Consider the following 56,319-nt stretch of genomic DNA (forward strand, 5'->3'; position numbering starts at 1 on the left):
CGACCAGTGCCGGATCGCGCGCCCAGAGCCGCACCTCATGCCCGTTGGTGGCGGCGACCTGCGCCAGCGCGGTGCCCCACGCGCCGGCACCGATGACGCCGATCGGGCCGCTCATGCCTTCACCCCCGCGCCGCGCACCTTCTCCGCATCCGGATCGAGTGGCCAGCGCGCGCGCGCCGCGGTGTCGAGTGGGTCGGTCAGCCCGGCGGCGAAGCGCTCCGCGCCCGCCCAGGCGATCATCGCGGCATTGTCGGTGCACAGCCAGCCTGGCGGCGCGACGAATCGCAGGCCGTGCTCGGCCGCGAGCGCCTGCAACGCCGCGCGCACCGCGCCGTTCGCCGCCACGCCGCCCGCGACGACCAGAGCGGTCGCGCCATCGGCCTTGTCCAGCGCACGCCGGGTACGGTCGATCAGGCAGTCGACCACTGCCTGCTGGAAGCTCGCCGCGACGTCGACCGCGGCGTGATCGGGCGCCATCCGCGCCACCGCCGCCTTGAGCCCAGCAAAGGAGAAGTGCGGCTCGGGCGAGCCCTTGAGCGGACGTGGCAGCGGCACTGCGCGCGCGTCTCCCTCGGCGGCGGCGCGCTCCACCGCGGGACCGCCGGGGAAGCCGAGCCCGAGGATCTTGGCGGTCTTGTCGAACGCTTCGCCCGCCGCATCGTCGATCGTCGTCGCGAGCCGCCGATAGCGTGCGACGCCCTCGACCAGCAGCAACTGGCAATGCCCGCCCGAGACGAGCAGCAGCAGATAGGGGAAGTCGAGATCGGGATCGGCGAGCCGCGGGCTAAGCGCGTGACCTTCGAGATGATTGACCGCGATCAACGGCTTGCCCGCGGCGTGCGCGAGCGCCTTGCCGGTCACCAGCCCGACCAGCACGCCGCCGATCAACCCCGGCCCGGCGGTGGCGGCGATCGCGTCGACATCGGCAAGCGTCTTGCCCGCGTCGGCCAGCGCCGCCTCGACCAGCGGTTGCAGCACCTCGACATGCGCGCGTGCGGCGATTTCCGGCACGACACCGCCATAGGGGCGATGCGCCGCCTCCTGCCCGGCCAGCCGGTGCGCCAGTACCTCCCGGTCGCCGGTGACGAGAGCGGCGGCGGTTTCGTCGCAGGAAGATTCGAGCCCGAGGATCAGCATCGCGGCTATCTAGGGTAACCGGCGCGGCATATCGACCCCGGCGTTCGCTTCGTCGCCCCTGCGCAGGCAGGGGCCCATGTCTGTACCGTCGCGCGCTAGCCTGACACACGCCCGGCGGAGTCTGTGTCGGACGACACGCCAGAACGACACAGCCATAGGCCCCTGCCTGCGCAGGGGCGACCGCAGGTGTGATGCCGCAACGCTTGCAGGCGCGGGGCCGAGCCGCCAAGAGGTGCGCCATGTTCCGGCTCGGTACCCGTGGTTCGCCGCTTGCGCTCACCCAGGCAGGCATGGTGCGCGACGCATTGATGGCCGCGCACGGCTGGGACGATGTCGAGATCGTCGTCATCCGCACCACGGGAGACCGCGTCCAGGACCGCGCGCTTGCCGAGATCGGCGGCAAGGCGTTGTGGACCAAGGAGCTGGACCGCGCGCTGCTGGCGGGCGAGGTCGATGCGTGCGTCCATTCGATGAAGGACGTCGAGACGCTGCGCCCCGATGCGATCGCGATCGCCGCGATTTTGCCGCGTGCCGATGTGCGCGACCGGCTGATCGGCGCGGCATCGATCGCGGCGCTTCCCGAAGCGGCCGTGATCGGCACCAGCAGCCCGCGGCGCGCCGCGCAGCTCCGCCGACTGCGCCCCGACGTGTCGGCCGTGCTGTTCCGTGGCAATGTCGACACCCGACTGGGCAAGCTTGCGGCGGGCGAGGTCGATGCGACATTGCTCGCCGCGGCGGGGCTGGAGCGGCTCGGGCGACACGATACCGGCGTGGCGATCCCGCTCGACGTGATGCTCCCCGCCCCGGCACAGGGCGCGGTCGGGGTGGAAACGCTCGCCGATGGGCCGGCGCACGCATGGGTCGCGGCGATCGACGATGCCACCACGAACCGCGCCGTCGCCGCGGAGCGCGCCTTGCTCGCGGGGCTGCGCGCCGATTGCCACTCGCCGGTCGCGGCGCTGGCGGTGGTCGAGGGTGAGACGCTGGTGCTACGCGCGCAATTGCTGACTTCGGATGGGACCGAGTCGGTCGAGGGGCTGGCCGAAGGGGCGGATCCGGTTTTGCTGGGTGCACGACTTGCCGAAGAGCTGCTGGCACGCGCACCGGCTGCGATCCGCGTCTTGTTCGGATGACGCGTGTGCTGGTGTTGCGGCCCGAACCGGGCAACGCACGCACCTGCGCGGCGCTGGGGACGGTGGGGCTGGAGCCGGTGGCGCTGCCGCTCTTTGCGGCGGTGCCGGTCGCGTGGACGCCCCCGAACCGGCAACTTATGACGCCTTGCTGCTTACCAGCGCGCAGGCGGTACGGCTGGCGGGCGAAGGGCTCGCGCGGGTAGCGGGGCTGCCGGTGGTCGCGGTCGGTGCAGCGACTGCTGCGGCGGCGCGTGCGGTGGGGCTCGACGTCGCGATCGTCGGGGACGGCGATGCAGCTGCGGCGGTGTCGCGCGCCGGAAAGTTTCCACGGCTGCTCCATCTTGCCGGGCGCGAGCATGTTGCGCAGCCGGGCGCGGCCATGTTGATCGTCTATGCAAGCGAAGCACTGCCTGTCGCGCAGGAGGCACTGGCGGCGGCGGTCGACGGGGTGGCGATGCTGCACTCCGCGCGAGCCGCGCAGCTATTCGCGCTGCTGTCCGAAGACCTCCCGCGACGACGGATCGACATTGCGGCGCTCAGCCCCGCGATCGCCGCTGCGGCGGGGCCGAGCTGGCGGCGCGTCATCGTCGCGGACCGGCCCGACGATCACGCGCTGATACAGGCGCTTGTCGCACCTGATTGACCGGCGCGCCGGGCGCGAGGATAAGTGCCGGATGAGCGATCCCCTTGGCACGACGCGACCCCCTACGCGATCGCGGATCGGCCCGGCGCTGGCGATCGCGATCCTCGCCTTCCTGATAGGGCTGGGGCTGATGGCCTATGCGGTACGCAACACGCCCGGCTTCTTCGCGCGCGGCGGAGCGAGTGCCCCGGCCGCGCGCCCGACCGCCGCACCGGCTCAAGCCGCCGCCCCCGCCGACGCCGCGACCTTGGCGCTGCGTGAGGCGACACTGGCGGCGCAGCTCGCCAACCTCGAGGCGCGTGCGGCACGCACCGATGCCGATACCGCCGAGGCAGCGGTGAATGCGGGCAAGGCCGAGGCGATCTTCGTGACCTTCGCGGCACGGCGCGCGCTCGATCGCGGCGCGGGGCTCGGCTATCTGGAGAACGAACTACGCCGTCGGTTCGGCGCGACCTTGCCCGCGCAGGTGGGAACGGTGATCCGTTCCGCGCGCCAGCCGGTGACGCTGGAGGATTTGCGCGAAAGCCTGAACGTCGCCACGCCGATGCTGCTCGCGCGACCGAGCGACTGGTGGAGCGGGATCGGCAGCGAGTTGCGCAGCCTGATCGTCATCCACCGCGCCGACACACCCTCGCCGCTCCCCTCCGATCGGCTGGCGCGTGCGCGGCGGCAGCTCGACAATGGCAATGTCGAGACCGCACTGGCGGAGGTCGAGCGACTTCCCGGTGCGGCGGATGCGGCGAACTGGACCGCGGCGGCGCGGCGCTGGATCGACGCGCGGGCGGCGCTCGACACGCTGGAGACGGCGGCGATCACCGGTGCCTTCGCCCCACCGCCTGCGCGACCAGCAGAGCCGCAGCCGGCGCCCTCGCCCTCCGCCTCGTCGGCTGAGAGTTTGTTCTAGGGCGTCGGCGCCTGGGACCACATCTGGGTCTCGCTGATTGGCCCGTCATGGCGACGAGGAGTTTACTTCTTTCCCAGCGCTTCGGCGATCAGCGTCCGTGTGTTCGCGATACCGTACAGGCGAATGAAGCTGCCCATCCGCGGTCCCTGGCTCGAACCGAGCAATGTCTCGTACAGCGCCTTGAACCAGTCGCGCAGCTCAGCGAAGCCGCCGGTCTTGCCGATCTCATAGACGATGTTCTGGATGTCCTCGGCGCTCGCCTCCTCGGGCAAGGCCGCAAGCTCGGCGTCGAGCCGTTCCAGCGCCGCCACCTCGACACCATCGGGTGCGCGTCGTTGCAGCGTCGGCGCGACATGGTCGCGGTGATAGGCCAGCGCATGGCCGATCAGCCGGTCCAGTTCGGGATAGGCGGCGGGGGTGGCATCCGCGACGTAATTGGCGAGATACGCCCACACCTGCTCGCGCGTCGCGCCCTCGCCCATCACCCCGACGAGGTTGAGCAGCAACCCGAACGTCACCGGCAACTTGCCCGCGGGCAGCTTGCCGTCATGGACGTGGTGGACGGGGTTGCCGAGCCGCTCCTTGGTCGCCTGCCCGGCGTAATTGCCGCGGAACTGCCAATAATCGTCCACCGCGCGCGGGATCACGCCCATGTGGAGCTGCTTGGCCTTCTTGGGCTCACGATAGATGTAGAACGCCAGGCTCTCCTCGGGGCCGTAGGTCAGCCATTGCTCGATCGACAGGCCGTTGCCCTTCGATTTGGAGATCTTCTCGCCCTTTTCGTCGAGGAACATCTCGTAGTTGAAGCCCTCCGGCGGGCGGCCGCCGAGCACGCGCGCGATCTTCGAGGATTGCACGACCGAATCGATCAGGTCCTTGCCCGCCATCTCGTAATCGACGCCGAGCGCGACCCAGCGCATCGCCCAGTCGACCTTCCACTGCAGCTTCGACAGCCCGCCGAGCGCGGATTGCTCGATGCGCTCGCCCTCGTCCTCGAACGCGATCAGCCCGGTCTCGGCGTCGATCACCTCGACCGGCACTTGCAACACGATCCCGCTCTTCGGGCTGACCGGCAGCACCGGCGAATAGGTCGCGCGGCGCTCGGCGCGCAGCGTCGGCAGCATGACGTCCATGACGCCCTGCCAGTGGCGCAGCACGCCCTTGATCGCCGCGTCGAAGCGTCCGGTGGTATAATATTCGGTAGAGGACGCGAAATCATAGTCGAAGCCGTAGCGATCGAGGAAGTCGCGCAGCATCGCATTGTTGTGTGCGGCGAAACTGTCGAACTTGCCGAACGGATCGGGAATGCGCGTCAGCGGCTTGCCGAGATGTTCGCGCAGCATGTCGCCGTTCGGCACATTCTCGGGGACCTTGCGCAGCCCGTCCATGTCGTCGCTGAACGCGATCAATCGCGTCGGCAGGTCGCTGAGCGCGTGAAAGGCGTTGCGGACCATCGTGGTGCGCAGCACTTCGTTGAAGGTGCCGATGTGCGGCAGCCCCGACGGCCCGTAGCCGGTTTCGAACAGCACCGGCTGCCCGTCCTGCTTCCCGTTCGGGTAGCGCTTGAGGAGCTTGCGCGCCTCCTCATACGGCCAGGCCTTGGAATCGAGAGCGGCGGTTCGGAGGCTTTCCGGGCGGAGATCGTCGGTCATGATGCGCGCCGACGTAGCGAGACGCGCACGCGATGGCTATATGCACGCGCGATGTCGTTCTGGCCCGCCTTGCTGCTGTTCCTCGCCACCGTCGCGCTGATGGAGGGGTTCGCCTATGTCATGCACCGCTGGGTGATGCATGGGGTCGGTTGGTTCCTGCATGAGAGCCACCACCGTGCACGGCATGGCAATTGGGAGCTGAACGACCTGTATGCCGTGATCTTCGCGGTGCCGTCGTTCGTGATGATCCTCGGCGGGGTACAGCTCGGCTGGTGGCCGGGCTTCACCTGGATCGGCGCCGGGATCGCGGCCTATGGCGCGATTTATTTCGGGTTCCACGACGTGATCGTCCACAAGCGGCTGCCGACGCGGTATCTGCCGAAGTCGGCCTATATGAAGCGGATCATCCAGGCACATCGGCTGCATCATGTGGTCGAAACGCGTGAGGGGAACGTCAGCTTCGGCTTCCTGATCGCGCCGAAGCCCGAAGAACTGAAGGCGGAACTGAAGCGCCGCGGACGCGCCGGGGTGCGCGCGGCGACGGGCGTGGAGCGCGAGCGGGTGTAATCACCCCGTCGTCCGGACTTCTGCTTCTTCTCGCACTATCGTTTTTAAAGCGGAGCCCCGGATCAAGTCCGGGGCGACGAGCTAAAGCTTGGGCTGACCTCCGCGAGTCAGGCCTCTCTCCAACCGTTCGCCCGGAGCTTGTCGACGGGCGTGTCCCAGGCACGTGCTTCGACAGGCTCAGCACGAACGGAGAGTGTCAAACACTCAAAAATCGACCGCGATGCCCTTCAATTCCCAATCGCCGAAGCGGACGGGATCGCGACCCAGCGGGTCTTCGGCGGGACGGTCCATCGGCCCCGGTGCAGGCACCGGCGGGTTGGGGCTGAGATAGGCGGGCGGCTTCACATGATCGGGGCGCTTGCCCATCGCGGCGGTCCTTCCGATTGATCCGGCGTACACTACGGCACATATGCAGCGTCATGATCGCCTTCAAGCCGAGCCTTTTGCAGCAGACCGCGCGTGGCTGACGCCCGCCCTCCGCGCCGCCCCGCCCGACCGCGCCCAGATCGCGCCGATCGCACGCCGGGAGGCCCCGAGCCGCTCGGCACCGCGCCACGGCGCGCGGCGCTGCGGCTGCTCGACGCGGTGCTGCGTCGGGGCGAGCCACTCGAATCGGCGCTGGCGCATGCGACACGCGCGTTGGTGGGCGGCCCCGATCGCGGGCTGGCACACGCCATCGCCGCCGAGACGCTCCGCTGGCTGCCCGATCTCGATGCGTTGATCGACTCGGCGACGCGCCAGCGCCTGCCCGACGATGCCAAGGCACGCAGCGCGCTCAGGATCGCGCTGGCGCAGGCGCTGGGGCTCGGCACGCCGCCGCACGCCGCGATCGCCACCGTCTTGCCGCTTGTCGACGGCGGGCCGCGCAAGCTGGTTCACGGCGTGTTCGGCACGTTGATGCGCGGCGAGGCCAAACTGCCAGAGGTGCCGACGCTGCCCGCCGCAGTGGCGGAGCGCTGGCGCAGCAACTGGGGTGACGCGGTCGCCGCGGCCGCCGCGCGCGCGATCGCTGCGCCACCGTCGATCGACCTCAGCTATGCCGACGCTGCCAAGGTGCTGCCCGACGCGACCTCGCTCGCCCCCGGGCACGCGCGGGTGCCCGCGGGCAGCGACGTCGCGGCGCTCCCCGGCTACGAGGCGGGCGAATGGTGGGTGCAGGACCTCGCCGCCTCGATTCCTGCGCGGCTGATCGGGCGCGGCACCGGCACCGCACTCGACCTGTGCGCCGCGCCCGGCGGCAAGACGCTCCAGCTCGCTGCCGCCGGATGGCGGGTGACGGCGGTCGAGATGTCCGAAAGTCGCGCCGTGCGACTTCGCGAGAACAGCGAGCGCACCGGGCTCACCTTCGACATTGCGATCGCCGACGTGCTCAAATGGTCTCCCGACACCCAAGCGCAGGCGGTGCTGGTCGACGCGCCGTGCAGCGCGACCGGCATCTTCCGTCGCCACCCCGACGTGCTCCACCGCGCGCACGGCGGGATCGTCGCGGAAATGGCCTTGCTACAGGCGCGCATCCTCGATCGCGCGGCAAGCTGGGTCGCGCCGGGCGGGACGCTCGTCTACGCCACCTGCTCGCTCGAACCCGAGGAGGGCGAGGCGCAGATCGAGCGTTTCCTGCGCGAACATCCCGAGTTCGCGATCCGCGCGCCGCGCGATGGCGAGCTGCCCGCCGAGATCGCGCCCGAGCCCGAAGGCTGGGTCCGCACGCTGCCGGGGATGTTCGAAGCGGTCGGTGGATGCGACGGGTTCTTCGTTGCGCGGGTTGAGCGTGCTTCCGCCTAGGCGCTGCGTCCGCTAACGGGGCGGGATCATGATGAAGCCCGTTCGCATCGCCCCTTCGATCCTGTCCGCCGATTTCGCCAGACTGGGGGAGGAGGTGCGCGCGATCGATGCCGCGGGCGCCGACTGGATCCATATCGATGTGATGGACGGGCATTTCGTCCCCAACATCACGATCGGCCCGGCGGTGGTGAAGGCGCTGCGTCCGCACACGACCAAGCCGTTCGACGTCCATCTGATGATCTCGCCGGTCGACGTCTATCTCGACGCCTTTGCCGAGGCGGGCGCGGACACGATCACCGTCCACCCCGAGGCGGGCCCACACATCCATCGCACCGTCCAGCACATCAAGGGGCTGGGCAAGCGCGCGGGGGTGGTGCTCAACCCCGGCACGCCCGCCAAGATGCTCGACTATCTGATCGACATGGTCGACCTCGTCCTTGTGATGAGCGTCAATCCCGGCTTCGGCGGGCAGCATTTCATCGACAGCCAACTCAAGAAGATCAGCGCGATCCGCAGGATGATCGAGCAATCCGGCCGCGACATCGATCTGGAGGTCGACGGCGGGATCGACGCCGAGAGCGCGCGCCGCGCGATCGAGGCCGGCGCCGATGCGCTGGTCGCGGGCACCGCCACCTTCCGTGGCGGACCCGAGCGTTATGCCGAGAACATCCGTGGTCTGCGCGGCGGATGAGCGACGACCGCAACGGCATCGATTCCGAAAAGCACGTCATTTCCGCCGGCACCGGCGAATCGCTTGGTGACCGGATGGCGGCGTGGGTCGAACGGCTGACCTGGCGCACCCCGCTCCACGACCGGCGGCTCGACGGCCAGCATCCGGCCAAGCTGGTCGCGGCCCCGGTCGACCCGATCCCCGGTGAGAGCGACCTCGGCGAGGCGCTGCTCGAAGGCTGGATGTTCGCGGGCGGCGAGCATCATGCGATCGAGACGATCGACGTCGCCGCGCCGGCGGCCGGGCCGGCGTTCGTGGAATATCTCCATTCCTTCGCATGGCTGCGCGACGTCGCCGCACTGGGCGACCGCACGCGTGCGGTGCCGCTGGCCGAGGCACTGGCGGGCGGGTGGCTGGCGGTGCATGGCGACCGCGTCTCCGACCCGGCATGGCGCCCGGCGACTACCGCGCGGCGGCTGGCGATGTGGGCGTTCCATGCGCCCTTGCTGCTCGCCTCGTCCGATCTCGTGTTCCGCTCGCGGGTGCTCAACGGCATCGCGCGCGCCGCGCGGCATCTGGATCGCACCGCCGACAAGGCGCCGCCGGGTGCGGAGCGCATCGCCGCGTGGGCGGGCGTGGTGATCGCCGGGCTGCTGCTGCCAGGGGGTGAGATACGGCTGGCGGTCGGCGAGGCAGGGGTGGCGCGCGCGCTGGGAACGGGGTTGAGCGCGGACGGCGGGGTGGTCAGCCGTTCGCCCGCCGCGTTGCTCGACGTGCTCGCGACGATCGGGCTGTTGCGATCCGCCTATAAAGCGCGGGGACTGCCGCTCCCCGAGCCGGTAACGACCGCGCTATCGATTGCCACCCCCGCGCTGTTGGGCACGACGATGGGCGACGGCGGGCTGTCGAGCTGGCAGGGCGGTCTCCCGGTCGATGCCGAGACGGTCAACGACGTGCTGCACGCCAGCGGAGCACATGGCCGACCCCTCCGGCAATCGCGCGACTGGGGCTATCAGCGGCTCGCCAACGGCGCGGCGGTACTGATCGTCGACGCCGCGCCGCCGCCGATGGCGCGCGTCGCGGAAGGCGGCAGTGCCTCGACGCTCGCCTTCGAGTTCAGCGATGGCGCGGAGCGGCTGATCGTCAATTGCGGCGGCGCGGGCGTCACCGGCGCGCGCATGTCGCCGGCGATGGTGACCGGGCTACGCAGCACCTCGGCGCATTCGACGCTGACGATCGGCGATACCAATTCGACCGCGATCCTGCCCGACGGCACGCTCGGCAAAGGCGTGCGCGAGGTCGAGCTGACGCGACAGGAATCGGAACTGGGCAGCCGCATCGAGGCGCGGCACGACGGCTATGTCCGCCGCCACGGCTTCCAGCACCAGCGCACGCTGCTGTTGCTCAGCGACGGGCGCGAGTTGCGCGGCGAGGACGCCTTGCTCGCCGCGCCGGGCGCACGCCAGCGCCGCGCCGATGCGATGACGCCGTTCCTGCTGCGCTTCCACCTCGCCGCCGGGGTCGAGGCGGTCGCGACCGCCGACAATCAGGCGGCGATGCTGCGCACGGCGGCGGGCAATTTCTGGCACTTCCGCAGCCGGGGCGAGCGGCTGACGATCGAGGACAGCGTGTGGGTCGATGGCTGGGGGCGGCTGTTCACCACGCAGCAGATCGTGATCCACGGCCTCGCGCCGCCGACCGGGGTGAGCGTCAATTGGGTGTTGAAGCGCGCGCGCTAAGCGACGAAGCGGGTTGAGCGCCGCGCATCCCCCGCGTAAGCGCGCGCGCATGACCAGCATTCCGATCCGCCGCGCGCTCCTTTCCGTCTCCGACAAGACCGGGATCGTCGATCTCGCCTCCGCGCTTGCCGCCAAGGGCGTCGAACTCGTCTCGACCGGCGGCACCGCGAAGGCATTGCGCGACGCCGGCCTCGACGTGCGCGACATCAGCGAACTGACCGGCTTCCCGGAGATGATGGACGGGCGCGTCAAGACGCTGCACCCCAAGGTCCATGGTGGCCTGCTGGCGGTGCGCGACGATGCCGCACACGCCGCATCCATGGCCGAGCATGAGATCGGCGCGATCGACCTGGTGGTGGTCAACCTCTATCCATTCGAGGCGACCGTCGCCAAGGGCGCGGACCGCGACGAGGTGGTCGAGAATATCGACATCGGCGGGCCGTCGATGGTCCGCTCGGCGGCGAAGAACCACGCCTATGTCGCGATCGTCACCGACCCGGCCGATTACGCTTTGGTCGCCGGGGGCACGACGACCTTCGAGGAGCGTCGGCGGCTGGCGGCGAAGGCGTATCGCCTGACCGGCATCTACGACACGCTGATCGCCAACTGGTTCGAGGAGGATATCCGCCAGGCGCCGCTCAACGACGTGCGGACGCTGGACCTGCGCTATGGCGAGAACCCGCACCAGACCGCGCAGGTCTGGCATCATGTCGAGGATCCGAACGTCGGCCTGCCGCAGGCGCGGCAGGTGCAGGGCAAGGCGCTGTCCTACAACAACTATAACGACGCCGACGCGGCGCTGGAACTGGTGGCGGAGTTCCGCGATGCCGATCCGACCGTCGTGATCGTCAAGCACGCCAACCCGTGCGGGGTCGCCACTGCCACCACGCTTGCCGACGCCTATGAGGCCGCCTTCGCCTGCGACACGGTGTCGGCTTTCGGCGGGATCATCGCGCTGAACCGCGCGATCGACGCCGCCACCGCGCGCGCGATCACCGGCATCTTCACCGAAGTGGTGGTCGCGCCCGATGCGGACGAGGAAGCGCTGGCGCTGTTCGCGGCGAAGAAGAACCTGCGGCTGCTGCTGACCGGCTCGCTCCCCGATCCGCATCGCGAAGGTTCGTTGATGAAGCATATCGTCGGGGGCACGCTCTTCCAGTCGCGCGACAATGGCCGGCTGACCGACGACATGCTGAAGGTGGTGACGAAGCGCCAGCCGACCGCGCAGGAACTGGCCGACTGCCGGTTCGCCTGGACGGTCGCCAAGCACGTGAAGTCGAACGCGATCGTCTATGCCAAGGACGGCAGCACGGCAGGCGTCGGGGCCGGGCAGATGAACCGGCTGGAATCGGCACGGATCGCGGCGTGGAAGGCGAAGGACGCTGCCGACAAGGCCGGTTGGGGCGAGGCGCGCACGATCGGCTCGGCGGTGGCGTCGGACGCGTTCTTCCCGTTCGCCGACGGACTGCTGGCGGCGGTCGAGGCGGGCGCGACAGCGGTGATCCAGCCCGGCGGCTCGATCCGCGACGACGAGGTGATCGCCGCCGCCGACGAGGCCGGCCTGGCGATGGTGTTCACCGGGATGCGCCACTTCCGGCATTGATCTGCCCGACGCCCCTGCGCAGGCAGGGGCGACGATCTACCGGATGAACCCGCCGTCGTTGGGCAAGGTCGCCTCTTCCGCGCTCGGCATCTTGCTGAACAGTGCGCGATCCTCCGGACCGAAGGCGTAGCGCCAGATCACGAACAGATAGGCCGCCAGCGTCGCGGCGACTCCGATCGACACTTGCGCCCAGCGCCATCCGGACGGCAGCAACGCGAACGCCCCGCCGACCGCCGCCCCCGCGCACGCCGCCCAGACGAGCGGCCAGCGCATCGGCGAGACGCTCGCGCCAAGTAACCGACCCAGCACGCCCGCCTTGATGAACGAGGTGAGCAGCACCACCAGCATCAACGCGATCGGCGCACCCGCCGCCTGCGTCGTGACGCCATATCCCGCCGCACGCAGCGCGAGGATCAACGCGAACGACAATGCGATCTGCAGCGCGATCATCGTCATCGAAATCAGCAAATTGCGATGCCGCGCCATATAGACAAGCGCCGATTCGGACACCGCGCCGGTCGAGGCGAACACCTCGGCGAACAGCAGGAACACCATCGGCGCCGCGCCGCCGACGAACTGCGGCCCGATCGTCGCCATCACGCCCTCACGCGGGATCGAGGCGGTGATCGCGAGCGCGAGCTGCGCGGCGATGATCCAGAACGCCACCTGTCGCACCTGCCGCGCGATCGCCAACAGATCGCCGCGCGCGAGGCTCTGCGTCACCACCGGGCCCAAGATCGGATCGAAGCTGGTCTTCAGCTTCTGCGGCAGGCTCGCGACCTGCTGCGCCATGTAATAGATGCCGACCACGCTCGGCGCGAACAACGTGCCCAGGATCAACCGGTCGACGTTGCGGCTGCCCCATTCCAGCGCGTCGGCCCCCGCCAGCGGCGTATTGGCGCGCGTCATCTGCCACAATTGCCCGACATGCGGCGACCAGCCGTGTGGCACGCCATAGCTGCGGATCAGCGGCACGATGCTCGCGGTCAGCGCCGCGACCATGCTCGCGACATAGGCGAGCACCAACCCGTCCTTGTGGGTGAAGAACGAGAAGAGGAACGCGAAGATCGATAGCGTCCACGGCTCGATCACCGCGCGCGCGGTGACGCTCGCCTTGACGTTGTGGCGATAGGCGAGCGCGGCGAGGCTGACGTCGGACAGCGCGGGCGCGAGAATGATGAGCGGGAAGAACCGGTCGAGCCCACCGATCGCCGAATTGGGGTACATCGCCTGTGGAAAGGCGAACAGCACGACGCTGGCGATCAGGCTGGCGACCAACGCGAGCGCCAGCGCATCGAAGACGACGTGATTGTGCGGGCGCTCGGTCGAGGACAGCGCCTGCGCGAGGCCGCGCTTGAGCCCGAGCGTTGCGATCAGCGCAGCGAACTCGACCACGACCACCGCGATGGCGAAGCGGCCGACGAGTGCCGCGCCGTACATATGGCCGGCGATGAAGAGGAACGGGATCCGTGCGCCGAGCCGCAGGACGAAGCCTGCGACGTTGGTGCGGCCGCCCTTTGCGAGCGCGGCGATGTCCGCCGGTTGGTCGGTCGCGGTCATGCCAAGCGGCGTCCCACTACCGTTCGCTTCGAGCAGGGTCCGAGCGCAGTCGAGAACCCGTCGGTCGAGAAGATGCCGCGTGGAGCGACCTCTCGACACGCCGTCTCGGCTTCGCTCGACGGCTGCTCGAGGCGAACGGGAGGGGTGAAGCGCGCCCTGGCAAAGCCATGTCGTCGGACGGGCGCTGCCCGCCGGCCGCGCTGGTGCGAGTCAGCGGGCTGCGGCCCGTTGCCGCCCTGCGCGGTCAATGCGCCGCTCCCCAGCTCGCTCCTACCCCGATCTCCACCCCCAGCGGCACGTCGAGCACCACCGACGGTTCCGCCGCGCCCGCCATGATGCGCTCGATCACCGGGCGCGCGCGCTCCACGTCGCCCTCGGGCAGCTCGAACACCAGTTCGTCGTGGACCTGCAACAGCATCCGCACGTCGGGCAGCCCCGCCTCGATCAGCGCCGGCTCCATCCGCGCCATCGCCCGCTTGATGATGTCGGCGCTCGTCCCCTGGATCGGCGCGTTGATCGCGGCGCGCTCGGCCCCCTGCCGCTCGTGCTGCACCTTGCTGCGGATACGCGGGAAGTGCGTCTTGCGCCCGAACAACGTCTCGGTGAAACCGTGCTCGCGCACCTGCGTCAGCGTCTCGGCGATATAGCGGTTGATGCCGGGGAAGCGCTCGAAATAGCGGTCGATCATCGACTGCGCCTCGTCGGCGGAGATATCGAGCCGCCCCGCCAGTCCCCAGCGCGAAATGCCGTAGAGGATCGCGAAATTGATCGTCTTGGCGCTGGCACGCGTGTCGCGCGTCACCTCGCCGAACAGTTCCTGCGCGGTCAGGCTGTGGATGTCGTCACCCCGCGCGAACGCTTCCTTGAGCTGCGGCACCTCCGCCATATGCGCGGCCAGCCGCAATTCGATCTGCGAATAATCGGCGGCGAGGATAACGTTGCCCGGCTCGGCGACGAACGCGTCGCGGATCTGTCGCCCGGTCTCGGTGCGGATCGGAATGTTCTGCAGGTTCGGATCGGTCGACGACAGCCGCCCGGTCTGCGCGCCGGTCAGCGAATAGCTGGTGTGGACGCGGCCGGTTTCCGGATGAATCTGTTCCTGCAACGTATCGGTATAGGTGTTCTTCAGCTTGGTCAGCTGACGCCATTCGAGCACCTTGGTCGCCATCTTGGCACCGGGCGAGTCCTTGTCGGCGGCCAGCCGTTCCAGCTCGTTGACGTCGGTCGAATAGACCCCGCTCTTGCCCTTGCGCCCGCCCTTCAAGCCCAGGCGCTCGAACAGCACGTCGCCGAGTTGCTTGGGGCTGCCGATCGTGAACGGCCCGCCGGCCAGTTCGTGGACGACACCTTCCAGTTGCGCGATCTGCGTCGAAAACTCGCCCGACAGTTGCGCCAGCTTCTCGCGATCGACCTTGATCCCGCGCCGCTCCATCCGCGCGATCACCGCCACCAGCGGGCGGTCGACCATCTGGTAAACGCGCGTCCCGCCCTCGCGCGGCAGCCGCGCGGCAAAGCGCCGCCACAATCGCAGCGTGACGTCGGCGTCCTCCGCGGCGTAGCGGGTCGCTGCTTTCAGATCGACCTCGTGGAAGCCCAGCGCCTTCTTGCCCGTCCCGACCACGTCCTTGTACGCGATGCAGGTGTGCGACAGATGCGTCGCGGCCAGCTCGTCCATGCCATGCCCGTGCAGCCCGGCATCGAGCGCGAAGCTCATCACGATCGTGTCGTCGTACGGGGCGACGTCGATGCCCAGCTTTGAGAGCACGATCAAATCATACTTCAGATTGTGCCCGATCTTGAGGACGCCGGGGTCCTCCAGCAGCGGCTTGAGCTTGGCCAATGCGGCATCACGATCCAGCTGTGCCGGGCGCTCCGCGAACATGTCGCTGCCGCCATGCGCCAACGGCACGTAGCAGGCGAGGTTCGGGTGCAGCGCCATCGACACGCCGACCAGTTCGGCGAGCATCGGGTCCTTGGCGGTGGTTTCGGTGTCGATCGCCAGCCAGCCCTGGTGCCGCGCGACGGTGATCCAGCAGTCGAGGGCGTCCTCGTCGGTGACCGTCTCATAGCCGTCGTGGTTGCACGCCGGCTCTTCGTCCGCGTCGAACGCGGCGTCGGTCGCTGCCTCGGCGACCGGCGCGTCGGCAACCTCGCCCAGCCGGGTCAGCAGCGAGCGGAAGCCGTGATGATCGAGGAACGCGCGCAACGGCGCGTCGGGGATGCCGTCCGCCAACGACAGTTCGTCGAGGGGCTGTGGCAGCGGTATGTCGCACGCCAGCTCGACCAGCTTGCGGCTCATCCGCGCTGCTTCGGCATGTTCGATCAGATTGTCGCGCAGCTTGCCCTTCTTCATCGCGTCGGCAGCAGCCAGCACGCCTTCGACGTCGCCATGTTCGAGGATCAACTTCGCGGCGGTTTTCGGCCCGACGCCGGGCACGCCGGGGACGTTGTCGACGCTGTCGCCCATCAACGCGAGCACATCGCCCAGCTTGTCCGGCCCGACCCCGAACTTCGCCTCGACATCGGCAGGGCCGAGCGTGCGGTTGTTCATCGTATCGAGCATGTCGACCGACGGATCGGTCATCAGCTGCATCAGATCCTTGTCGGAGCTGACGATCGTCACCTGCCACCCCTGCGCCAGCGCCGCCTTCGTATAGCTGGCGATCAGATCGTCGGCCTCCCAGCCCTGTTCCTCGATACACGGCAGCGAGAAGGCGCGGGTCGCGTCGCGGATCATCGGAAATTGCGGGACGAGGTCCTCGGGGGCGGCGGACGATGCGCCTTGTATTGATCGTACAGCTCGTTGCGGAACGTGCTGCTCGACTTGTCGAGGATGACCGCCATATGCGTCGGCCCATCGGCCTTGTGGAGCGCGTCGGCGAGCTTCCACAGCATCGTCGTATAGCCATAGACCGCGCCGACCGGCTCGCCGTGCTTGTTGGTCAGCGGCGGCAGGCGGTGATAGGCACGGAAGATGTAGCCCGATCCGTCGACGAGATAGAGGTGCGGCATGAGGGATGCCCTATAACGGATTGGCGCGGCGGGGAACCGGGTTGTAGGGGGCGCTGCCGTCATCCCCGCAGGGATGGTCCTCTCCTTCGCTATTCTTCCACTGCCGTCATTCCCGCGAAGGCGGGAATCCAGTCGCGCAGGTCTTCGCAAGGGTAGCATCGTCAGAGGTTCTGGATTCCCGCCTCCGCGGGAATGACGAAGAGGGGATGGAAGGACGATAGTGGAGGCTATTCCGACTCGTCCACCCCGCCCGAACGCGGCTGCGCACCGGTCAGCGCGGCGGCGACCTGCTGGATCAGCACCTGTCGCACGCGCATCGGCGCGGTGGTGTCGCCGATCTGCACCGCGATCGCATAGCGCCGCCCGTCGGGCGCGGTGAGCAGGCCGATGTCGTTGAAGCCGGCGTTGCGGCTGCCCAGTTCCTGCCCGGTGCCGGTCTTGTGCGCGAGCGTCCAGCCGGCCGGGGTCGCCGCCTTCAGCCGCGCGCGCCCGGTGTGCGACGCGGCCATCGTCTCGAGCAGGATGCGCGTCGACGTCTCGCTGAGCAACTCGCCGCGTGCCAGCCGCGCCAGCGCCTCGACGATCGCCGCCGGCTGCGCACCGTCAGGCGGATTGTCGATATAGCGTTGCAGCGCGGCGCGGCGCACCTCCGGATCGAGCCGCACACGTGCCGCCTCGAACCCGCGCCCCATCGCCATCGACTGGTTCCACGTCACCCCCGCGGTGCCGCTCTGGAGCAGGCGCTCGCCGGGGCCGAAGCGGATGCCGGACAGCCGCTTTTCCGTCAGGAAGCGCCGCACCGCCGCCGGGCCGCCGACATAGGTCAGCAGACGATCGTTGGCGGTGTTGTCGCTCTGCGTCAGCGCGCGGGTCAGCAGCCCGCCGACGGTGGTGCGATAGCCCTCGCCCGTCACCAGTGAGGCGACCGGCTGGTGGAACAGCGTCAGGTCATCGCGGGTGACGACCAACGGATCGTCGAGCTTGAGCCGCCCGGCGTCGCGCTGCGCCAGCACGGTCATCGCGACCCACAATTTGCTGACGCTCTGCTGCGGCAGATACAGCGCGCCGCCCTCCTGGACGATCCAGTCTTCGTCGACCGCCTGGATCGCCGCGCCGGCCTTGCCCGGGAAGCTGCGGATCAATTGCGTGACGCGTTGCTGGAGCGCACGCGGCGCCGACTTGGGGCGCGGCGGCGCGGGCGGCGGGACCGCAACCGAGACGATCGGGGGCGGCGGCGCTGCCGGGATCAAGGTCGACCCTGCCCCCGCGCCGCATCCGGCGATCAGCAGCGACCAGCCGATCACCGTCGCCCGGTGCGCGAATGTCGTCTTTCCCATGTCCGCCGCCGTCACCCCTGCCTGATCCACGGGTGTGACGGGCGGGGTTGCCGACGCAAACCCCTGCGACTCGTGCTTGCGACGACCGCCAGCCAGCACACGACGAGTCGAGTCGCCGTCGCTCAAACCGCTGTTTCCCTGGGGGTCACGGCACCAGCACCGTGTCGGTCGGCGGGTCGCTTAACTCGGGATAGTCGAGCGTGTAGTGCAGCCCACGGCTTTCATGCCGGTGCAGCGCCGAGCGCACGATCAGATCGGCGGTCTGGAGCAGGTTGCGCAGCTCGATCAAATCGGGGGTGACGCGGAAATGCCCGTAATAATCCTCGATCTCGGAGCGGAGCAGGTCGATGCGGTGCCGGGCGCGCTCCAGCCGCTTGGTAGTGCGGACGATCCCGACGTAATTCCACATGAAGCGGCGGATCTCGGTCCAGTTCTGCTTGATGACCACTTCCTCGTCGGAATCGGTCACGCGGCTTTCGTCCCATGCCCGGATCGAGGGTATTGCGGGCAGCGTGTCCCAGCAGGCCGCAATATGCCGCGCCGCCGCCTCGCCGAACACGAAACATTCGAGCAGCGAATTCGACGCCAGCCGGTTGGCGCCGTGCAGCCCCGATTGCGTACATTCGCCTGCGGCATAGAGCCCGGGCAGATCGGTGCGCCCGTCGCGATCGACCATGATCCCGCCGCAGGTGTAATGCTGCGCCGGCACCACCGGGATCGGGGCAACCGTCATGTCGATCCCCAGCCCCTTCAGCTTCTCGTAGATGTTCGGGAAATGCCCGCGCACGAAATCGGCGGGCATGTGGCTGATGTCGAGGTGGACGAAATCGAGCCCGTAGCGCTTGATCTCGGCGTCGATCGCGCGCGCCACCACGTCGCGCGGCGCCAGCTCCAGCCGCTCCGCATCGTAATAGGGCATGAAGCGCTTGCCGGTCGTCGGGTTGATCAGCCGCCCGCCCTCACCGCGCACCGCCTCGGTGATCAGGAAGTTCTTGACCTCCAGATGATAGAGGCAGGTCGGGTGGAATTGCATGAATTCCATGTTCGCGACGCGCGCGCCCGCCCGCCACGCCATCGCGATCCCGTCGCCGGTTGCGCCGCGGGGTGCGGTCGAGAACAGATAGGTCCGCCCCGCCCCGCCGGTCGCGAGGATCGTCGCGCGCGCGGTATGGCGCGCGACGCGCCCGCTACGCCGATCGATCGCATAGACGCCCCAGACGTTGCCAGCGCCCGAATAGCGCTCCTCATGCCGGCTGGTGGCGAGGTCGATCGCGACCTGATCGGGGACGAGCGTGATGTTGGGGTGCGCTTCGGCGGCGCGTTGCAGCGCCTCCTGCACGGCCCAGCCGGTCGCATCGGCGACATGGACGATACGGCGATGCGAATGCCCGCCCTCGCGCGTCAGGTGCAGCGCGCCGGCCTCTTCGGCGAACGGCACGCCCAACGCGCGCAGCCGCTCGATCGCGGCGGGCGCGCGTTCGACGACGAACTCGACGATCGCACGGTCGTTGAGCCCCGCGCCCGCGACCATCGTGTCCTCGACATGGTTCTCGAACGTGTCGCCGGGTTCGAGCACTGCCGCGATCCCGCCCTGCGCCCAAGCGGTCGACCCTTCGTTGAGCGCGCCCTTGGCGAGCACCGTCACCTTGAAGCGATCGGCGAGGTTGAGCGCGGCGGTCAGCCCGGCGGCGCCCGAACCGACGATCAGCACATCGCTGTTCGTCATGCCGTGCGCCCGCGGATGTTGCGAATGTTGAGACGCTGGCGGGTTCTTGCGGCAGGCACGGGGTACATGACGATCATGTGGCATAAATCGGGGCGTGAGGGACAGCCTATGTTGTCGGCACCCCTACTTCGTCATTCCCGCGCAGGCGGGAATCCAGAATCTCCGACGTTTCGACCCTTGCGAAGACCTGCGCGTCTGGATCCCCGCCTGCGCGGGGATGACGTTACTCGGGGATGACGCTGCGCGGGGATGTCCCGACGCGGGGATGTCGCTGCACGGAAATGACGGACGTGGCTACCTCGCCACCACCATGGGCAATCGGTCGATCGGCTCGACGGTCACGCTGCGGAACCACGTCTCCGCGCCTTCCGACTGCAACTGGACATGCCCATGCGTCAGGGGAGTGCGCACGCCGCCATCGCCGACCGTCGCCAGCCCCTCGACCACCATCACCGGCACGCCGTTGACGACATGCACTGCGCGGTCGCCGAGCACGTAGAGGTCGAGCACGTTCCACTGCCCCGCCGGCCGCTCGGCATCGCGCGCATTCTCGACGTTCCAGACCAGCGAGCCGTTGACGATCTCGACCGGCTTGCCGCCCATCCGATACCGGACCGGCGGCGAGATCAGCGACGGGTCGAGCGCGGCGGTGGTCCGGATACGCACGTCGCGCCCGACCGCGACCGCCATGCCGGTCGAACCACTCATGATCTCGAACTCGACCGAAGGCTGCCACGTCCCGAACACCGTCCCCGGCGCGCCATGCGTATGATAGAGCAGGCCGTTGTTGGGCGGCTGGTCAGCGCGCGGCGCCCAGCGCTTGTCGCCCCAGCGGAATTCGAGCCGCAGGTGATAGTCGCGCAGGTCCGCGTCATGGACCAGCGCGCCCCAGGTCTCGCCCTTGACCCACATCGCCGGCTTGCCGTCGATCGACTTGACCGCGAAGTCGCCTGCGGTCGAGCGCGCGCGGCCGATCGGGGTCGCGCCGGGCTTGTCGCGGTAGGTGACCACGGGATCGGGATAGCCGAGCCACGGTTGCCAACCGGACAGGTCGCGTCCGTTGAACAGCGCGCGCATCGGGCCGGTCGGCTTGGGTACGTCGGTGAGGACGAGCGTCTGCGGGGTGGCGGGCGGGTCACCGACGATCGCGCGTGCCTGCTCGACGGGCGACGGCGCCGCCTGCGCGAGCGCGGCCGTCAGCAGGATCATATTCATCGGTGCCCTCCCTGTTCCGGAGCAGGCTATCGCAGGATCATGCTGCCCGAACAATGGCTTGGCACAACACGGCCGCGACCGTCATCCCCGCGCAGGCGGGAATCCAGACGCGCAGGTCTTCATGAGAACCACCAACGTCGGAGGTTCCGAATTCCCGCCTGCGCGGGAATGACGATGGATGGCCTGCCCTCGCATCCGCATCGCACATCATGTCCGGGGCGGCAGCGGATTCAACGCCGACGGTCACGCCTACCCCGCGTTCGCCGCGCGCGTCAGGTTGAGGAACACGTCCTCCAGATCGGCTTCCTTGGTGCTAACGTCGACGATCCCGTAGCCGTCGCGCTGGATCGCCCCCAGCACCTCGCCCGCATTGACGCGGTCCTTGGCATAGGTGATCTCGAGCGTCCGCGTGCCCTTCAGCGCGACCTTCCCGAAACAGTCATTGTCGGGCAGCGCCGCAACGTCGCGGTCGACCGTCACCGCGACGATCTTCTCCTGCGCCTTGCCCAGCAGCTCGGCGGTCGGCGAATTGGCGATCACGCGGCCGTGGTTGATGATCGCGATCCGGTCGCACAATTCCTCGGCCTCTTCGAGATAATGGGTGGTCAGCACCACCGTCACCCCGGCGTCGTTGAGGCTGCGCACATAGGTCCACAATTGCTGGCGCAGCTCGATGTCGACGCCCGCGGTCGGTTCGTCGAGCACCAGCACCGGTGGCGTATGGACCATCGCCTTGGCGACCATCAGCCGTCGCTTCATGCCGCCCGACAGCGTTCGCGCATAAGCGTTCGCCTTGTCTTCCAGATGCACCGCACGGAGCAGTTCCATGCTGCGGCGCTCCTTCTTGGGCACGCCATATAGCCCGGCCTGGATCTCCAGCGTCTCGACCGGCGTGAAGAACGGATCGAACAGGATTTCCTGATTGACGATCCCGATCGACGCCTTGGCGTTGCGCGGATGTTCGTCGATGTCGAAGCCCCAGATCGACGCCGCGCCGCTGGTCTTGTTGACCAGCCCGGCGAGGATGTTGATCAGCGTCGACTTGCCCGCCCCGTTGGGGCCGAGCAGCCCGAAGATGCTGCCGCGCGGGACATCGAACGTCACGCCGTCCAGCGCGCGCTTGGGTGCACCGCCCTTCACCCCGGCGTAGGTCTTGCACAGGTCGCGGATCGAGATCGCTGCTTCGGTCATCGGGCGGCGATAGGCGCGCCGGCGACGGAAGCCAATAACGTGAGGATTGTTTCACCGCCCCCGCCTTGCTAATCGCCTGCCCATGCGCCCGCCGTCCGAACTCGTCCGCACCTCCTCCGCCCGCGTCGCCTGCGATGGCGCGACCGATATTCCGGGCGGCGCGGCGCTCGGCCACCCGCGCGTGTGGTTGCAGATCGACGAGCATGGCTATGTCGATTGCGGCTATTGCGATCGCCGCTTCGTGCTGATCGGCGGGCCGGCGGATGGCGTCGATCATACCAGGCTGCCCGACATTTCCGAAGGCGGCAGCCCGCAATAGTGGCGTCGGGGGCACGGCACGCCTATCTTGGCGCGATGACCGATCCCCGCTCCTTCCTGTACCGCGACACGCTCGACCCCGCGACCGCGCAGCGTGTCACCGCCGATGTGCTGGCACGCGCCGACGATGGCGAGCTGTTCCTGCAATATCGCAAGGCCGAGGCGTTCGGGTTCGACGACGGGCGGCTGAAGACCGCCAGTTACGACACCACCGCCGGCTTCGGTCTGCGCGCGGTGTCGGGCGAGATGACCGCCTTCGCGCACGCCAACGAGCTGAGCGAGGCCGCGATCCGCCGCGCGGGCGAGACGATGGCGTTGATCGACCCATCGACCGCGACCAAGGCCGCGGCGCCGACCCGGACCAACCACAGGCTCTATACCGATGCCGACCCGCTCGATCTCGTGCCGTTCGCCGACAAGGTGAACCTCTGCCAGACGATCGACGCCGCCGCGCGGGCGCGCGATCCGCGCGTCGCCCAGGTGTCGGTCGGGCTGTCGGGGACGTGGAGCGTGGTCGAGATCGTCCGCCCGGACGGCTTCGTCGCCACCGACGTGCGGCCATTGGTGCGGCTCAACGTCTCGATCGTCGCCGAAGCGAACGGACGGCGCGAGACCGGATCGTTCGGCGTCGGCGGCCGCTACCTCTACGACCGCGTGATGACGCCCGACATGTGGAACCGCGCGATCGACGAGGCGCTGGCGCAGGCACTGGTCAATCTCGAGGCGGTCGATGCGCCCGCGGGCGAGATGACGGTATTGCTCGGCAACGGCTGGCCCGGCGTGCTGCTCCACGAGGCGATCGGGCACGGGCTGGAAGGCGACTTCAACCGCAAGGGCACTTCGGCCTTCTCGGGACGGATCGGCGAGCGCGTCGCGGCGCCGGGCGTGACGATCGTCGATGATGGCAGCATCGCCGACCGGCGCGGCTCGCTGACCATCGATGACGAGGGCACGCCGACGTCGGAGACGATCCTGATCGAGGACGGCATCCTCAAGGGCTATATGCAGGACCGGCTCAACGCGCGGCTGATGGGGGTCGAGCCGACCGGCAACGGGCGGCGGGAGAGCTTTGCGCATGCACCGATGCCGCGGATGACCAACACCTTCATGAAGGCAGGCAGGGACGATCCCGCCGAGTTGCTGAGCCGCGTGAAGAAAGGCATTTTCGCCAAGTCGTTCGGCGGCGGGCAGGTCGACATCGTCTCGGGCAAGTTCACCTTCTCGTGCACCGAGGCGTACCGGATCGAAGACGGCAAACTCGGCGCGCCGATCAAGGGCGCGACGCTGATCGGCGATGGGCCGAGCGTGCTGACCAAGGTGCTGGGCGTCGGCCACGACTTCGCGCTCGACGAAGGGATCGGCGTGTGCGGCAAGGGCGGGCAGAGCGTGCCCGCGGGTGTGGGACAGCCGACGCTGCTGATCGGCGGCCTGACGGTCGGCGGGACGGCCTAGAAGCCCGAGATCAGCATATCGAGGGCGATGCCAATCGCATATTCCTGATCGACGAGCGAGGTCGTCGCCGATCGCAGCAGGCGTGCCGGTACGGCAGCCGCGAAATGGGTCAGCATGATCACCTTTTCGCCGTCGACCTCGAACTCCGGGTTCAGGCGGCGGTCGGCAAGCGCAAGGTCATGCTTCCGATCCGCGAGCGGCACCACGAACCGGCTGTTGAGCATCGAGAGCGTGTCGGACTGACAATCCAGCCAATATCCACCGTCCGGTGACGGATATACGTCAAACTTCGCCACTCAGAACATCCGGTACTTTTCGAGCGGAAGGCCGTTCTCCTCCACCCACTTGTTGTTCGCGTCGATCCACTCACGGTTCTCTTCCGCCCAGCGGCGATTACGCTCGGCACTGGCGGCCTTTTTCAAGGCAGCCTCGCTGATTTGCGACAGGTTCAGGCCATGCTCGCGGGCAAACGCCACCACGCCCGTGTCGAGCGAGAGATTGACCGGCTTTCGCTTGCCGGAGACGATCGGATCGTGCTTCATAGTGCAGAAGCTATGCGCATCATCGATGCGCGTCAACGCGGAGCCGATCGATGGCCAAGTTCTTCCCCGCCCTCACCGCCGAGCATCGTGCGTTCGTCGCGAAGCAACCGGTGTTCTTCGTCGCGACCGCCGCGGCGGACGCGCGTGTCAATCTCAGCCCCAAGGGCATGGACAGTTTCCGCATCCTCGACGACACGACCGTCGCCTATCTCGATGTCGCCGGATCGGGGAACGAAACCAACGCGCATCTGCTCGCCGACGGGCGGATCACGATCATGTTCTGCGCCTTCGACAATCCCGCGCTCATCTTCCGCATCTATGGCCATGGTCGCCCGGTGCTGCCGCAGGATGACGAGTGGCAGGAGCTGTCGGCGCACTTCACGCTGTTGCCCGGCACGCGACAGATCTTCGTGATCGCGATCGACGAAGTGCAGACGTCATGTGGATGGGGCGTGCCGTATATGGCGTTCGAGCGCGAGCGCGACACGCTGAACAAATATCACGCAAGCACCGACGATGCGACGCGCTTCGGCAAATATGCGGTCCGTACCCACAGCATCGACGGCCTTCCGGTTCGCAGCCCGACGCAGGTGCCCGCCTGATGGCGCTGGTCGAACTCGGCCGGTACGACCGGAACCTCGCCAACATCCTCGTGGCGCGGCTCGAATCCGACGGTATCCCCGCGCTCGCCTTCGACGGCGGGGCCAGTATCGCCGATGGAAGCTGGCTGCTGATCCCGGTGCGCGTCATGGTTGACGAGGATGATCTTGTCGCCGCGCAAGCGATCGCCGGGGCTGCCTGAAAATCGGGCACCGCTGACGCACTGCACAATTATTAACGCATCTTAACGCCACCGCCGCCTCCGCCACCCTCTGCGCGCAACTGGCACGCGCCTTGCGAAGCTTCCTCACGGGACAAACGCAAAGGGGGCGTGATGAAGCTGGTCATAGCCATCATCAAACCGTTCAAGCTCGACGAGGTGCGCGAAGCGCTCACCACCGTCGGCGTGGCCGGGATGACGGTGTCGGAGGTGAAGGGGTTCGGTCGCCAGAAGGGCCAGACCGAAATCTACCGCGGCGCCGAATACAGCACCAACATGGTGCCCAAGATCAAGATCGAGGTCGTGTGCGCCTCCGACATCGCCGACCGCGTGGTCGAGGCGATTCAGGCCGCCGCCAACACCGGCGCGATCGGCGACGGCAAGATCTTCGTGCTCGATGTCGGACAGGCGGTGCGCATCCGCACCGGCGAAACCGACGATACGGCATTGTGATGGGGGGACCGATGACGCTTTCCAGAAAGATTGCGGGCGGCGCGGGGGCGCTGGCTGCCACGCTGCTCACCACCGCGCCGGCATGGGCGCAAGCCGCCGCCGGCCCGGTGCGCGCGCCTGGCGCCGAAGCCGCCGCGGCGATGATCAACAAGGGCGATACGTCGTGGCTGCTGATCTCGGCGGCGCTGGTGCTGATGATGTCGATCCCCGGCCTCGCGCTGTTCTACGGCGGGCTGGTGCGCACCAAGAACATGCTCAGCGTGCTGATGCAGGTGTTCATGATCGTCTCGGTCGCCAGCCTCGTCTGGGTGTGCTGGGGCTACAGCATGGCCTTCACCAGCGGTAACGCGTTCGTCGGCGGGCTGTCGAAGGCCTTCCTCGCCGGCGTCGGGCCGACCTCGGTCGCGGCGACCTTCTCGAACAACGTCTACGTGCCCGAATATGCGTTCATCGCCTTCCAGATGACCTTCGCGTGCATCACGCCCGCGCTGATCGTCGGTGCGTTCGCGGAGCGCGTGAAGTTCACCCCGCTGCTGATCTTCGTCGTGCTGTGGCTGACGATCGTCTATTTCCCGATGGCGCACATGGTCTGGTACTGGGCGGGTCCGGACTTCCTCGCCGACGCGCCGACCGACGCCGGCCTGCTGTACGGCTGGGGCGCGCTCGACTTCGCGGGTGGCACCGTGGTGCACATCAACGCGGGTATCGCTGGCCTGGTCGGCTGCCTGATCATCGGCAAGCGCCATGGCTACAAGTCGGAGCCGATGCCGCCGCACTCGCTGACCATGACCATGATCGGCGCCTCGCTGCTGTGGGTCGGCTGGTTCGGATTCAACGCCGGCTCCAACCTCGAAGCCAATGGCGGCGCGGCGCTCGCGTTCGTCAACACCTTCGTCGCCACCGCCGCCGCCGCGGTCGCCTGGGCGGTGATCGAGCAGATCATCCACAAGAAGCCGTCGCTGCTGGGCGGCGTGTCGGGGGCGGTCGCCGGCCTCGTCGCGATCACCCCGGCCGCGGGCTTTGCCGCACCGATGACATCGATCATCCTCGGCTTCGTCGCCAGCGCGGTATGCTTCTTCTTCGTCACCACGGTGAAGAACAAGCTCGGCTATGACGATACGCTCGACGTGTTCGGCGTGCACTGCGTCGGCGGGATCATCGGCGCGATCGCGACCGGGATCGTCGCCGACCCGTCGCTCGGGGGTCAGGGCTTCATCGACTATACGAAATTCCCGTCGGTCGCCGGCCAGTATGACATGGCCGCGCAGGTCATCACGCAGATCAAGGCGGTCGTGCTGACGCTGGCGCTCTCCGGCGGTGTGTCGGCAGTGCTCTTCTACGGCATCAAGGCGACGATGGGGCTGCGTCCCCCGCTCGAGGTCGAGGTCGAGGGTCTCGACATCAACGAGCATGGCGAGCGCGCCTATAATTACTGACGAATTCGCGGGGTGGCGATTGCCGCCGCCCCGCCACCGATGTTCCTCCTGCGGACAACACCTCAAGGCCCGGCGCGGCGACGCGACCGGGCCATTTTTGCGTGCTGCGCTGCAAGATGACGTGTCGCTTCGGATGCGCTATATGAATTGCGCGAGCCGGGCGATCCCGTTCAAGCGAGACCCCGGCTCCGAGAAAGAGAGGATGGGTCATGTTGAGGATCAGGAACGCCAGCCATGACGGCATGGTTGCCGCAGGACTCGCGGCGACGTTCACCGCTGCGGTACTTGGCGCACAGCTTGCCGCGGATGCCTTGGTCTATGTGGGCGAGCTACTGATAAGGTAACAGGGTCGGCGAGATCGACTGAAGCCACTCGCGCTGCACCTGCCACTTCGTCCCGGACTTGATCCGGGACCCCGCTTGTTCCTTGGCCCTTCGATGAAGTTGGTCCATCTGGCTTGAACCATTCGTCTTCGTACCCCGGCGAAGGCGGAACGTAAGGGAGATTTAGCGCGAGGCACTTCCGCAGCGTCCCCCACCTGGGCCCCGGCCTTCGCCGGGGTACACGTCAGCTTTGACGGATCACGCCTGAGAAAACTGGATCCGGCATCAAGTCCGGGGCAACGATACGTTCGGATCAGGCAGGAACGCTATTTCGGCAACCGGATCTCGAACATCGTCGGCCAGCGCTTGCCGGTGACGAACAGCCGTCGCGCCTTGGCATCCCATGCGATGCCGTTCGCGACCGCCTCGGGATCGCGCGCACCGACCTCGGCGACGATCGCGCGCAGGTCGATCACGCGCGTCACCACTCCGCTACGCGGATCGATCGCGACGATGAAAGGCTGGTGCCAGACATTGGCGAGGATCTGCCCGTCGACCATCTCCAGTTCGTTGATCTGGTCGAGCGGACGGCCCGCGAAGGTGACGGTCACGGTCCGCCACACCTTCATCGTCGCGGGATCGTGGAAGGTCAGGGTCGCGCTACCATCTGAGCGGATCAGCGAGGTCGCGTCGGATGTCAGCCCCCAGCCCTCGCCGGTATAGCGCATCGTTCCCAAGGGTTTGAGCGTCGCCGCGGTCCAGCGGTGCGCGATGCCGTCGTGCCACGTCAGGCTGATCGCCTCGCCCTTCCACAGCGCCAGCCCCTCGCCGAATTGTGCCGCCGGAATCGTCCGCCGAAGCGTGACCTTGCCGGTCGCCGGATCGACGCGCCGCACGTCGGAACGCCCCTCCAGCCCGACGCTCTCGATCAACGCGCCGCCATGCCACACCAATCCCTCGGTGAAGGCCGCACGGTCGTGCGGCAGGCGACGAACGACCACCGGCGCGACCAGCACCGGCTGGCGCGCCATGACCGCGGAAGCGGCCTGGGGCGGAGCCGCTCCCGCCGGACCGGCGAGAGCGAGGAGCGGAAGGAGCAGCCAGCGCGACATGCGTCAGCGGTACGATGCCGCGCGGCGCGGGGCAATCACGTTGCGCCGCGCCGCGTTCGTCAACCCGCCTTGGGCCTGGTCGCCGCCACCGCGCTCACGCTGGCGACACCCTGGTCGTTGATCGACACCACCCACGGCGTCCCGTCGTCACAGGTGGCGATCCAGCTCGGGTTGCCCTGCATCGCCGGCCCCGCCACCGAGCGCGTCACGCCCTGGCAGCCACGGCCCGCGTCGCTGATCGCGCGGAACAGCACGCCATTGCGCTCCTTCTCGTTCAACTGGCTGATCTTCGCGAGATAATCGCTGCTGCCGTTCGTGGTGGCGGCCATGCTGTTATCCGCACTGGGCGCCGATCCGCAGGCGGCGAGCAACACGCAAAGGACGGCGGGGATCAGAACACGACGAATCACGGGGCAGCTCCTCCAGACGAACATTGCCGCCGTTTAACATTTTTCACAGCTTCGGGCTGCACCATCGTCGCTATGGTGGCGCTTGCAGGCGAGTCGTGAGGAACCTTGGTGATGCGTAGGCGGCGGTCGATCGGGCTGGTAGCGGGGCTGGCGTTGCTGGCATCGTGCGGAGACGGCGGCAGCAACACGAGCGTTGGGAGCAGCCCGGGCGGCGGCGGCAGTGTCGCGGGCACGACGACCCCGACCGGCTGCGCGTTGCGTGCGCGGCAGAATTGGGTGCTCGCGACGATGAACGAATGGTATCTGTTCCCCGTTACCTTGCCGACGAACATCGATCCGGGCGCCTATTCGGATGTCGACAGCTTCCTCGACGCGCTGACCGCCACCGCAAGGGCGCAGCGCAAGGATCGCTATTTCACCTATCTGACCTCGCTGAAGGCGGAGAACGCTTATTATGGATCGGGAGGGACCGCCGGGATCGGTGTCCGGCTGGCGCGCGATCTCGAACAACCGGCTGTTCGTGACCGAGGCGTATGAAGGTGCACCGGCGCTGAGTGCCGGGATCGACCGCGGCGCGCAGATCGTCGGTATCGGCCCGACCGCGGCGACGGTTCGCCTGATCAGCGACATTCTGGCGAGCGGCGGCGAGACCGCGCTCGACGCGGCGTTCGATACGTCGACGCCGGGCACTGTGCGCTTCCTGCGCATCACCGATGCAAACGGCACCCGCGACGTGTCGGTCACCAGCGCCGACTATACCCTGACGCCGGTATCGTCGCGCTACGGAAGCAGGGTGATCGACGATAATGGACGCAAGGTCGGCTACATCAACCTGCGCACCTTCATCACCACCGCCGACGACCAGTTGCGCAGTGCGTTCGCCACGTTCCGCGACCAGGGCGTGACGCAGGTGATCGTCGACCTGCGCTACAATGGCGGCGGGCTGCTCGGCACGGCGGAGACCTTCACCGACCTGCTCGGCGCCAACCGTTCGACCAACGACGTGCAGGCCTATACCACCTTCCGCACGTCGAAATCGTCGCAGAACGAGGTCCGTCGCTTCGCACGGGAGATGAACGCGATCGCCCCGACGCGGATCGCGTTCATCGGCACCGGCCAGACGGCCTCGGCGAGCGAATATGTCATCAACGCGCTGATCCCGTACCTGCACAGCGATCTCGCGCTGGTCGGCAGCAACACCTACGGCAAGCCGGTCGGGCAGATCGCGATCGACAATCCGTCGTGCAGCGACGACCGGTTGCGCGTGATCGCCTTCGCGCTCCAGAATTCGGCGCGACAGGGGGATTATTACGACGGTCTGGCGACCAAGGTGGAGGCGAGCTGCCAGGCCACCGACGATTACAGCCATCAGCTGGGCGACGCGAGCGAGACATCGGTGCGTACCGCGCTGGACTGGCTGGCAGGGCGCGGCTGCACGCCGATCGGCGCCAGCGCCTCGGCCGCGCGCACGACCGGATTGTTCGCCGCGTCGCAGCGCCCGTTGGTGTCGGTCACCCCGACCGTTGCGCAGCGCGACACGCCGGGGCTGTACTGAGCCGCATCAAGCCGCCCGTAAGCGGGGTAGTCCCTAGTCCTTCCAGCCCCAGTAGAGCTGCGCCGGGGGCACGTTCCACCATTCCATGTCGTGATCGATGCGGTGGAAGTGCGGCGCGATGAAGTCGCGGACCTTGGGGCTGAACTGATAGACCAGGAAAGCGCCGCCGATGCGGAGCACGCGCTGCGTCGCGGCAGCGATCGCCGGACCCACGCCGTCGGGCAGCGTCGAGAACGGCAGGCCCGACAGCACGTAATCGGCCGCCTCATGCCCGTGTTCGGCGACGATCCGCTCGACATCGGCCGCCGAGCCATGCACCGCGACGAAGCGCGAATCGGTGATCGTATGGTCGAGGTAGCGGATGAAATCGGCGTTGGTGTCGATCGCGATCAGCATCGCATCGGGCGCCATCCGCTCGAGGATCGGGCGACAGAAGGTGCCGACGCCCGGTCCATATTCAACGAACAGCTTGCAATTGGCCCAATCGACCGGGCCGAGCATCTTCGCGATCAACCGGTCCGATGACGGGATGATCGAACCGACCATCACCGGGTGCTTGAGAAAGCCGGTGAAGAACATCTGCCACGGTCCGGGCACGCCGGCGGCTTTGCTGCTGTCGCGCCGCACGGCGTCGGTGGAACTGGTCATGTGGAAAAAACGGCTCCCGAACCTGATGTGATGACGTTTCTGCGTCATCGGCATGACGAACGCCTTGCAGGCGAAGCGGTTGCCATAGCCCGGTTGCGCGCGGCCCCCAAGCGCCTAATCGACATTGGGAGGTGGCGGGAGCGGACGACGGTGAAGCAGGCGCGGGACACGACGTTCGCTTTGATGTTCATGGTGATGCTGACGATCGCCGCGGGCAATACCGCGTTGCAGTCGGTACTGCCCGCGCTCGGCCGCTCGCTCGGCGTGCGCGACGCCGAGGTGGCGCTCGCCTTTTCGATCTCGGCCTTGTTCTGGGTGCTTGCGGCGCCGTTCTGGGCGCATCGCTCGCACCGGCACGGGCGGCGCGCGATGATCCTGCTCGGCCTTGGCGGCTATGCGACCAGCCTCGTGCTGTGCGGCGTGTTCCTGCTCGCCGGGATCAACAATTGGATCGGCGGGACGGCGGCGTTCGTGCTCTTCATCCTCGGGCGCGTGATCTACGGCGCGACCGGCGCCGCCGCGCCGCCCGCCGTGCAGGCGTTGGTTGCGGGCAGTACGACGCGCGAGGAACGGACGCGCGCATTGACCCTGCTCGCCTCCGCGTTCGGGCTCGGGACGATCCTCGGCCCGGCGCTCGCGCCCTATCTGATCCTCGGACACATCGGCCCGGTCGCGATCGGGCTGGCGGCGCCGGCGTTCGTCTTCGCGCTGTTCGGCGTGGCGATGCTGGTCGCGGTCTGGCGGCGGCTGCCCGACGATCGACGCATCGCCGACGACGCGCACGGTGCCGCCACCGCTTACCCGTCAATCGGCGGGCAATCATCGGGCGCGAGCGTCACCGCCGCGACTGCGCCGGAGGGCGGCGGGCGGATCGGCACGCTCGACCCACGCATTCGCTGGTGGCTGTTCGTCGGGCTGGTCATGGGTCACGCACAGGCGATGACCGGGCAGGTGATCGGCTTCCTCGTCATCGACCGGCTCGGCGTGTCACCGGTCGACGCGCTGGGTGCGACCGGGCTGGTGCTGATGACCGGCGCGGGCGCATCGTTGCTTGCGCAATGGGGGATGATCCCGCTGCTCGACCTGCGCCCGCGCGCATTGATCCTGATCGGGCTCGCGCTCGCCGCCGCCGGGTGCTGGGCAACCGGTCATGCGACCACCCTGCCCGCGATCGCGAGCGGCTATGCGCTCGCCAGCCTCGGCTTCGGGTTCGTCCGGCCGGGCTTCACCGCCGGATCGAGCCTCGCCGTCGGGGCGACGTTGCAGGCGTCGGTCGCGGGCAAGGTGACCAGCATCAGCGGCGCCAGTTTCGTCCTCGGCCCGTCGGTCGGGGTCGCGCTGTACGGCATCGGACACGCGCTACCGTATGATGCCGCGGCGATCGCCTGTGCGCTGATGTTACCGCTCGGGTGGCGCGTGTTGCGGCAATAAGCCCACACCGCCATCCCGGACGTGATCCGGGTTCCCGCTTCTTACTTCTGTCGAGAAGAAGCGGGACCCCGGATCCAGTCGGGGGCGACGATCAGGGAGAGCTAAATCTCCTTGCCGCCCGGCCGCGCGGTAAGCTGCCCCGGTGAGATGAAGCCGATCGGCTGGATCGCATTGGCCTCCTGCTTCAGCCGCGCCGCCATCTGCTCATACTCGTGCTCGACCTCGGGGGTGACGCTCGCGCGGCTCTCCTCCAGCGCACGCTCGAAATGCGCGCGGCGCACCTCGCGCGTGTCGAGCGATTCGCGCAGCGCGATCAGGCCGGCACGCCGCACGACATCCTCCAGATCGGCGCCGGTGAAGCGCTCGGTCCGCGCCGCCACCGCGTCGAGGTCGACGTCGGGCGCGAGCGGCATCTTCTGCGTCTGAATGTCGAGGATCCGCCGCCGTCCCGCGGCGTTGGGCACGCCGACATAGACCAGCTCGTCGAACCGCCCTGGCCGCAGCAGCGCCGGGTCGATCAGGTTCGGCCGGTTGGTCGCGCCGATTACCACCACCGACTGAAGCTCCTCCAACCCGTCCATCTCGGCCAGGATCGTATTCACCACCCGCTCGGTCACCTGCGGCTCGCCGAGCCCGCCACCGCGTGCGGGCACCAGCGAATCGAGTTCGTCGATGAAGATCACCGTCGGTGCGACCTGGCGCGCGCGCTGGAACAGCCGCGCGATCTGCTGCTCGCTCTCGCCATACCATTTGCTGAGCAGGTCGCTCGACTTGGTGGCGATGAAGTTCGCCTGCGCCTCGCGCGCCACCGCCTTGGCGAGCAGCGTCTTGCCCGTTCCCGGCGGGCCATAGAGCAGGAAACCTTTCGCAGGACGGATACCAAGCCGGCGGAACGCATCGGGATCCTTGAGCGGCAGCTCGACACTTTCCTTGAGCCGCATCTGCGCATCGTCGAGCCCGCCGACGTCCGACCATTTGACGGTCGGCGCCTGCACCATGACCTCGCGCATCGCGCTCGGCTGGACGCGCTTGAGCGCCTCGGTGAAATCCTCGCGCGTCACCGCCAGCATGTCGAGCACCTCGGCGGGGATGGTACGATCCTCGAGGTTGAGCCGCGGCATGATCCGCCGCACCGCCTCGATCGCCGCCTCTCGGGTCAGCGCCGCCAGATCGGCGCCGACGAACCCGAAGGTCTGCCGCGCGAGGTCGCTCAGCTCGACGCCCTCGCCCAGTGGCATGCCGCGGGTGTGGATTCCAAGGATCTCGCGCCGCCCGCGCTCGTCCGGCACGCCGACGATGATCTCGCGATCGAAGCGACCGGGCCGGCGCAGCGCCTCGTCGATCGCCTCCGGCCGGTTGGTCGCCGCGATCACGACCAGATTGGCGCGCGCCTCCAGTCCGTCCATCAGCGTCAGCAATTGCGCGACAAGGCGCTTCTCCGCCTCCCCCGACACCTGCCCGCGCTTGGGCGCGATCGAGTCGATCTCATCGATGAAGACGATCGACGGCGCGGCCTTGCTGGCTTCCTCGAACACCTGCCGCAGCCGTTGTTCGGATTCGCCATAGGCCGAGCCCATGATCTCGGGGCCGTTGATGAGGAAGAATTGCGCGTCCGACTCGTTCGCCACCGCGCGCGCCAGCCGCGTCTTGCCGGTGCCGGGCGGCCCATGGAGCAGCACGCCCTTGGGCGGATCGACGCCAAGCCGCTGGAAAAGCTCGGGATAGCGCAAAGGCAGCTCGACCATCTCACGCAGCTGGTCGATCGTCTGCCCCATGCCGCCGATATCGTCGTAGGTGACGTCGGCGCGGCGCGCGGCCTGCGGCTCTTCATATTCGGGGCGCAGCTCGATCTCGGTGCTCTCGTCGATATGGACGACGCCCTTGGGATTCGCCGAGACGACCAGCAGCCGGATTTCCTGCAGGGCGTAAGCTGGGGCGTTGACGTAGCGCTCCATTCCCGGCGGCATGTTCTGGACGCGCTGGTGCCCGGCGGTCGCGACGATATCGCCCGCGCACAGCGGCCGACCGAAGAAGGTGCGCTTCAGCGCGTTCGTCGATCCCTGTAGCCGCAAATTCTGCTGCGCCGGGGCGAACACGACGCGCGTCGCCGCCTTCGACTCGACGCGTCGCACCTCGACGAAATCGCCCGAACCGACTCCGGCATTGGCACGCTGAAGCCCGTCGATGCGGACCAGCTCCAATCCCTCGTCTTCGGCATAGGGGCCGATCGCGCGTGCGGGGTGGTCTTCTTGCCGACGATCTCGACGACATCGCCGTCGGTGATCCCCAGCGCCGCGAACACCACGCGTGGCAGATGCGCGACGCCGCGCCCGCTATCCTCGGGCCGCGCGTTTGCGACCTGCAACTTCACCATCTTGTCGTCGGCATCCGCCATGTCGTTCCTTTCGCGCGGCTTGCAGCCGAGCGCAGAAGATAGGACGCCGGTTCCGCATTGCGAACCAACCTGACGCAGCACGCAGACGAAAAAAAGGCCAGCCCCAAGGGGCCGGCCGTTTGAAGTTTTTAGGAGAGGATGCCTGAAAGGCACGCCCTATGTGCGGCGCGGCCCGCTTCTTCGCAAGTGCGAAATGGTAGCGTCACACTTGCAGATTCTGCAATCGAGACGGCGATTGTTGTTGCACCGGCAGTCGGATGTTGCATGATGCACCGCAACAGCCATTTCGGATCAGCCCCTGACCTGCCATGCGCCGGCTTCCGCCCCTCACTGCGATCGAGGCCTTCGTGGCCGTCGCCCGGCTCGGCTCGATCAAGGCCGCCGCGCAGGAGCTTGCGCTGTCGCCTCCGGCACTTAGCCGCCGGATCCAGACGCTCGAACGCTTCATCTCACGCCCGCTGTTCGATCGTCGGCATCAGGCGATGGTGCCCAATGCCGATGGCGAGCGGCTGCTCGCGGCGATCGCGCCCGCGCTCGACGGCATGTCCGACGCGATCGAGGGAATGACCAGCGGCAACGACGTCCTGCGACTGCGGCTGGGCGTGCTGCCGCTTTACGCCTCGCAGCGGCTGTTCCCGCGACTGGGCGAGTTGCGCGCCGCGCATCCCGAACTGCACCTCGACATCGATACCGGCGGCAATGCGCTGGCGCGACTCGGTGAAGGGCTCGACGCGGTGATCGTCGTCGCGCGCGATATCGATCCGATGCTCTATTCTGAGCGGCTCGATCGCAACATGGTTTATCCGATCGGCGCGCGGGGATTGCTCGACGGCCCGACGCCGCTGCGCTCGCCCGAGCAGATGCGCGAGCACAGCGTCTTGCTCCACCGCGACATGCCCGACACGTTCGCGGCGTGGAGCCAGGCGGCGGGCTATCCGGGGATGGAGCCGGTCGCGATCGACTATTTCGATACGGGCGTGTTGATCCTGGAGGCGGCCGCGCAGGGGCTCGGCGTCGCGTTCATGCACGAGAACCACTTCCAGGACGCGAATGACCCGCGGCTGGTGCGGCTGTTCGATATCGATGTCACCAGCCCGTACAGTTACTGGTTCGCGTGCCGCCCGCGCGCGCTCCAGACCAAGCCGGTCAAGATCTTCCGCGACTGGCTGATCAGGACGCTGCGCGAAGGGTAAGCCGCCCTCACCAAGCCCGTCATTCCCGCGCAGGCGGAAATCCAGAATCTCTGACCCAAGCGACTCTTGCGAGGACCTGCGCGTCTGGATTTCCGCCTTCGCGGGCCTGACGGGAGGGTGGCGCCCGCGACTCGCTCCGCCACGATCGGAGCGGAACGAGTCGCCGGGAATCAGGCCGCCTTCATCGAGACGATCTTGCCCGGATTCGCGGGCGGCTCGCCCTTGGGAAGCGCGTCGATCAGCTCCATGCCGTCGGTCACCTGGCCCCATACGGTATACTGCCCGTCGAGGAAGCGCGCGTCGTCGAAGCAGATGAAGAACTGCGAATTCGCCGAATTCGGGTCCATCGTCCGCGCCATCGAGCAGGTGCCGCGCACATGCGGTTCCTTGCTGAATTCTTGGCGGAGGTTCGGCTTGTCCGAGCCGTGCATCCCGGTGCCGGTCGGATCGCCACCCTGCGCCATGAAGCCGGGGATCACGCGGTGGAACACCACGCCGTCATAGAAACCCTCGTTGGCCAGCTCGGCGATCCGCGCGACATGCTCGGGTGCGAGATCGGGGCGCAGGTTGATCGTCACGTCGCCGCTGTCCAGCGTCAGGGTCAGCGTGGAATAGGTATCGGTCACAGGCAGTTCCTTTCTTGCCGTATGCGCGCGCCCCTATCGGTCCCGCGCCCGGCTGGCAAATGCATGACGCCCGCGCTAGGTGCCGAGGCGTCGACGCGCAATCAGGGAGCCGGCATATGAGCGAGACCGAGCTGCGCGACGCGTATGAGGAGCAGGACGACCGCGAGGAGCGGCTCGACGAGGACGATCGGCTGAAGCCCGAGTTCGTCCGCGCGGTGCTCGACGCCGTCGAGGCCGGCGATGTCGCCGAGGCGCATACGCTGGTCGAACCGCTTCATCCCGCCGATATCGCCGACCTGTTCGAGCTGACGCCCGAGGATTGCCGCCGCGATCTCGCCGCCGCGATCAGCGACCTGCTCGACGCCGACGTCTTCGCGGAGATGAACGACTATGTCCGCGAAGCGCTGATCGACGCGCTCGACGCGCGACAGGTCGCGGATATCGCCAGCGAACTCGACACCGACGATGCGGTGGCGATTATCGAGGACATGGAGCCGGAGGACCAACGCGAGGTCCTGCGCGCGATGGAGCCCGACGATCGCGCCGCGATCGAGGAGGCCTTGTCCTATCCCGAGGAATCGGCCGGTCGCCTCATGCAGCGCGATCTGGTCGCGGTGCCGGAGCATTGGACGGTCGGCGACGTGCTCGACTATCTGCGCGCCGACGAGACGCTGACCACCGACTTCTGGGAAATCTTCGTCGTCGACCCGACGCATGAGCCCGTCGGCACCTGTTCGCTGAGCTGGATCCTGCGCACCCCGCGCAGCATCGCGATCGCCGACGTCATGCAGCGCGAGCAGACGCTGATCCCGGTCGACATGGACCAGGAAGAGGTCGCACTCCGCTTCCAGAAATACGCGTTGATCTCCGCCGCGGTCGTCGACGGCTCGGGGCGACTGGTCGGAATGATCACGGTCGACGACGTCGTCCACATCATCCAGCAGGAGGCCGGCGAGGACGCGCTGCGGCTGTCGGGCGCGGGTGAAGGCGACATCAACGAGCCGATTCGGCTCACCGTGCGAACGCGGCTGACGTGGCTGCTCATCAACCTGCCGACCGCGATGATCGCCGCGACGGTGGTCGGGCTGTTCGACGAACGGATCGCGCGCTTTGCGGTGCTTGCGCAATTGATGGGGATCGTCAGCGGGATGGGCGGCAACGCAGGCACCCAGACGCTCGCCGTCGTCGTCCGCGCACTCGCCACGAACCAGCTGACCGGGTCGAACACGATGCGGATGATCGTCCGCGAATTGCGGATCGCCGGGAGCAACGGCGTCGGCCTCGGGCTGCTGGTCGGCGCGGGCTCGTATCTGTGGTTCGGCAATCCGGCGTTGGCGATCGTGTTCGGGCTGGCGTTGTTCATCAACAACATCGTCGCCGGATTAGCGGGGGTGCTGGTGCCGGTGACGCTCGATCGCTTCGACGTCGATCCCGCGGTGGCGTCGTCGGTGTTCGTGACCACCTGCACCGATTCGCTGGGGTTCTTCACGTTCTTGGGCCTTGCGGCGCTGTGGGGATTGGGCGGGTAGGTCCTTCCCGCCAACCGCCGCCCGTCATTCCCGCGAAGGCGGGAATCCAGACGCGCAGGTCTTCGAAAAAGCCGAAGCGTCAGAGGTTCTGGATTCCCGCCTTTGCGGGAATGACGGCTGGGGCCGTGCTTACCGCTCGCGTGTCGCGGCGAACTTCACCTTCGCGTAGCGATCCTGCACATAGCCGACCTCCCACGCGCTTTTCGCGAGGAACACCGGATTGCCGTCGCGATCCTTGGCCATCGCCGCGCGGTTCAAATCGGTGAAGTTCTTCAGCTCGGCCGGGTCTTCCGCCGAAATCCACCGCGCGGTGTCGAACGGCGCCGGCTCCAACCCGGCGGCAACCTTATATTCCGCATCCAGCCGGCTGAGCAGCACGTCCAGCTGCAACTGCCCGACCACGCCGATGATCCAGTTGCTGCCGATCTCGGGATAGAAGACCTGCGTCACGCCCTCCTCGGCCATGTCGTCGAGCGCCTTGCGCAGTTGCTTGGTCTTGGTGAAATCCTTCAGCACCACGCGCCGCAGGATTTCCGGCGCGAAGTTCGGCAGCCCCGTGAAGCGCACGTCCGCCTTCTCGCTCAGCGTGTCGCCGACGCGCAGCGTGCCGTGGTTGGGAATGCCGATGATGTCGCCCGGATAGGCCTCGTCCGCCACCTCGCGATTCTGCGCGAAAAACAGGATCGGCGAATGGACCGCGATCGGCTTGCCGTGCCCGGTCGGGGTCAGCTTCATCCCGCGCTTGAAGGTGCCCGAGCACAACCGCATGAACGCGATCCGGTCGCGGTGCTGCGGGTCCATGTTCGCCTGCACCTTGAAGACGAAGCCGGTGACTTCCTTCTCTTGCGGATCGACCGGCGCCGGCTCGGCAGGCTGCGGACGCGGCGACGGCGCATAGTCGCTCAGCGCGGCGATCAGGTCGGCAGGGCCGAAATCCTTGAGCGCGGAGCCGAAATAGACCGGGGTCAGGTCCCCGTTGCGATACGCCTCGGCATCGAATGACGCGTAACCGGCCTGCGCCAGCTCGATCTCTTCCGCCACAGCCTCGGGCAATGTCGGCGCGTCTTCGGTCTTGCCCTGGAACAGCCGGCTGTCGCCCTCAGGCCGCGCGATGCGGTTGGTGGACAGGTTGAGGATACCCTCGAACGTCCCACCCATCCCGACCGGCCATGTCATCGGGCAGACGTCGAGCGCCAGCATGTCGGCGATCTCGTCGAGCAGTTCGAACGTCGGCCGCCCCTCGCGATCGACCTTGTTGACGAAGGTGATGATCGGCACCGAGCGCAGCCGGCAGACCTCGAACAGCTTGCGCGTCTGCGCCTCGATACCGCGCGCGGCATCGATGACCATGATCGCCGAATCGACCGCGGTCAGCGTGCGATACGTGTCCTCGCTGAAATCCTCGTGCCCCGGCGTGTCGAGCAGGTTGAAGGTCACCCCGCCACTCTCGAAGGTCATCACGCTCGACGTGACCGAGATCCCGCGCTGCTGCTCGATCTTCATCCAGTCCGAGCGCGCACGCCGGTTCTGCCCGCGCGCCTTGACCTCGCCCGCGAGGTGGATCGCGCCGCCGAAATACAGCAGCTTCTCGGTCAGCGTCGTCTTGCCCGCGTCCGGGTGAGAGATGATCGCAAAGGTTCGGCGGGGAGACGTCATGCGGGTTCCAGCGGTTCGGGCAAGCGCCGCGATCGCGCGGCCATATGGTGCGCGCGAATAGCAGGATGGGCGACGAAGGGACAGAGGCGGGTGCGATAGCCTCGTGTCGAGGCTCTGGATCGCGGCGCGCCTCAGACTGCCGAAGAGTCTGGGGCAGCGACGTTGGGGCCATTAAACGACAACGGCCCGCCCGACAGGTGTCGGGCGGGCCGCCGTTCGTTCACGAGGAACCGGTCTGCTTAGCTGCCCGATTCGAGGTTCACGGCCGCATACTTGCCGCGACGATCGACCTCGATCTCGAAGCTCAGGCGGTCGCCCTCGTTGAGCGTCGGCATCCCCGCGCGCTCGACGGCCGAGATGTGCACGAAGGCATCCGGCTGCCCGTCATCGCGCTGGATGAAGCCGAAGCCTTTCATCGCGTTGAAGAACTTGACGGTACCCGTCGCCTTCTCACCGGTCAGCTGACGCTGCGCGCCACCCGCTGCACCGGCCGGACGCGGACCACGATCGCCACGGTCGCCGAAGCCACCCTCACGCGGAGGCGCACGATCGGTGACCGGCATCGGCTCGCCGTCGATCTTCAGATCGGTCGCCGAGACGCGGCCGCCGCGATCGACGAGCGTGAAGCCGAGCGGCTGGCCCTCGGCCAGGCCCGACAGGCCCGCCTGCTCGACCGCCGAGATGTGCACGAACACGTCCTCGCCGCCGTCATCACGGACGATGAAGCCGAAGCCCTTCTGTCCGTTGAAGAACTTGACCACGCCGGTGCCTTCGCCAACGACCTGCGGGGGCATGCCGCCACCGCCGCCGCCGAAGCCGCGGCCACCGCCGCCGCCACTGAAGCCGCCGCCACCGCCGCCGCGGAAGCCACCACCGCCGCCGCCGCCGAAGCCGCCGCCGCCGCCACCGAAGCCGCGACCGCCGCCAAAGCCGCCGCCGCCACGATCTTCAAAGCCGCCGCCGAAGCCGCCGCCACCAAAACCGCCGCCGCCGCCGAAATCGTCACCGCCGCCGAAGCCGTCGCGCTTGTCGCGCCCACGCCCGCCGCGCTGCCCGCGGCCGCCCTTGTCGTAACCCATAACCCTGTTCGTCTTCCCGGTCCGCCCGATAACTCTCATCAGGGCCACGCGCAGGACGGCGAACGCGGCTCCCCTGGGCACAGGACCTACTGCGCCTCAGCACCCCCTTTAGACCATCTTGCGCCAAGCTGCGAATCGTTTTGCGCATCTTTTCAAGCAATGTCCGTGTCACGCCCCGAATCTGTCGCATTGCTGCCACGTTCCGTCGTAGCGAGACGCGCATGTCACGAAGCGATTGAGCCCGACGGGCCGTCTCGTTACAGGCTGGTTATGGCTGTATATCTGCACGAAGAAGACTTGCCCGGCGACGTGTTCGCCGCGGGTGCCGCAATTGCGGTGGATACCGAGACGATGGGCCTCATCACCCCGCGTGACCGGCTGTGCCTGGTGCAATTGTCGGATGGCAGCGGGGACGAGCATCTCGTTCGCTTCTCGCCGGGCAGCGACTATGCCGCCCCGATCCTGCGTCAGGTGCTGGCCGATCCGGCGCGATTGAAGCTCTATCACTTCGGCCGCTTCGACATTGCGGCGATCCGTCACTATCTCGGCGTCGTGGCCGCGCCGGTCTATTGCACCAAGACCGCGTCGCGGCTGGTGCGGACCTATACCGACCGCCACGGGCTGAAGGAGCTGGTGCGCGAATTGCTGGGGCAGGACATCTCGAAGCAGCAGCAATCGTCGGACTGGGGCGGCCCGGTGCTGAGCGATGCGCAGCGCGATTATGCCGCGTCCGACGTGCGTTACCTGCATCGCCTGAAGGAGGAGCTAGACCGCCGGCTGGCCCGCGAGGGACGCACCGAACTGGCGCAGGCGTGCTTCGACTTCCTGCCGGCGCGCGCCGAGCTGGATCTGGCGGGCTGGCCGGAGGTGGACATCTTCGCGCATGTCTGACGTCGCGCTTCGCGTCCGATCGGAACGGCAACGCTGGGCGCAACCCGGCGGGCGGCACGATCGCATCATCGCGATCGCCAACCGTGGGCTTCCCGTGTCGATCGGCGTGTTGTTCGCCTTTCTGGTGATGGCGCCGCTGACGATGGGCGGCGATGCGTCGTTCGTGCTCGACAAGAGTCGGGTCGACGTCGCCAAGGAGCGCATGAAGCTGCGCGAGGCGCGCTACCGTGGCACCGACGCGAAGGGACAGCCGTTCGAACTCGACGCCGGCTCCGCGGTGCAGAAAAGCTCCGCCGAACCGATCGTGCGAATCGCCGGCATGGCGGCGGCGATCCGGCTGTCGGACGGCCCCGCGACGCTGACCGCGCCGACCGGCCGCTACGACATGGACAGCGAGCAGGTGAACGTCGACGGCCCGATCAAGGTGCGCGGACCGAACAATTACACGCTCGACACCGACAATGCGGTCGTCGACCTGAAATCACGTCGCTTGCGCTCCACCGGCGCGGCGACCGGCACCGTGCGCCAGGGCACCTTCCGCGGCGACACGATGAGCGCCGACCTGGAAGCGCGCACCGTTACGCTCGACGGCAATGCCCGCTTGCGGTTCACCCCGAGAAAATAGAGAAGCCTCCGCATGTTGCGCCTTGCCGTCGCCCCTGCCCTGCTGACGCTGCTCGCCGTTCCCGCGGCGGCGCAGACGCGGCATAACACCGCCGCACCGATCGATTTCGGCGCGGATCACATCGAGTTGCAGGATCGCGCCAATCGCGCGGTGCTCTCCGGCAACGTCAAGGTGCGGCAGGCGGAGATGACGCTGAGCGCGCAGCGGATGACCGTCGCCTATACCGGTCAGGTGATCGACGGCAGCCCGCAGGTATCGCGGCTCGACGCCAGCGGCGGGGTGACGGTGGTCCGCCCCGATCAGACTGCAAGCAGCCAGTTCGCCGTCTACGATCTCAACCGCCGCATCATCACGATGCTGGGCGGGGTGAAGCTGACGCAGGGCGGCAACACCATCAACGGCGGCCGGCTGACGATCAATCTCGACAGCGGCCGCGCGGTGATCGACGGCTCGTCGGTCGCGGGCGGCGCGACCTCGGGCACCGGCGCGGTCACGCAGGCGCCGGGTGGCCGGGTCACCGGCACCTTCTCGGTGCCAAAGCGCAACTGATTGCGGCGCGGCACGTCGGGGTTCCCGTCCGCGCCGGCTTCCTGCATGAATCCTGCCAGTCGCGGCGTTGACGAAGCGGTAACCCTGTTCTGAGAGAGCGACAGACGATGGACGGCACCACGACAGCGCTGAACCGCGAAGGGCTCGACCGGGTGGAGCCGATCCACGAGGCCGAGCTGGGCCGCGGGCTGCAGGTCGTTTCGATCGCGAAGAGCTATGACAAGCGCGTCGTGCTGACCGATGTGTCGGTGACGGTCGGGCGCGGCGAGGTGATCGGGCTGCTGGGGCCGAACGGCGCGGGCAAGACGACCTGCTTCTATTCGGTCATGGGGCTGGTGAAGCCCGATTCGGGCCGCATCATGCTCGACGGCGACGACATCACCGGACTGCCGATGTACCGCCGCGCGATCCTCGGCCTCGGCTATCTGCCGCAGGAAACGTCGATCTTTCGCGGGCTGACGATCGAGAAGAACATCTCGACCGTGCTCGAGCTTTCCGAGCCGGATGCCGCGGCGCGTGGCGACAAGCTCGAGAAACTGCTTGGCGAGTTCGGGCTGACCCGCCTGCGCGACGCGCCTGCGATGGCCTTGTCGGGCGGCGAGCGGCGCCGCGCGGAGATCGCGCGCGCGCTGGCGGCCGATCCGTCGATCATGTTGCTCGACGAGCCGTTCGCCGGCATCGATCCGATCTCGATCGCCGACATCCGCAACCTGGTCTGCCAGTTGAAGGATCGCGGGATCGGCGTGCTGATCACCGACCACAATGTGCGCGAGACGCTCGACATCGTCGACCGCGCCTACATCATCTACGACGGCAAGGTGCTCTTCACGGGCAGCCCGGAAGAACTGGTGCGCGACGAGAACGTCCGCCGGCTCTATCTGGGCGAGGATTTCGCGCTCTAGGCGATGCGGGTCGGGATGCACGCCCTCTCCCGCCCGTCGCCCCTGCGCAGGCAGGGGTGACCGGTGATGGCCGGATGAGCCTCGCCCCGCGCCTCGACCTTCGCCAGTCGCAATCGCTGGTGATGACGCCGCAGCTACAGCAGGCGATCAAGCTGCTGGCGCTGAGCAATCTCGAGATCGAGGGCGTGATCGCCGAGGAACTCGAACGCAATCCGTTGCTGGAGGCGACGCCCGGCGGTGACGATGTGCCGGAGCCGACGACGGTCGAGACGCCGACCCGCGACGAACCGGCCGGGGCCGACGAACTCGTCGTGTCGGGCGAGGCGACCGGCGAGTCGCTCGACGTCGACATCGCCGCCGAGCGCTTCGACGATTCGCCGTCCGACCACGCCGGCCTCTCGTCCAGCGCCGCGCCGGCGAGCGGCTCGGGTGAGGCGCCCGACCTGGATTCGTTCGCCGACACCAGCGAAAGCCTCGCCGACGTGCTGCTCGCGCAAGCCGGGGCAGCCTTCGACGAGGCGGAGTTGTTCATTGCGCGCGCGTTGATCGATCAGATCGACGAGGCGGGGTACCTCCGCGCCGATGTCGCGGAGCTGGCGCAGCGGCTGGGCGTCGCAGTCGCGCGGGTCGAGCGCGTGCTGACGATCATCCAACGCTTCGAGCCGACCGGAGTCGGCGCGCGCGACCTTGCCGAATGCCTCGCGATCCAGGCGCGCGAGGTCGATCGCTACGATCCGTGCATGGCGCGGCTGCTCGATCATCTCGATCTGCTCGCACGCGGTGATCTGACGCGGCTCAAGCGGCTGTGTCAGGTCGACGACGAGGATATGGCGGACATGATCCGCGAGCTGCGTGCCTATGATCCCAAGCCCGGCTGTCGCTACGGCGGCGAACCGCCCGCGCCGGTCATCCCCGATCTGTCGGTGACGCGGACCAAGGCCGGCTGGGCGATCGAGCTGAACGCCGCGACGCTTCCGCGGGTGTTGGTCAACAAGGGCTATTACAGCGAGCTGGCGGGCGGCAAGCAGGACAAGGCCGGCAAGGCGTGGCTCGCCGACAAGCTCGCCAGCGCCAATTGGCTGGTCAAGGCACTCGACCAGCGGCAACGCACGATCGTGCGCGTCGCGACCGAGATCGTAAAGCAGCAGGAAGCGTTCTTTCTCCGTGGCGTCGCGCATCTCCGCCCGCTGACGCTGCGCCAGATCGCCGAGGCGATCGACCTGCACGAGTCGACCGTCAGCCGCGTCACGAGCAACAAATATCTCAGCTGCGCGCGCGGCGTGTTCGAGCTGAAATACTTCTTCACCTCGGCGATCGCCGCGGCCGATGGCGGTGATGCGGTGTCGGCGGAGGCGGTGAAGAGCGCGATCCGCGCGCTGATCGCAGGCGAAGGCGATACGATCCTGTCCGACGATACCCTGGTCGAGCAGCTCAACGCGAAGGGCTTCGATATCGCGCGCCGCACCGTCGCCAAATATCGCGAAGCGATGGGGATCGGCAGTTCGGTGCAACGCCGCCGTGCCCGCGCGCTGCAACGCGCCTGAGGGTCAGTCGAAAGCTCCCGAGCGTCAGCCGACCGGCATCGTCTTCGCGGCCGGCTCGCATTCGGCCATCGCCTGTTCCTCGCCCTCGTGCGGCGCGGCGGGCAGCTTGCTGCGCCGCCAGCCGCCGTGACGATAGAAAGCGATCATCATCAGCATCGAGCCGATCGACCCGGCCGGGAAACTCCACCAGATCGCGTCCGCGCCCCATGTCGGCTCCAGCCCGGCTGCCATGCCGAGCCGCAGCGGGAACATCGCGAGCGCGAGGATCACCAGCGGCCCGACCACCGCACCGTTCGCGCGCACCGTCGCCGACAGGACCATCGACACACCGAACAGCACGAAGCTCCACGCCGCGATCAGGTTGATCCGCACCGCGATATCGACCGCGCCGCTGTCCTGCCCGAGGAACAGCCACAAGACGTGCCGGTCGAGCAGGGTCAGCAGCACGACCAGCCCGCCGGTGAGCGCCAGATTGGTGACGATTCCGACCCGCGTGATCCGATCGACGCGCGACCACGCCCCCGCGCCGATATTCTGCGCCGCCATCGCGCTGACCGCCGCGCCGACCGCCATCGCGGGCATCTGGACATAGGTCCATAACTGGTTCGCCGCGCCGTACGCCGCGGTCGTCGCCGTGCCGTGGCGATTGACCAGCCCGATCATCGCCAGCGCCGAGGTCGAGACCACCAGCATCTGCAGCCCCATCGGTACGCCCTTGGCGACGATCGTCCGCAGCAGCGCCGCGTCGGGCAGGACATAGCGCCACTCCGCACCCCGCAACCGGATCGGCAGATCGCGGCGATAGATGTAGACGAGCAGCGCGACCAGCGACACCGTATTGGCGATCAGCGTTGCGGTTGCCGATCCCTCGATCCCCAGCGCCGGTACCGGGCCGTAGCCGCGGATCAGCAACGGATTGAGCGCCACGTCGATCACGGAACCCAGCGCCATGAACTTGAGCGGGGTGATCGAGTCACCGGTGCCGCGCAGCGCCATCGTCAGCAGCACGCTGACGAATCCCGGCACCATCGCGACGAAGATCACGCGCAGATAGGCGAGCGCCAGTGGATAGACCTCCGCCGGTGTCGCCAGCACGCGCAGGATCGCTGGCGCGGCGAGCAATCCGACGGCCACGGTGACGATCGACAACAGCGTGAACAGCCCGACCGACGTGCCGAGCACGCGCCGCACCGCATCCAGATCGCGCCGGCCCATGTTCTGGCCGATCATGATCGTCGCGGCCATGCCGAAGCCGAACACCGCCGCGATCAGCAGGAACATGATGATATTGGCGTTGGTGGTCGCCGCCAGCGCACGTTCGCCGAGGAATTGCCCGATCCAGATCGCGTTGATCGACCCGTTGAGCGATTGCAGGATACTGGAGCCGAGCGTCGGCAGCGCGAACACCAGCAACGTCCGCCCTATCGGACCGGTCGTCAAATCCTGTTGCGATCCGCGCGCCATCTTCTGTCCCCTTGATTGCTGCTCTAGCGCGCGGGCGGCGGCGGCGACAGGGGGCGATCAGCGTCGCTCGCGATCCGCCGCGTCACGGTCACGAAGATCGGCACCGGCGTTTTCCAGCGCAGCCCCCGCGCGATCCCGCGTCCGGTCGCCGTGGCGGCGGATTTCGTCCTCCAGCCGGTCGGATGCCTCGGAGATACGATCCGCGGCGCGATCGATCTGATCGGCGGCAAGGCCATCGACGCGATTGGTGACGTGGTCGGCAAGACGATCGGTCAGCGAGTCGACGCTCTGCACGACATTGTCGGAGGCGCGTTCGATGTCGGAGGCGATCGCATTGCCGGTGCGCTCGGCATGATCCTCGGCGCGGTCCGAGCAGGCGGGGAGCGCCAGCGCGGCGAGCGGAACGAGCAGGGCGAGCGGCTTCATCGTCTTCCTCCGTGGTTTGGCGTGGTCAATCGCCGAACTCGCAGCTTTGTTGCGTCATGCTCCGCGGAGCGAGCGGCCGATCAGCGCGAAAAAGCGTGGCTGCTCGCATTGCTCTCGACGTCCCATTCCGGATGCCACTGAACCGCCAGCACATCGGCGCCGTTGGGCCGCGCGGCGATCGCTTCGATCACGCCATCGTCGCTCGACCACGCCTCGACCGTCAGCCCGTCACCGAGCCGCTCGACGGCCTGTTCGTGAACCGAATGGACCGACAGCCGCTGCTCGCCGGTCAGCGCGGCGAGCGTGCCATCGGCGGCGAGCTGCACGTCATGGCGGTGGTCGAACAGCGTCGCGTAATCCGCGTGATCCCAGCCGCCGCGCAAATGCCGGCCACAGCAGCGCTCGGTCGACAAGGTGCCGCCGAACAGCACGTTGATCTCCTGCATTCCCCGGCAGATCCCGAACACCGGCTTGCCCGCGGAGATCATCGCGTCGGCCATCGTCAGCGCCACGTCGTCGCGCTCCCGATCGAGCACGCCGCCCTCCTCGTCATTGGGAGCGCCATAGCGCGTCGGCGCGACGTTCGATCGCGAGCCGGTCAACAGCAGGCCATCCAGATAGTCGCTTAGCGTGGCGACGTCGCACGATTCGGCGATCGCCGGAACCAGCACGACGCACGCCTGCGACACGCGCGCCAGTGGTGCGACGAAGCGGCTCGCCACCACCTGCACCGGCCGCTGCACCGTCTCGTTGCAGCACAGCACGCCGATCACGGGTTTGCGCGTCTCAGCCATCGTGCGCACGCCAGTCGGTCGCATTGTCATGCGCTTGCGCCTCGGGCTGAACCACCAGTTGACCGGCGGCGACGTCCTCGAGCAACCACACATTGCCGCCGATCATCGCGCCCGCGCCGATCGTGACCCGCCCCAAGATCGTCGTTCCGGCGTAGATCACCACATCGTCCTCCACGATCGGGTGCCGCGCATAACGCGTGCGAGGCCGATCGGGATCATCGCCGCGCGGCGTGCGCGCGCCCAGCGTGACATGCTGGTACAGCCGGACGCGCGCGCCGATGATCGCAGTCTCGCCGATGACGACGCCGGTGCCGTGATCGATGAAGAACGACGGCCCGATCGTCGCGCCGGGATGGATGTCGATCCCGGTGCGCTCGTTCGCCAGTTCGGAGATCAGCCGGGCGACGATCGGTGCGCCGAGTTCGTAGAGCAGATGCGCCAGCCGGTGGTACAGGCTGGCGATCGCGCCGGGATAGCAGACGAGGATCTCGTCGGCGCTGCGTGCCGCGGGATCGCCGAGGAACGCCGCCTCGACATCGCTGTCGATCAGCCGCCGGATCTCGCCGAGCCCGGCGACGAACAGCCGCACGATCGTCGCCGGCTGGTCGCGATCGAAGGTGCCGCTGCTCGCCTCCGCCTGCCAATAGCCCAGCTCGGCGGCGACCTCGCGCTCCAGCTCGGTGGCGGCGGCGAGCAACTTGGCGGCGACGAACGCGTCTTCCTCCGCCGGCGCACCACGAAACTGGCCCAGCCGGCGCGGGTAGAGCGCGGCGGACAGCAGCTCGATCACCCGCTCCAGCGCGCCACGCGACGGAAAGCTGGTGGTATCGTGCCCGTCGTCATGCCGCGCCCGCCACGCTTTGCGCGCATCGCGCAGCTCGGCTACCGCTTCCGCCACCGGCACTGAATTGCGTTGATCGGTCATGCGCGCTCCTCGTTCGACGCGCATCATATCCCATCGTTATCGTGGGTGTTGAAAGAAGCAGGCCGGGTCCCCCAAAGCTGGACTGCCCCCAAGCTGGCCCGCTCAAGGTTCGTCGAACGGGCCGATCACCGTACCGACGAACCCGCCCGCGCGCGCAGTGCTGAGGAAGCGCGCGTCGACACCGTCGCGCAACGTCCTGCGCCGGCCCCCCGCCGCATAGTCGAATGCCATCGTCCCGCCGTCGGCACGGAGCGTCAGCGTCACGGGTTTCGCGGCGTCGATCGGGGCGCTGGCGACGAGCGTATCGCCGTCCGCATCGGCGCGGGCCCACAGCGCGATCATCGGCTTGCCCTGCACACGCGTCACCCCGAACAATAGCAGCGAACGGTCGTTCTGCACCGCCGCCAGCCCCGCCCGGGCGCCATCCTTGCCCGGCTGGTAGCGCATCGTCACCGAGACGGTCGCGACATGATGCTGCTGGCGCCGCCCAACGAAGGACGGCACGCCGTTCAGGTCGCCGAAGCGCGCGCCGGGGCGCAGCTCGAGCGCGCCACCGGCGACACGATGGAACGGCTGCCTGGGCGTGCGGATGCCGATCCATTGCATCGCCAGCCGGGTGCCTGCGAAATCATCGGCATAACCGAAATCGCCACTGGTCGGCAGCGCGGGCTTTGCGCCGGTAGGCAGCTTTGGACGCGGCGCGGTGAAGGGGATCGGCATGCCGCGTTCGAGGATATGCGGCCAGCCATCCTTCCACGTCACCGGCAGCAGGAACGTCTCGCGCCCGATGTTATAGAGCCCGTCGGCATAGGGGCGGGTCGCGAGGAAGGTCGCCCACCAGTCACCATTCTGTGTCTCGACGAATTTGGCATGCCCTGCCGAGGTGACCGGGTGCGGACGGCCAGGCGGCAGGTCGCGCTGCGTCAGGATCGGATTGGCGGCATAGGGCACGAACGGTCCGCGCAGGGTTCGCGAACGCAACACGACCTGCGAATGGTTGTCGCTCGTGCCACCCTCTGCCGCGCTGAGATAATACCAGCCATCCTTGCGCAGCAGGTGCGGCCCCTCGATCCACACCGGCTTCTTCGACAGATCGACCCCACCGTTGACGAGCATCGTGCTCTCGCCGACCATCTTGCCGGCGCGCCAGTCATATTCCTGCACCCAGATCGCACGATGCCCGTCATAGCGCGGTGGCTCGGCAGGCGCGCGATTGTTGACGATATAGGCGCGGTCACCCTCCCAGTAGATCGACGGATCGATCCCCTCGAACGGCAGCCAGATCGGCTGCGACCACGGCCCCGCCGGATCCCTGGCGGTGATGACGAAATTGCCACCGCATTCGACGCACGTATTGGCGATGTAGAAGGTGCCGTCGTGGAAGGAGATGTCGGGCGCGAACACCGCCTGCGACACACGCCGGCCGGTGAAGTCGAGCTGTTCGGGACGATCGATCGCATTGCCGATCTGCGTCCAGTTCACCAGATCCTTCGAGCGGAATACCGGCAGGCCGGGGAAGTGCGCAAACGACGAGTTGACGAGGTAATAATCGTCGCCGACCCGCGTCACGGACGGATCGGGATAATAGCCGGCGAGGATCGGGTTCTGATATTCGCCCGGCCTTGCCGTTGCACGCTCCTGTGCCTTGCCGTCGTAGCGGAAGTGCTCGAACCTGGCGGTCTGTCCCGCCGCCGTTCCGGCGCAGGCGATGACGCCGATCGCGACCGCGCCAAGCAGCGCGCTGTTTCGAAGCTTGAGACCCACGATCCTCTCCCGTCATTTTCGGGGCAGAGTAACCGGTAGCGCTATCATCGCAAGCGCGATCAGCGGCTTCCGGGGTCAGGATCGATGCTGTGAGGGGAAGCTGGATGCCCGACAAGGACTCGAACCTTGATTGACGGAGTCAGAGTCCGCTCTCTTACCATTAGAGGATCGGGCAACAGCGGGGGTGCGTCTATAAGCGTGCGGTCGCGGTGTCAACGCCTGCCTTGCCCAAGGTAGCGCGACTGTGTAGCTTCTAGATCAAGCACCGGGGGATCGCAGGGGCGATCCCGGTCCGGCAGATGTAAGAAAGTTGACGGCAATGGTGGATTTTCCCGCCCAATTGCCGCGCCGGCAGGCGATCGCTCCTGCCCGTTCGGCACGACCCCAGCCGCGCCATACGCGCGGCGCGCCGCGGCATTATGCCGCGCTCGACCTTGGCACCAACAATTGCCGCCTGCTGATCGCGCGGCCGCAAGGCGACGGCTTTGCCGTCGTCGACGCCTTTTCGCGAATCGTCCGGCTCGGCGAGGGACTTGCGCACAGCGGCGCGCTGTCTGACGCCGCGATCGAGCGGACGATCGCGGCGTTGCGCGTCTGCGCGGACAAGTTGAAGCGCCGCAACGTCACGCTGGCGCGCTCGGTCGCGACCGAGGCGTGCCGCCGCGCGAACAACGGGGCATCGTTCATCGCGCGCGTGCTGGAGGAAACCGGCATCCACCTCGACATCATCTCGGCCGAGGAAGAGGCGCGGCTGGCGGTGCTCGGCTGCCATGCACTGCTCGAACCTGGCACCGGCCCGGCACTGGTCTTCGACATCGGGGGCGGGTCGACCGAACTGGTGCTGGTCGATGCCGACACCACCGTTCCGCGCGTCCGCGACTGGCATAGTGCGCCATGGGGGGTCGTCTCGCTCACCGAAAGCGCGGGCGGCGGCAACACCACCGAGGAGCGCGCACGCGCCTACAAGCGGATGCGCACCCTCGTCGCCGAAAGCTTCGCGCCGTTCGCGGCACGACTGCCGCGGCCGAGCGGCGTACCGCGGCTGCTCGGCACGTCGGGGACGGTGACGACGCTCGCCAGCGTCCACCTCGGGCTCGAACGCTATGACCGCTCGCAGGTCGACGGGTTGATCGCGCCGGCCGCGGCGATGCGCACGATCAGCCAGGAACTGGCGGGCATGTCGCTCACCGAGCGCGCCAAACTGCCCTGTATCGGCCGCGAGCGCGCCGATCTGGTCGTCGCGGGTTGCGCGATCCTCGAAGGCATTCTGGACCTGTGGCCCGCCGAGCGGCTCGGGGTCGCGGATCGCGGGATTCGCGAAGGTATCCTGCGCCGGCTGATGGAGACGGGTGCATGAGGGGCGCAGGAGTTGGGCGGCAGCGGGTCAAGACCGCCAAGCGCCGCACCGCGCAATCGACGCGCTGGCTCGAGCGGCAGCTCAACGACCCGTACGTGCGTCGCGCCAAGGCCGAGGGCTATCGCAGTCGTGCGGCGTACAAGCTGATCGAACTCGACGAGCGGTTCGGGTTGCTCAAGGGCGTCAAACGCGTCGTCGATCTCGGGATCGCGCCGGGTGGGTGGAGCCAGGTGGTGCGCCGCGTCTCGCCCCACGCGGCGATCGTCGGAATCGACCTGTTGCCGGTCGATCCGATCGATGGCGTGACGATCTTCGAGATGGACTTCATGGACGATGCCGCGCCGGGCCAGTTGATGGAGGCGCTGGGCGGTGCGCCCGATCTGGTGATGTCGGACATGGCGGCGAACACCGTCGGCCATCCGCAAACCGATGCGCTTCGCACGATGGCGCTGGTCGAGACCGCGCTGGCGTTCGCGGTCGACGTGCTGCGGCCGGGTGGCACGTTCGTGTCGAAGGTCTTCGCCGGCGGCGCCGATTCGTCGCTGGTCGCGGAGATGAAGCGCAACTTCACGACCGTGAAGCACGCCAAGCCGCCGTCCAGCCGCAAGGGCTCGGTCGAGTGGTTCGTGGTGGCGCAGGGGTTCAAGGGGCGCGCTGCGGTTTCGGAGGAGTAGCGCCGGTCGCGTCACCCACACAACCGTCACCCCGGCGGACGCCGGGGTCCAGTAGCGGGCACTACGTTGCAATGCGGTGACGTGCCCCAACTAGGCCCCGGCTTTCGCCGGGGTGGCCAATGAAATTGGGTAAACCTGCGGCCCTCAAACGTCATTGCGAGCGTAGCAATGACGGGCGCTTACGCCTTCTTCGCCGCGATATACGCGTCCACCTGCTCCTCCAGCACATCGAGCGGCAGTGCGCCCTGCCCCAACACCGCTTCGTGGAAGCTGCGGATGTCGAACTTCGGTCCCAACTCGCGCTCGGCCCTGGCGCGCAGCTCGGCGATCTTCAGCTGGCCGACCATGTAGCTGGTCGCCTGCCCCGGCCAGTTGAAGTAGCGATCGACCTCGCGCCCGATATCGGTGTCGCTGACCGAGCTGTTGGCGCGGAAATAGGCGACTGCCTGTTCGCGCGTCCAGCGCTTCGAGTGAACGCCGGTATCGACGACCAGCCGGATCGCGCGCCACACCTGGTTGGAGAGCATCCCGAACTCGGCATAGGGGTCCTTGTACGCCCCCATCTCCTTGGCGAGCCGCTCGCTGTAGAGCCCCCAGCCCTCGACATAGGCGCCATAGCCGCCGAGCGTGCGGAACTTCGGCAGCCCGTCCAGCTCCATCGCGCGCGCGATCTGGAAATGGTGTCCAGGCGCCGCCTCGTGCGCGGCGATCGAGTCGAGCTGGATCTTCTGCGTCTGGTTCATGTCGACGAGGTTGACGTAGAAGATGCCCGGCCGCGACCCGTCCGGCGCGGGGCGGTTGTAGAAGGCAGTCGCGGCGGTGCCCTCGCGCCACTTCTCGACCGCGCGCACCTCCAGCTTCGCCTTGGGCAACCGCTCGAACCATTGCGGCGCGGCGGCCATCATCTGCGCGACGAAGCTGCGCGCGTCGCCCAGATACGCTTCGCGCCCGGCGTCGGTGTTGGGATATTTGAAGCGCGGGTCGGTTCGCACCACCTCGAAGAATTGCTCGAGCGTGCCGTTGAAGCCGACGCGGGTCTTCACCGCCTCCATTTCCTTGCGGATCGCGGCGACCTGCCGCAACCCGAGGTTGTGGATCTGGTCGGCGGTCAGGTTGGTGGTCGTCGAATCGCGCAGCCGGACCGCGTAATAGGCAGCGCCCTGCGGCAGCTTCCACGCGCCCCAATTGCCGGTCGATTGCGGCTCGAGTCGATCGAGCGTCGTAAACATCAGATCGTAACCGCGCTTCATCGGCCCGGTCATCGCCGCCGCCGCCGCGGCGAGCAGCCGCTGCTTCTCCACATCGGACGCCTTGAGCGCGGTCACCTTCTTGCGAAAATCGGCCATCAACGCCGAGTCCGCCCCGGCGGTGAACGGCGCACCGGTCACCACCTTGCGCGCGTCCGTCCGCACCGGGGCATAAATCATCTTAAGGGGCACGATCCCCATCTTCGCCTGCTCGCGCATCAGCGCGGCGGTCTCTTGCATCACCCGCTCCGAATCGCGGATGCGCGCGACATAGGCATCGGCATCGGCGACGCTGTCGATGCGATGGTTGTTGATGAGGAACGCCGGCACCGCGCCCATCGGGCTGCCGTTGGTCGACACCGGATAGCGCCACTTGCGAAAGCGGAAGCTGTCGCGTGCACGCTCGACCTGATCCTCGAACAGGCGGTAGCTCAGCTTGCCGCTCGGCCCCAGCCTGGCGGGCGAGAAGCTGGCACGCATCTCGCGAAGCTGCCGCTCGGACAGATCGCGCTCGCGGATCGCGGCGGCGTCGGTGTTGTCGTCGAGCTTGTCGTAATTGGTCTTGAGCCCGAGGCTGGTCTGCGCCTCGGGGCTGAGCGCGATCCGCGCGTCGAACGCGCGGTCAAGGAAGGCGGTCAGCCGCGCATCCTCCATTGCGGTCGGGGCGGCGGGAGCTTGTGCAGCGATCGCGGCGGGCGCGGCCAGCGCGAGGAGCAGGGCGCGCATCAATTCGGCCCCTGCCCGGTCGCGGCGGCGGTTGATGGCGGCACGGGCGGCGCATCGGAGCGCGCCACCGCCAGCGCGCGGTCGTACCACGCCGACAGGTCGCGCTTCATCGCCACCAGGGCGTCGGGATTGAGATAGGTCATGTGCCCCGCCGGATAGTAAGTGAAGGAGAGATTTCGCTGCTGCGCGGGTTCGAGCATCATGTGCCCGAGGTCGTTCTCGGTGCCGAAGAACGGCGTCGCCATGTCGTACCAGCCGTTCATCGACAGCACCTGCAGATACGGATTGCCGCGCATCGCCGCTGCCAGATCGACCGCGGTGTTGGGGTTGTTCTGCTGCCCGCCGCCGCGCAGCGGCGAGTCGTGCTTCCAGTTCCACGTCCAGCCCTTCGCGTCGCGTGCCGACAGGCGGTATGGCATGTCGGTCTTATAGCCGAGCGTGTGGGTCGCATAATCGTTGAAGGTCGCGATGAACGCGCCCGAGATCGCATCCGAGGACACGTCGCTTTCGGGCCGCTCGCCCGCCGCATCGCTGTCCACCCCGACATAGCGTGAATCGAAGCGCCCGACCGTCTGCCGCGAACCGCGCAGCAGCTCCTTCTGGAAGCGCGCAAGATCGACGCGCAGGTTGCTGCGGATCAGGAACTCCGGGCTAAGCCCGGTCAGTTCGCTCATCCGCCGCGCGACGCTGTCGCGTTCCTCTGGCGTGATGTTCTGCCCCTTGGCGAGCGCCGACATATACGGCCCGACCGCGAAGTCGCGTGCCTGCTGCACCACCGTCGCGACATCCGCCGGACGGTTGGCGAGCCGATTGTGATACCAGGCGGTGGCGGCATAGCTCGGCAGGTAATTGAGATAGACCTGATCGAGCCCCGGCTGGCGATAGCCGTAATTCATGATCGAGCTGAGCAGCACCACGCCGTTCAGCGCCATGCCGCGGTCCTGCAACTGGTACGCCAGCGCCCCCGACCGCAGCGTGCCGTAGCTTTCGCCGAAGATGAACTTGGGCGAGTTCCAGCGCCCGTACTTGGTGGAATAGCGCAGGATCGCCTTGGCGAAGGCGTCGGCATCCTCGTCGGTGCCGTAGAAGTCGGATGGCTTGGCATCGCCGAGCGGGCGCGAATAGCCCGCGCCGATCGCATCCAGGAACACCATGTCGGTCTTGTCGAGCAACGTGTACGGGTTCGGGCCGAAATCGTAGGGCGCGGGGCGGATGAACTCGGGGCTGCCGGTCTGGAGCCGCATCGGCGCGAACGAGCCCATGTGCAGCCAGAAGGTCGGGCTGCCCGGCCCACCGTTGTAGAAATAGGTGATCGGGCGTTTGGTGCCGGGCTTGGTCCTGTCGAGCGTATAGGCGGTGTAGAACATCGACGCGGTCGGCTTGCCCTCGATGTCGCGGATCGTCAGCGTGCCGGCCGTTGCGGTATAGCCCAGCCGCTTGCCCGCGACCGTCACCGCACCCTTGGAGCGTTCTTCGCGTTCCTCGACCGGCGCATTGGCGGTGGCGGCGTCGGCTTCCTCCCTCTGCACTTCGGCATTGCTCTTGGCCGGCCGCTTGTCCTTGTCCTGCGCCAGCGCCGGCA

51 protein-coding genes, 1 tRNA gene and 2 pseudogenes (2 of these 54 cut by a window edge) are annotated in these 56,319 nt (G+C 67.8%); 27 read left to right on the top strand and 27 right to left on the bottom strand.

Going from position 1 to position 56,319, the window contains the following annotated elements:
- Together QP166_RS17205 and tsaD are read right to left on the bottom strand one after the other, a co-directional pair.
- Positions 1–115, bottom strand: the 5' portion of a protein-coding gene (locus QP166_RS17205; RefSeq protein ID WP_333917011.1) for an NAD(P)H-dependent glycerol-3-phosphate dehydrogenase. Its footprint begins 866 nt before the window's first position; only the first 115 of its 981 coding nucleotides appear in the window; its start codon is at positions 113–115; the stop codon falls past the left edge of the window.
- On the bottom strand, positions 112–1,137 hold the full coding sequence (gene tsaD / locus QP166_RS17210; RefSeq protein ID WP_333917012.1) for a tRNA (adenosine(37)-N6)-threonylcarbamoyltransferase complex transferase subunit TsaD: 1,026 nt from the start codon (positions 1,135–1,137) through the stop codon (positions 112–114). Before tsaD ends, QP166_RS17205 begins: the two co-directional genes overlap by 4 nt.
- Before the next feature lie 239 nt (positions 1,138–1,376).
- Here tsaD and hemC point away from each other — a divergent pair, with 239 nt between their 5' ends.
- The 3 genes from hemC to QP166_RS17225 all read left to right on the top strand — a co-directional run bounded on the left by hemC (position 1,377) and on the right by QP166_RS17225 (position 3,817).
- A complete protein-coding gene (hemC, locus tag QP166_RS17215; protein ID WP_333917013.1) occupies positions 1,377–2,270 on the top strand; it encodes a hydroxymethylbilane synthase in 894 nt (297 codons plus the stop codon).
- 112 nt (positions 2,271–2,382) lie between these two features.
- Positions 2,383–2,913 carry a uroporphyrinogen-III synthase gene (locus tag QP166_RS17220; RefSeq protein WP_333917014.1) on the top strand — a complete coding sequence of 177 codons (531 nt, stop codon included), beginning with the start codon at positions 2,383–2,385 and terminating at the stop codon, positions 2,911–2,913.
- Positions 2,914–2,944: 31 nt separating this feature from the next.
- The gene (locus tag QP166_RS17225) at positions 2,945–3,817 is read left to right on the top strand and encodes a hypothetical protein (RefSeq protein ID WP_333917015.1); all 873 of its coding nucleotides are present in this window, start codon (positions 2,945–2,947) and stop codon (positions 3,815–3,817) included.
- Positions 3,818–3,879: 62 nt separating this feature from the next.
- On the opposite strand, the gene QP166_RS17230 is transcribed toward QP166_RS17225, so the two are convergent.
- Positions 3,880–5,469, bottom strand: coding sequence for a lysine--tRNA ligase (locus QP166_RS17230; protein ID WP_333917016.1), 1,590 nt, complete (start codon positions 5,467–5,469; stop codon positions 3,880–3,882).
- Between the two features lie 51 nt (positions 5,470–5,520).
- Here QP166_RS17230 and QP166_RS17235 point away from each other — a divergent pair, with 51 nt between their 5' ends.
- Positions 5,521–6,036 (top strand): beta-carotene hydroxylase, encoded by a 516-nt coding sequence (locus QP166_RS17235; RefSeq protein ID WP_333917017.1) that lies wholly within the window; start codon positions 5,521–5,523, stop codon positions 6,034–6,036.
- Positions 6,037–6,240: 204 nt separating this feature from the next.
- Here the strand turns inward: QP166_RS17235 and QP166_RS17240 are convergent, their stop codons facing one another.
- Positions 6,241–6,402 (bottom strand): DUF1674 domain-containing protein, encoded by a 162-nt coding sequence (locus tag QP166_RS17240; RefSeq protein WP_333917018.1) that lies wholly within the window; start codon positions 6,400–6,402, stop codon positions 6,241–6,243.
- A gap of 93 nt (positions 6,403–6,495) precedes the next feature.
- Between QP166_RS17240 and QP166_RS17245 the strand changes: the two genes are divergently transcribed.
- The 4 genes from QP166_RS17245 to purH are packed head-to-tail and all read left to right on the top strand — an operon-like array spanning position 6,496 to position 11,830.
- On the top strand, positions 6,496–7,818 hold the full coding sequence (locus QP166_RS17245; protein ID WP_333917019.1) for an RsmB/NOP family class I SAM-dependent RNA methyltransferase: 1,323 nt from the start codon (positions 6,496–6,498) through the stop codon (positions 7,816–7,818).
- Positions 7,819–7,846: 28 nt separating this feature from the next.
- Positions 7,847–8,509, top strand: coding sequence for a ribulose-phosphate 3-epimerase (gene rpe, locus QP166_RS17250; RefSeq protein WP_333917020.1), 663 nt, complete (start codon positions 7,847–7,849; stop codon positions 8,507–8,509).
- A complete protein-coding gene (locus QP166_RS17255) occupies positions 8,506–10,227 on the top strand; it encodes a heparinase II/III family protein (RefSeq protein WP_333917021.1) in 1,722 nt (573 codons plus the stop codon). The genes rpe and QP166_RS17255 overlap by 4 nt, the downstream gene beginning before the upstream one ends.
- Before the next feature lie 49 nt (positions 10,228–10,276).
- A complete protein-coding gene (purH, locus tag QP166_RS17260; RefSeq protein WP_333917022.1) occupies positions 10,277–11,830 on the top strand; it encodes a bifunctional phosphoribosylaminoimidazolecarboxamide formyltransferase/IMP cyclohydrolase in 1,554 nt (517 codons plus the stop codon).
- 36 nt (positions 11,831–11,866) lie between these two features.
- Here purH and QP166_RS17265 read toward each other — a convergent pair whose 3' ends face one another.
- The 6 genes and pseudogenes from QP166_RS17265 to QP166_RS17290 all read right to left on the bottom strand — a co-directional run bounded on the left by QP166_RS17265 (position 11,867) and on the right by QP166_RS17290 (position 21,871).
- Positions 11,867–13,390, bottom strand: a complete 1,524-nt coding sequence (locus QP166_RS17265) for a lipopolysaccharide biosynthesis protein (RefSeq protein WP_333917023.1) — start codon at positions 13,388–13,390, stop codon at positions 11,867–11,869.
- Between the two features lie 244 nt (positions 13,391–13,634).
- Positions 13,635–16,402, bottom strand: a pseudogene (gene polA, locus QP166_RS17270) (DNA polymerase I).
- A 227-nt stretch (positions 16,403–16,629) separates the two neighbouring features.
- Positions 16,630–17,739 carry a serine hydrolase gene (locus QP166_RS17275; RefSeq protein WP_333917024.1) on the bottom strand — a complete coding sequence of 370 codons (1,110 nt, stop codon included), beginning with the start codon at positions 17,737–17,739 and terminating at the stop codon, positions 16,630–16,632.
- A gap of 145 nt (positions 17,740–17,884) precedes the next feature.
- Positions 17,885–19,465 (bottom strand): L-aspartate oxidase, encoded by a 1,581-nt coding sequence (gene nadB, locus QP166_RS17280; RefSeq protein ID WP_333917025.1) that lies wholly within the window; start codon positions 19,463–19,465, stop codon positions 17,885–17,887.
- 294 nt (positions 19,466–19,759) lie between these two features.
- Entirely contained in the window at positions 19,760–20,680 is a 921-nt protein-coding gene (locus QP166_RS17285) for a 3-keto-disaccharide hydrolase (RefSeq protein ID WP_333917026.1), read from the bottom strand.
- Positions 20,681–20,929: 249 nt separating this feature from the next.
- On the bottom strand, positions 20,930–21,871 hold the full coding sequence (locus tag QP166_RS17290) for an ABC transporter ATP-binding protein (protein WP_333917027.1): 942 nt from the start codon (positions 21,869–21,871) through the stop codon (positions 20,930–20,932).
- 82 nt (positions 21,872–21,953) lie between these two features.
- On the opposite strand from QP166_RS17290, the gene QP166_RS17295 reads away from it, so the two are divergent.
- Entirely contained in the window at positions 21,954–22,190 is a 237-nt protein-coding gene (locus tag QP166_RS17295; RefSeq protein WP_333917028.1) for a zinc-finger domain-containing protein, read from the top strand.
- A 35-nt stretch (positions 22,191–22,225) separates the two neighbouring features.
- Positions 22,226–23,641 (top strand): metalloprotease TldD, encoded by a 1,416-nt coding sequence (gene tldD / locus QP166_RS17300; protein WP_333917029.1) that lies wholly within the window; start codon positions 22,226–22,228, stop codon positions 23,639–23,641.
- On the opposite strand, the gene QP166_RS17305 is transcribed toward tldD, so the two are convergent.
- The gene (locus QP166_RS17305) at positions 23,638–23,937 is read right to left on the bottom strand and encodes a CcdB family protein (RefSeq protein ID WP_333917030.1); all 300 of its coding nucleotides are present in this window, start codon (positions 23,935–23,937) and stop codon (positions 23,638–23,640) included. The two genes, tldD and QP166_RS17305, sit on opposite strands and share 4 nt — an antisense overlap.
- Positions 23,938–24,219, bottom strand: coding sequence for a type II toxin-antitoxin system CcdA family antitoxin (locus QP166_RS17310; RefSeq protein WP_443027226.1), 282 nt, complete (start codon positions 24,217–24,219; stop codon positions 23,938–23,940).
- 14 nt (positions 24,220–24,233) lie between these two features.
- On the opposite strand from QP166_RS17310, the gene QP166_RS17315 reads away from it, so the two are divergent.
- The 5 genes from QP166_RS17315 (at position 24,234) to QP166_RS17335 (ending at position 27,236) form a co-directional block, all read left to right on the top strand.
- The gene (locus QP166_RS17315; RefSeq protein WP_333917031.1) at positions 24,234–24,785 is read left to right on the top strand and encodes a pyridoxamine 5'-phosphate oxidase family protein; all 552 of its coding nucleotides are present in this window, start codon (positions 24,234–24,236) and stop codon (positions 24,783–24,785) included.
- Positions 24,785–24,985, top strand: coding sequence for a putative signal transducing protein (locus QP166_RS17320; protein WP_333917032.1), 201 nt, complete (start codon positions 24,785–24,787; stop codon positions 24,983–24,985). The genes QP166_RS17315 and QP166_RS17320 overlap by 1 nt, the downstream gene beginning before the upstream one ends.
- Positions 24,986–25,117: 132 nt before the next feature.
- Complete coding sequence (locus tag QP166_RS17325; RefSeq protein ID WP_028967359.1) at positions 25,118–25,456, top strand: P-II family nitrogen regulator; 339 nt, start codon at positions 25,118–25,120, stop codon at positions 25,454–25,456.
- A gap of 11 nt (positions 25,457–25,467) precedes the next feature.
- Positions 25,468–26,892: an ammonium transporter gene (locus tag QP166_RS17330; protein ID WP_333917033.1), complete on the top strand. Its 1,425-nt coding sequence runs from the start codon at positions 25,468–25,470 to the stop codon at positions 26,890–26,892.
- A 209-nt stretch (positions 26,893–27,101) separates the two neighbouring features.
- Entirely contained in the window at positions 27,102–27,236 is a 135-nt protein-coding gene (locus tag QP166_RS17335) for a hypothetical protein (protein WP_333917034.1), read from the top strand.
- A gap of 305 nt (positions 27,237–27,541) precedes the next feature.
- On the opposite strand, the gene QP166_RS17340 is transcribed toward QP166_RS17335, so the two are convergent.
- Both QP166_RS17340 and QP166_RS17345 read right to left on the bottom strand, forming a co-directional pair.
- The gene (locus QP166_RS17340) at positions 27,542–28,327 is read right to left on the bottom strand and encodes a glutaminyl-peptide cyclotransferase (RefSeq protein ID WP_333917035.1); all 786 of its coding nucleotides are present in this window, start codon (positions 28,325–28,327) and stop codon (positions 27,542–27,544) included.
- Positions 28,328–28,386: 59 nt separating this feature from the next.
- The gene (locus QP166_RS17345; protein ID WP_333917036.1) at positions 28,387–28,737 is read right to left on the bottom strand and encodes a hypothetical protein; all 351 of its coding nucleotides are present in this window, start codon (positions 28,735–28,737) and stop codon (positions 28,387–28,389) included.
- Between the two features lie 111 nt (positions 28,738–28,848).
- Between QP166_RS17345 and QP166_RS17350 the strand changes: the two genes are divergently transcribed.
- Both QP166_RS17350 and QP166_RS17355 read left to right on the top strand, forming a co-directional pair.
- Positions 28,849–29,274 (top strand): hypothetical protein, encoded by a 426-nt coding sequence (locus QP166_RS17350; RefSeq protein WP_333917037.1) that lies wholly within the window; start codon positions 28,849–28,851, stop codon positions 29,272–29,274.
- Positions 29,219–30,292: a S41 family peptidase gene (locus tag QP166_RS17355; protein ID WP_333917038.1), complete on the top strand. Its 1,074-nt coding sequence runs from the start codon at positions 29,219–29,221 to the stop codon at positions 30,290–30,292. Before QP166_RS17350 ends, QP166_RS17355 begins: the two co-directional genes overlap by 56 nt.
- Positions 30,293–30,325: 33 nt before the next feature.
- Here the strand turns inward: QP166_RS17355 and QP166_RS17360 are convergent, their stop codons facing one another.
- A complete protein-coding gene (locus QP166_RS17360) occupies positions 30,326–30,940 on the bottom strand; it encodes a class I SAM-dependent methyltransferase (RefSeq protein WP_333917039.1) in 615 nt (204 codons plus the stop codon).
- Positions 30,941–30,970: 30 nt separating this feature from the next.
- Between QP166_RS17360 and QP166_RS17365 the strand changes: the two genes are divergently transcribed.
- Entirely contained in the window at positions 30,971–32,371 is a 1,401-nt protein-coding gene (locus tag QP166_RS17365; RefSeq protein WP_333917040.1) for an MFS transporter, read from the top strand.
- Positions 32,372–32,472: 101 nt separating this feature from the next.
- Here QP166_RS17365 and QP166_RS17370 read toward each other — a convergent pair.
- Positions 32,473–34,766, bottom strand: a pseudogene (locus QP166_RS17370) (CDC48 family AAA ATPase).
- Positions 34,767–35,074: 308 nt separating this feature from the next.
- On the opposite strand from QP166_RS17370, the gene QP166_RS17375 reads away from it, so the two are divergent.
- The gene (locus QP166_RS17375; protein WP_333917041.1) at positions 35,075–35,959 is read left to right on the top strand and encodes a LysR substrate-binding domain-containing protein; all 885 of its coding nucleotides are present in this window, start codon (positions 35,075–35,077) and stop codon (positions 35,957–35,959) included.
- A 170-nt stretch (positions 35,960–36,129) separates the two neighbouring features.
- Here the strand turns inward: QP166_RS17375 and QP166_RS17380 are convergent, their stop codons facing one another.
- Positions 36,130–36,585, bottom strand: coding sequence for a peptidylprolyl isomerase (locus QP166_RS17380; RefSeq protein ID WP_333917042.1), 456 nt, complete (start codon positions 36,583–36,585; stop codon positions 36,130–36,132).
- 116 nt (positions 36,586–36,701) lie between these two features.
- On the opposite strand from QP166_RS17380, the gene mgtE reads away from it, so the two are divergent.
- Positions 36,702–38,114: a magnesium transporter gene (gene mgtE / locus QP166_RS17385; RefSeq protein WP_333917043.1), complete on the top strand. Its 1,413-nt coding sequence runs from the start codon at positions 36,702–36,704 to the stop codon at positions 38,112–38,114.
- 129 nt (positions 38,115–38,243) lie between these two features.
- On the opposite strand, the gene QP166_RS17390 is transcribed toward mgtE, so the two are convergent.
- A complete protein-coding gene (locus QP166_RS17390; RefSeq protein ID WP_333917044.1) occupies positions 38,244–39,770 on the bottom strand; it encodes a peptide chain release factor 3 in 1,527 nt (508 codons plus the stop codon).
- Positions 39,771–40,009: 239 nt separating this feature from the next.
- The gene (locus QP166_RS17395; protein ID WP_333917045.1) at positions 40,010–40,849 is read right to left on the bottom strand and encodes a cold-shock protein; all 840 of its coding nucleotides are present in this window, start codon (positions 40,847–40,849) and stop codon (positions 40,010–40,012) included.
- 270 nt (positions 40,850–41,119) lie between these two features.
- Between QP166_RS17395 and QP166_RS17400 the strand changes: the two genes are divergently transcribed.
- The 5 genes from QP166_RS17400 to rpoN all read left to right on the top strand — a co-directional run bounded on the left by QP166_RS17400 (position 41,120) and on the right by rpoN (position 45,360).
- Positions 41,120–41,740: a ribonuclease D gene (locus QP166_RS17400; RefSeq protein ID WP_333917046.1), complete on the top strand. Its 621-nt coding sequence runs from the start codon at positions 41,120–41,122 to the stop codon at positions 41,738–41,740.
- Complete coding sequence (lptC, locus tag QP166_RS17405) at positions 41,733–42,365, top strand: LPS export ABC transporter periplasmic protein LptC (protein WP_333917047.1); 633 nt, start codon at positions 41,733–41,735, stop codon at positions 42,363–42,365. The genes QP166_RS17400 and lptC overlap by 8 nt, the downstream gene beginning before the upstream one ends.
- Before the next feature lie 12 nt (positions 42,366–42,377).
- A complete protein-coding gene (locus QP166_RS17410; protein WP_333917048.1) occupies positions 42,378–42,914 on the top strand; it encodes an LptA/OstA family protein in 537 nt (178 codons plus the stop codon).
- 107 nt (positions 42,915–43,021) lie between these two features.
- The gene (gene lptB, locus QP166_RS17415) at positions 43,022–43,816 is read left to right on the top strand and encodes an LPS export ABC transporter ATP-binding protein (protein ID WP_333917049.1); all 795 of its coding nucleotides are present in this window, start codon (positions 43,022–43,024) and stop codon (positions 43,814–43,816) included.
- Between the two features lie 74 nt (positions 43,817–43,890).
- Positions 43,891–45,360 carry an RNA polymerase factor sigma-54 gene (rpoN, locus tag QP166_RS17420; RefSeq protein ID WP_333917050.1) on the top strand — a complete coding sequence of 490 codons (1,470 nt, stop codon included), beginning with the start codon at positions 43,891–43,893 and terminating at the stop codon, positions 45,358–45,360.
- A gap of 24 nt (positions 45,361–45,384) precedes the next feature.
- Here rpoN and QP166_RS17425 read toward each other — a convergent pair whose 3' ends face one another.
- The 6 genes from QP166_RS17425 to QP166_RS17450 form a co-directional block, all read right to left on the bottom strand.
- Positions 45,385–46,824 carry an MATE family efflux transporter gene (locus QP166_RS17425; protein ID WP_333917051.1) on the bottom strand — a complete coding sequence of 480 codons (1,440 nt, stop codon included), beginning with the start codon at positions 46,822–46,824 and terminating at the stop codon, positions 45,385–45,387.
- A 57-nt stretch (positions 46,825–46,881) separates the two neighbouring features.
- On the bottom strand, positions 46,882–47,250 hold the full coding sequence (locus tag QP166_RS17430) for a hypothetical protein (protein ID WP_333917052.1): 369 nt from the start codon (positions 47,248–47,250) through the stop codon (positions 46,882–46,884).
- An 80-nt stretch (positions 47,251–47,330) separates the two neighbouring features.
- On the bottom strand, positions 47,331–48,044 hold the full coding sequence (locus QP166_RS17435) for a gamma-glutamyl-gamma-aminobutyrate hydrolase family protein (protein ID WP_333917053.1): 714 nt from the start codon (positions 48,042–48,044) through the stop codon (positions 47,331–47,333).
- Entirely contained in the window at positions 48,037–48,969 is a 933-nt protein-coding gene (epsC, locus tag QP166_RS17440) for a serine O-acetyltransferase EpsC (protein WP_333917054.1), read from the bottom strand. The genes QP166_RS17435 and epsC overlap by 8 nt, the downstream gene beginning before the upstream one ends.
- A 102-nt stretch (positions 48,970–49,071) precedes the next feature.
- A complete protein-coding gene (locus QP166_RS17445) occupies positions 49,072–50,733 on the bottom strand; it encodes a glycoside hydrolase family 43 protein (protein ID WP_443027227.1) in 1,662 nt (553 codons plus the stop codon).
- Positions 50,734–50,834: 101 nt separating this feature from the next.
- Positions 50,835–50,908: transfer RNA gene (locus tag QP166_RS17450), tRNA-Gln, on the bottom strand.
- A 144-nt stretch (positions 50,909–51,052) separates the two neighbouring features.
- Here QP166_RS17450 and QP166_RS17455 point away from each other — a divergent pair.
- Together QP166_RS17455 and QP166_RS17460 are read left to right on the top strand one after the other, a co-directional pair.
- Positions 51,053–52,090 carry a Ppx/GppA phosphatase family protein gene (locus QP166_RS17455; RefSeq protein WP_333917055.1) on the top strand — a complete coding sequence of 346 codons (1,038 nt, stop codon included), beginning with the start codon at positions 51,053–51,055 and terminating at the stop codon, positions 52,088–52,090.
- Positions 52,087–52,764, top strand: coding sequence for an RlmE family RNA methyltransferase (locus tag QP166_RS17460; protein WP_333917056.1), 678 nt, complete (start codon positions 52,087–52,089; stop codon positions 52,762–52,764). The genes QP166_RS17455 and QP166_RS17460 overlap by 4 nt, the downstream gene beginning before the upstream one ends.
- Positions 52,765–52,943: 179 nt before the next feature.
- On the opposite strand, the gene QP166_RS17465 is transcribed toward QP166_RS17460, so the two are convergent.
- Complete coding sequence (locus tag QP166_RS17465) at positions 52,944–54,737, bottom strand: DUF885 domain-containing protein (protein ID WP_333917057.1); 1,794 nt, start codon at positions 54,735–54,737, stop codon at positions 52,944–52,946.
- A protein-coding gene (locus QP166_RS17470) for a S10 family peptidase (protein ID WP_333917058.1) crosses the window boundary here: on the bottom strand, positions 54,737–56,319 show its 3' portion. It continues 43 nt past the right edge of the window; only the last 1,583 of its 1,626 coding nucleotides appear in the window; its start codon lies off the right edge, out of view; it ends in the stop codon at positions 54,737–54,739. Before QP166_RS17470 ends, QP166_RS17465 begins: the two co-directional genes overlap by 1 nt.

Source organism: Sphingomonas sp. LR60 (genome assembly GCF_036855935.1).
Classification (GTDB): Bacteria; Pseudomonadota; Alphaproteobacteria; order Sphingomonadales; family Sphingomonadaceae; genus Sphingomonas.

What these genes read in the sequence shown, in the direction of transcription:
- tsaD (WP_333917012.1), bottom strand. Translation starts at nt 1,137, where the DNA reads ATGCTGATCCTCGGGCTCGAATCTTCCTGCGACGAAACCGCCGCCGCT.
- hemC (WP_333917013.1), top strand. Translation starts at nt 1,377, where the DNA reads ATGTTCCGGCTCGGTACCCGTGGTTCGCCGCTTGCGCTCACCCAGGCA.
- QP166_RS17225 (WP_333917015.1), top strand. Translation starts at nt 2,945, where the DNA reads ATGAGCGATCCCCTTGGCACGACGCGACCCCCTACGCGATCGCGGATC.
- QP166_RS17230 (WP_333917016.1), bottom strand. Translation starts at nt 5,469, where the DNA reads ATGACCGACGATCTCCGCCCGGAAAGCCTCCGAACCGCCGCTCTCGAT.
- QP166_RS17235 (WP_333917017.1), top strand. Translation starts at nt 5,521, where the DNA reads ATGTCGTTCTGGCCCGCCTTGCTGCTGTTCCTCGCCACCGTCGCGCTG.
- QP166_RS17240 (WP_333917018.1), bottom strand. Translation starts at nt 6,402, where the DNA reads ATGGGCAAGCGCCCCGATCATGTGAAGCCGCCCGCCTATCTCAGCCCC.
- rpe (WP_333917020.1), top strand. Translation starts at nt 7,847, where the DNA reads ATGATGAAGCCCGTTCGCATCGCCCCTTCGATCCTGTCCGCCGATTTC.
- QP166_RS17255 (WP_333917021.1), top strand. Translation starts at nt 8,506, where the DNA reads ATGAGCGACGACCGCAACGGCATCGATTCCGAAAAGCACGTCATTTCC.
- purH (WP_333917022.1), top strand. Translation starts at nt 10,277, where the DNA reads ATGACCAGCATTCCGATCCGCCGCGCGCTCCTTTCCGTCTCCGACAAG.
- QP166_RS17265 (WP_333917023.1), bottom strand. Translation starts at nt 13,390, where the DNA reads ATGACCGCGACCGACCAACCGGCGGACATCGCCGCGCTCGCAAAGGGC.
- QP166_RS17275 (WP_333917024.1), bottom strand. Translation starts at nt 17,739, where the DNA reads ATGGGAAAGACGACATTCGCGCACCGGGCGACGGTGATCGGCTGGTCG.
- nadB (WP_333917025.1), bottom strand. Translation starts at nt 19,465, where the DNA reads ATGACGAACAGCGATGTGCTGATCGTCGGTTCGGGCGCCGCCGGGCTG.
- QP166_RS17285 (WP_333917026.1), bottom strand. Translation starts at nt 20,680, where the DNA reads ATGAATATGATCCTGCTGACGGCCGCGCTCGCGCAGGCGGCGCCGTCG.
- QP166_RS17290 (WP_333917027.1), bottom strand. Translation starts at nt 21,871, where the DNA reads ATGACCGAAGCAGCGATCTCGATCCGCGACCTGTGCAAGACCTACGCC.
- QP166_RS17295 (WP_333917028.1), top strand. Translation starts at nt 21,954, where the DNA reads ATGCGCCCGCCGTCCGAACTCGTCCGCACCTCCTCCGCCCGCGTCGCC.
- tldD (WP_333917029.1), top strand. Translation starts at nt 22,226, where the DNA reads ATGACCGATCCCCGCTCCTTCCTGTACCGCGACACGCTCGACCCCGCG.
- QP166_RS17315 (WP_333917031.1), top strand. Translation starts at nt 24,234, where the DNA reads ATGGCCAAGTTCTTCCCCGCCCTCACCGCCGAGCATCGTGCGTTCGTC.
- QP166_RS17320 (WP_333917032.1), top strand. Translation starts at nt 24,785, where the DNA reads ATGGCGCTGGTCGAACTCGGCCGGTACGACCGGAACCTCGCCAACATC.
- QP166_RS17325 (WP_028967359.1), top strand. Translation starts at nt 25,118, where the DNA reads ATGAAGCTGGTCATAGCCATCATCAAACCGTTCAAGCTCGACGAGGTG.
- QP166_RS17330 (WP_333917033.1), top strand. Translation starts at nt 25,468, where the DNA reads ATGACGCTTTCCAGAAAGATTGCGGGCGGCGCGGGGGCGCTGGCTGCC.
- QP166_RS17335 (WP_333917034.1), top strand. Translation starts at nt 27,102, where the DNA reads ATGTTGAGGATCAGGAACGCCAGCCATGACGGCATGGTTGCCGCAGGA.
- QP166_RS17340 (WP_333917035.1), bottom strand. Translation starts at nt 28,327, where the DNA reads ATGTCGCGCTGGCTGCTCCTTCCGCTCCTCGCTCTCGCCGGTCCGGCG.
- QP166_RS17350 (WP_333917037.1), top strand. Translation starts at nt 28,849, where the DNA reads ATGCGTAGGCGGCGGTCGATCGGGCTGGTAGCGGGGCTGGCGTTGCTG.
- QP166_RS17360 (WP_333917039.1), bottom strand. Translation starts at nt 30,940, where the DNA reads ATGACCAGTTCCACCGACGCCGTGCGGCGCGACAGCAGCAAAGCCGCC.
- QP166_RS17365 (WP_333917040.1), top strand. Translation starts at nt 30,971, where the DNA reads ATGACGTTTCTGCGTCATCGGCATGACGAACGCCTTGCAGGCGAAGCG.
- QP166_RS17375 (WP_333917041.1), top strand. Translation starts at nt 35,075, where the DNA reads ATGCGCCGGCTTCCGCCCCTCACTGCGATCGAGGCCTTCGTGGCCGTC.
- mgtE (WP_333917043.1), top strand. Translation starts at nt 36,702, where the DNA reads ATGAGCGAGACCGAGCTGCGCGACGCGTATGAGGAGCAGGACGACCGC.
- QP166_RS17390 (WP_333917044.1), bottom strand. Translation starts at nt 39,770, where the DNA reads ATGACGTCTCCCCGCCGAACCTTTGCGATCATCTCTCACCCGGACGCG.
- QP166_RS17395 (WP_333917045.1), bottom strand. Translation starts at nt 40,849, where the DNA reads ATGGGTTACGACAAGGGCGGCCGCGGGCAGCGCGGCGGGCGTGGGCGC.
- QP166_RS17400 (WP_333917046.1), top strand. Translation starts at nt 41,120, where the DNA reads ATGGCTGTATATCTGCACGAAGAAGACTTGCCCGGCGACGTGTTCGCC.
- lptC (WP_333917047.1), top strand. Translation starts at nt 41,733, where the DNA reads ATGTCTGACGTCGCGCTTCGCGTCCGATCGGAACGGCAACGCTGGGCG.
- QP166_RS17410 (WP_333917048.1), top strand. Translation starts at nt 42,378, where the DNA reads ATGTTGCGCCTTGCCGTCGCCCCTGCCCTGCTGACGCTGCTCGCCGTT.
- lptB (WP_333917049.1), top strand. Translation starts at nt 43,022, where the DNA reads ATGGACGGCACCACGACAGCGCTGAACCGCGAAGGGCTCGACCGGGTG.
- rpoN (WP_333917050.1), top strand. Translation starts at nt 43,891, where the DNA reads ATGAGCCTCGCCCCGCGCCTCGACCTTCGCCAGTCGCAATCGCTGGTG.
- QP166_RS17425 (WP_333917051.1), bottom strand. Translation starts at nt 46,824, where the DNA reads ATGGCGCGCGGATCGCAACAGGATTTGACGACCGGTCCGATAGGGCGG.
- QP166_RS17430 (WP_333917052.1), bottom strand. Translation starts at nt 47,250, where the DNA reads ATGAAGCCGCTCGCCCTGCTCGTTCCGCTCGCCGCGCTGGCGCTCCCC.
- QP166_RS17435 (WP_333917053.1), bottom strand. Translation starts at nt 48,044, where the DNA reads ATGGCTGAGACGCGCAAACCCGTGATCGGCGTGCTGTGCTGCAACGAG.
- epsC (WP_333917054.1), bottom strand. Translation starts at nt 48,969, where the DNA reads ATGACCGATCAACGCAATTCAGTGCCGGTGGCGGAAGCGGTAGCCGAG.
- QP166_RS17455 (WP_333917055.1), top strand. Translation starts at nt 51,053, where the DNA reads ATGGTGGATTTTCCCGCCCAATTGCCGCGCCGGCAGGCGATCGCTCCT.
- QP166_RS17460 (WP_333917056.1), top strand. Translation starts at nt 52,087, where the DNA reads ATGAGGGGCGCAGGAGTTGGGCGGCAGCGGGTCAAGACCGCCAAGCGC.
- QP166_RS17465 (WP_333917057.1), bottom strand. Translation starts at nt 54,737, where the DNA reads ATGCGCGCCCTGCTCCTCGCGCTGGCCGCGCCCGCCGCGATCGCTGCA.